The 53,865-nt window shown below is 52.2% G+C and carries 44 protein-coding genes, 1 tRNA gene, 5 pseudogenes and 1 CRISPR repeat array; of the genes and pseudogenes, 18 read left to right on the top strand and 32 right to left on the bottom strand.

Going from position 1 to position 53,865, the window contains the following annotated elements:
• Positions 1-436: 436 nt before the first annotated feature.
• Positions 437-757, top strand: a complete 321-nt coding sequence (flgM, locus tag BLP78_RS11970) for a flagellar biosynthesis anti-sigma factor FlgM (protein ID WP_256330254.1) — start codon at positions 437-439, stop codon at positions 755-757.
• 1 nt (position 758) lies between these two features.
• Complete coding sequence (locus BLP78_RS11965; protein ID WP_090459496.1) at positions 759-1,235, top strand: flagella synthesis protein FlgN; 477 nt, start codon at positions 759-761, stop codon at positions 1,233-1,235.
• A gap of 53 nt (positions 1,236-1,288) precedes the next feature.
• Here BLP78_RS11965 and motD read toward each other — a convergent pair whose 3' ends face one another.
• The 12 genes and pseudogenes from motD to BLP78_RS11905 form a co-directional block, all read right to left on the bottom strand.
• Complete coding sequence (motD, locus tag BLP78_RS11960) at positions 1,289-2,203, bottom strand: flagellar motor protein MotD (protein ID WP_090459494.1); 915 nt, start codon at positions 2,201-2,203, stop codon at positions 1,289-1,291.
• Between the two features lie 106 nt (positions 2,204-2,309).
• Entirely contained in the window at positions 2,310-3,050 is a 741-nt protein-coding gene (locus tag BLP78_RS11955) for a flagellar motor protein (RefSeq protein WP_090459492.1), read from the bottom strand.
• A complete protein-coding gene (locus BLP78_RS11950; RefSeq protein ID WP_090459490.1) occupies positions 3,032-3,760 on the bottom strand; it encodes an RNA polymerase sigma factor FliA in 729 nt (242 codons plus the stop codon). The genes BLP78_RS11955 and BLP78_RS11950 overlap by 19 nt, the downstream gene beginning before the upstream one ends.
• 8 nt (positions 3,761-3,768) lie before the next feature.
• On the bottom strand, positions 3,769-4,662 hold the full coding sequence (locus BLP78_RS11945; RefSeq protein ID WP_090459488.1) for a MinD/ParA family ATP-binding protein: 894 nt from the start codon (positions 4,660-4,662) through the stop codon (positions 3,769-3,771).
• Positions 4,655-6,295, bottom strand: a complete 1,641-nt coding sequence (gene flhF, locus BLP78_RS11940; RefSeq protein ID WP_090459487.1) for a flagellar biosynthesis GTPase FlhF — start codon at positions 6,293-6,295, stop codon at positions 4,655-4,657. The genes BLP78_RS11945 and flhF overlap by 8 nt, the downstream gene beginning before the upstream one ends.
• Positions 6,292-8,370, bottom strand: a complete 2,079-nt coding sequence (flhA, locus tag BLP78_RS11935) for a flagellar biosynthesis protein FlhA (RefSeq protein ID WP_090459485.1) — start codon at positions 8,368-8,370, stop codon at positions 6,292-6,294. The genes flhF and flhA overlap by 4 nt, the downstream gene beginning before the upstream one ends.
• Positions 8,367-9,548, bottom strand: coding sequence for a flagellar biosynthesis protein FlhB (gene flhB, locus BLP78_RS11930; RefSeq protein ID WP_090459483.1), 1,182 nt, complete (start codon positions 9,546-9,548; stop codon positions 8,367-8,369). Before flhB ends, flhA begins: the two co-directional genes overlap by 4 nt.
• Before the next feature lie 185 nt (positions 9,549-9,733).
• Complete coding sequence (motB, locus tag BLP78_RS11925) at positions 9,734-10,663, bottom strand: flagellar motor protein MotB (protein ID WP_090459482.1); 930 nt, start codon at positions 10,661-10,663, stop codon at positions 9,734-9,736.
• 12 nt (positions 10,664-10,675) lie between these two features.
• Positions 10,676-11,536, bottom strand: a complete 861-nt coding sequence (gene motA, locus BLP78_RS11920; RefSeq protein WP_090459480.1) for a flagellar motor stator protein MotA — start codon at positions 11,534-11,536, stop codon at positions 10,676-10,678.
• A 699-nt stretch (positions 11,537-12,235) separates the two neighbouring features.
• The gene (locus tag BLP78_RS16065; protein WP_256330253.1) at positions 12,236-13,129 is read right to left on the bottom strand and encodes a PEP-CTERM sorting domain-containing protein; all 894 of its coding nucleotides are present in this window, start codon (positions 13,127-13,129) and stop codon (positions 12,236-12,238) included.
• A gap of 174 nt (positions 13,130-13,303) precedes the next feature.
• Complete coding sequence (locus tag BLP78_RS11910) at positions 13,304-14,806, bottom strand: PEP-CTERM sorting domain-containing protein (RefSeq protein ID WP_090459477.1); 1,503 nt, start codon at positions 14,804-14,806, stop codon at positions 13,304-13,306.
• Between the two features lie 473 nt (positions 14,807-15,279).
• Positions 15,280-15,597, bottom strand: a pseudogene (locus BLP78_RS11905) (integrase core domain-containing protein); the annotation flags it as partial.
• A 5-nt stretch (positions 15,598-15,602) separates the two neighbouring features.
• On the opposite strand from BLP78_RS11905, the pseudogene BLP78_RS11900 reads away from it, so the two are divergent.
• Positions 15,603-16,213 (top strand): annotated as a pseudogene (locus BLP78_RS11900) (Tn3 family transposase); the annotation flags it as partial.
• A gap of 353 nt (positions 16,214-16,566) precedes the next feature.
• On the opposite strand, the gene flhC reads toward BLP78_RS11900, so the two are convergent.
• From flhC to BLP78_RS11885, 3 genes are all read right to left on the bottom strand, one after another.
• Positions 16,567-17,115: a flagellar transcriptional regulator FlhC gene (gene flhC / locus BLP78_RS11895; protein ID WP_025039759.1), complete on the bottom strand. Its 549-nt coding sequence runs from the start codon at positions 17,113-17,115 to the stop codon at positions 16,567-16,569.
• Between the two features lie 85 nt (positions 17,116-17,200).
• Positions 17,201-17,518, bottom strand: coding sequence for a flagellar transcriptional regulator FlhD (gene flhD / locus BLP78_RS11890; protein WP_025039760.1), 318 nt, complete (start codon positions 17,516-17,518; stop codon positions 17,201-17,203).
• A gap of 259 nt (positions 17,519-17,777) precedes the next feature.
• On the bottom strand, positions 17,778-18,998 hold the full coding sequence (locus BLP78_RS11885) for a hypothetical protein (protein ID WP_090459475.1): 1,221 nt from the start codon (positions 18,996-18,998) through the stop codon (positions 17,778-17,780).
• A 1,092-nt stretch (positions 18,999-20,090) separates the two neighbouring features.
• Between BLP78_RS11885 and BLP78_RS11880 the strand changes: the two genes are divergently transcribed.
• Entirely contained in the window at positions 20,091-20,303 is a 213-nt protein-coding gene (locus BLP78_RS11880; RefSeq protein ID WP_090459473.1) for a hypothetical protein, read from the top strand.
• Positions 20,304-20,470: 167 nt separating this feature from the next.
• A CRISPR array of direct repeats spans positions 20,471-24,708; the repeat unit is 28 nt; unit sequence GAAACACCCCCACGGGCGTGGGGAAGAC.
• A gap of 91 nt (positions 24,709-24,799) precedes the next feature.
• Here BLP78_RS11880 and cas2e read toward each other — a convergent pair.
• Genes cas2e through BLP78_RS11840 form a run of 8 tightly spaced genes read right to left on the bottom strand, consistent with a single transcriptional unit; the run spans position 24,800 to position 33,081 of the window.
• The gene (gene cas2e / locus BLP78_RS11875) at positions 24,800-25,099 is read right to left on the bottom strand and encodes a type I-E CRISPR-associated endoribonuclease Cas2e (RefSeq protein WP_090459471.1); all 300 of its coding nucleotides are present in this window, start codon (positions 25,097-25,099) and stop codon (positions 24,800-24,802) included.
• Positions 25,077-25,976, bottom strand: coding sequence for a type I-E CRISPR-associated endonuclease Cas1e (cas1e, locus tag BLP78_RS11870; protein WP_090459469.1), 900 nt, complete (start codon positions 25,974-25,976; stop codon positions 25,077-25,079). The genes cas2e and cas1e overlap by 23 nt, the downstream gene beginning before the upstream one ends.
• Positions 25,966-26,697 carry a type I-E CRISPR-associated protein Cas5/CasD gene (gene cas5e, locus BLP78_RS11865; RefSeq protein ID WP_090459467.1) on the bottom strand — a complete coding sequence of 244 codons (732 nt, stop codon included), beginning with the start codon at positions 26,695-26,697 and terminating at the stop codon, positions 25,966-25,968. Before cas5e ends, cas1e begins: the two co-directional genes overlap by 11 nt.
• The gene (cas7e, locus tag BLP78_RS11860; RefSeq protein WP_090459465.1) at positions 26,690-27,754 is read right to left on the bottom strand and encodes a type I-E CRISPR-associated protein Cas7/Cse4/CasC; all 1,065 of its coding nucleotides are present in this window, start codon (positions 27,752-27,754) and stop codon (positions 26,690-26,692) included. The genes cas5e and cas7e overlap by 8 nt, the downstream gene beginning before the upstream one ends.
• A gap of 42 nt (positions 27,755-27,796) precedes the next feature.
• Positions 27,797-28,435 (bottom strand): type I-E CRISPR-associated protein Cas6/Cse3/CasE, encoded by a 639-nt coding sequence (cas6e, locus tag BLP78_RS11855; protein WP_090459463.1) that lies wholly within the window; start codon positions 28,433-28,435, stop codon positions 27,797-27,799.
• Entirely contained in the window at positions 28,428-28,982 is a 555-nt protein-coding gene (gene casB / locus BLP78_RS11850; RefSeq protein WP_090459461.1) for a type I-E CRISPR-associated protein Cse2/CasB, read from the bottom strand. Before casB ends, cas6e begins: the two co-directional genes overlap by 8 nt.
• On the bottom strand, positions 28,979-30,481 hold the full coding sequence (casA, locus tag BLP78_RS11845) for a type I-E CRISPR-associated protein Cse1/CasA (protein ID WP_090459460.1): 1,503 nt from the start codon (positions 30,479-30,481) through the stop codon (positions 28,979-28,981). Before casA ends, casB begins: the two co-directional genes overlap by 4 nt.
• Entirely contained in the window at positions 30,478-33,081 is a 2,604-nt protein-coding gene (locus BLP78_RS11840; RefSeq protein ID WP_090459458.1) for a CRISPR-associated helicase/endonuclease Cas3, read from the bottom strand. Before BLP78_RS11840 ends, casA begins: the two co-directional genes overlap by 4 nt.
• A gap of 560 nt (positions 33,082-33,641) precedes the next feature.
• Between BLP78_RS11840 and BLP78_RS11835 the strand changes: the two genes are divergently transcribed.
• The 4 genes from BLP78_RS11835 to BLP78_RS16060 all read left to right on the top strand — a co-directional run bounded on the left by BLP78_RS11835 (position 33,642) and on the right by BLP78_RS16060 (position 36,527).
• A tRNA-Leu gene (locus tag BLP78_RS11835) sits at positions 33,642-33,730 on the top strand.
• 83 nt (positions 33,731-33,813) lie between these two features.
• Positions 33,814-35,202 carry a phage integrase gene (locus BLP78_RS11830; RefSeq protein WP_090459457.1) on the top strand — a complete coding sequence of 463 codons (1,389 nt, stop codon included), beginning with the start codon at positions 33,814-33,816 and terminating at the stop codon, positions 35,200-35,202.
• A gap of 230 nt (positions 35,203-35,432) precedes the next feature.
• Complete coding sequence (locus BLP78_RS11825; RefSeq protein ID WP_090459455.1) at positions 35,433-35,993, top strand: hypothetical protein; 561 nt, start codon at positions 35,433-35,435, stop codon at positions 35,991-35,993.
• A 411-nt stretch (positions 35,994-36,404) separates the two neighbouring features.
• A complete protein-coding gene (locus tag BLP78_RS16060; protein ID WP_256330252.1) occupies positions 36,405-36,527 on the top strand; it encodes a hypothetical protein in 123 nt (40 codons plus the stop codon).
• Positions 36,528-36,628: 101 nt separating this feature from the next.
• Here BLP78_RS16060 and BLP78_RS11815 read toward each other — a convergent pair whose 3' ends face one another.
• On the bottom strand, positions 36,629-37,318 hold the full coding sequence (locus tag BLP78_RS11815) for a hypothetical protein (RefSeq protein ID WP_090459454.1): 690 nt from the start codon (positions 37,316-37,318) through the stop codon (positions 36,629-36,631).
• A 269-nt stretch (positions 37,319-37,587) separates the two neighbouring features.
• Here BLP78_RS11815 and BLP78_RS11810 point away from each other — a divergent pair, with 269 nt between their 5' ends.
• On the top strand, positions 37,588-38,157 hold the full coding sequence (locus tag BLP78_RS11810; protein WP_090459452.1) for a recombinase family protein: 570 nt from the start codon (positions 37,588-37,590) through the stop codon (positions 38,155-38,157).
• Between the two features lie 1,729 nt (positions 38,158-39,886).
• Here the strand turns inward: BLP78_RS11810 and BLP78_RS11805 are convergent.
• Complete coding sequence (locus BLP78_RS11805; RefSeq protein ID WP_090459450.1) at positions 39,887-40,246, bottom strand: hypothetical protein; 360 nt, start codon at positions 40,244-40,246, stop codon at positions 39,887-39,889.
• A 125-nt stretch (positions 40,247-40,371) separates the two neighbouring features.
• Positions 40,372-40,620 carry a DUF2188 domain-containing protein gene (locus tag BLP78_RS16295; protein ID WP_090459449.1) on the bottom strand — a complete coding sequence of 83 codons (249 nt, stop codon included), beginning with the start codon at positions 40,618-40,620 and terminating at the stop codon, positions 40,372-40,374.
• 691 nt (positions 40,621-41,311) lie between these two features.
• On the opposite strand from BLP78_RS16295, the gene BLP78_RS11790 reads away from it, so the two are divergent.
• The 6 genes from BLP78_RS11790 to BLP78_RS11765 all read left to right on the top strand — a co-directional run bounded on the left by BLP78_RS11790 (position 41,312) and on the right by BLP78_RS11765 (position 46,001).
• Positions 41,312-42,376, top strand: a complete 1,065-nt coding sequence (locus BLP78_RS11790) for a tyrosine-type recombinase/integrase (protein ID WP_090459444.1) — start codon at positions 41,312-41,314, stop codon at positions 42,374-42,376.
• A 178-nt stretch (positions 42,377-42,554) separates the two neighbouring features.
• Positions 42,555-43,175 carry a virion core protein, T7 gp14 family gene (locus BLP78_RS11785; RefSeq protein ID WP_143002953.1) on the top strand — a complete coding sequence of 207 codons (621 nt, stop codon included), beginning with the start codon at positions 42,555-42,557 and terminating at the stop codon, positions 43,173-43,175.
• Between the two features lie 33 nt (positions 43,176-43,208).
• Positions 43,209-43,613 (top strand): hypothetical protein, encoded by a 405-nt coding sequence (locus tag BLP78_RS15635; protein ID WP_176752857.1) that lies wholly within the window; start codon positions 43,209-43,211, stop codon positions 43,611-43,613.
• A gap of 430 nt (positions 43,614-44,043) precedes the next feature.
• Positions 44,044-44,748 (top strand): hypothetical protein, encoded by a 705-nt coding sequence (locus BLP78_RS11775; protein ID WP_090459441.1) that lies wholly within the window; start codon positions 44,044-44,046, stop codon positions 44,746-44,748.
• Between the two features lie 247 nt (positions 44,749-44,995).
• Complete coding sequence (locus tag BLP78_RS16290) at positions 44,996-45,397, top strand: antA/AntB antirepressor family protein (RefSeq protein ID WP_218118975.1); 402 nt, start codon at positions 44,996-44,998, stop codon at positions 45,395-45,397.
• A 220-nt stretch (positions 45,398-45,617) separates the two neighbouring features.
• Entirely contained in the window at positions 45,618-46,001 is a 384-nt protein-coding gene (locus BLP78_RS11765) for a MarR family winged helix-turn-helix transcriptional regulator (protein ID WP_090459439.1), read from the top strand.
• A 306-nt stretch (positions 46,002-46,307) separates the two neighbouring features.
• On the opposite strand, the pseudogene BLP78_RS11760 reads toward BLP78_RS11765, so the two are convergent.
• Positions 46,308-46,571, bottom strand: a pseudogene (locus BLP78_RS11760) (IS30 family transposase); the annotation flags it as partial.
• A 92-nt stretch (positions 46,572-46,663) separates the two neighbouring features.
• On the opposite strand from BLP78_RS11760, the gene BLP78_RS11755 reads away from it, so the two are divergent.
• A complete protein-coding gene (locus tag BLP78_RS11755; RefSeq protein WP_090459438.1) occupies positions 46,664-47,350 on the top strand; it encodes an IS110 family transposase in 687 nt (228 codons plus the stop codon).
• 288 nt (positions 47,351-47,638) lie between these two features.
• On the top strand, positions 47,639-49,186 hold the full coding sequence (locus tag BLP78_RS11750) for a peroxidase family protein (protein WP_090459436.1): 1,548 nt from the start codon (positions 47,639-47,641) through the stop codon (positions 49,184-49,186).
• Between the two features lie 184 nt (positions 49,187-49,370).
• Here the strand turns inward: BLP78_RS11750 and BLP78_RS11745 are convergent, their stop codons facing one another.
• From BLP78_RS11745 to BLP78_RS11730, 4 genes are all read right to left on the bottom strand, one after another.
• Complete coding sequence (locus BLP78_RS11745) at positions 49,371-50,375, bottom strand: hypothetical protein (RefSeq protein WP_143002951.1); 1,005 nt, start codon at positions 50,373-50,375, stop codon at positions 49,371-49,373.
• Positions 50,376-50,407: 32 nt separating this feature from the next.
• Positions 50,408-50,992: a hypothetical protein gene (locus BLP78_RS11740; protein WP_090459432.1), complete on the bottom strand. Its 585-nt coding sequence runs from the start codon at positions 50,990-50,992 to the stop codon at positions 50,408-50,410.
• An 18-nt stretch (positions 50,993-51,010) separates the two neighbouring features.
• Positions 51,011-51,469, bottom strand: coding sequence for a C39 family peptidase (locus tag BLP78_RS16285; protein WP_371128880.1), 459 nt, complete (start codon positions 51,467-51,469; stop codon positions 51,011-51,013).
• 121 nt (positions 51,470-51,590) lie between these two features.
• The gene (locus tag BLP78_RS11730; RefSeq protein WP_143002950.1) at positions 51,591-52,217 is read right to left on the bottom strand and encodes a hypothetical protein; all 627 of its coding nucleotides are present in this window, start codon (positions 52,215-52,217) and stop codon (positions 51,591-51,593) included.
• Between the two features lie 177 nt (positions 52,218-52,394).
• Between BLP78_RS11730 and BLP78_RS11725 the strand changes: the two are divergent.
• Positions 52,395-53,499 (top strand): annotated as a pseudogene (locus BLP78_RS11725) (IS3 family transposase).
• 96 nt (positions 53,500-53,595) lie between these two features.
• Here BLP78_RS11725 and BLP78_RS11720 read toward each other — a convergent pair.
• Positions 53,596-53,865, bottom strand: a pseudogene (locus tag BLP78_RS11720) (IS5/IS1182 family transposase); the annotation flags it as partial.

Raw genomic sequence — 53,865 nt, 5'->3', positions numbered from 1 at the left:
TGTCTTCAGGATGGGACGGCTTCCCCAGTGAACTGATGATGTTACTTGCACCTTCAATCAAAATCAGAACAATTTCAATCATACAAGGATGGGTGCAGCAGAGCGCAACCCATCAGAATTTGCGTTTGGCCCTATATGGCAAACTGTGGCCGGGCCGATAATGCAATTTATCACGGCTGGAAAATTGCTTTCATGAAACGAACTTGATGGGTTATGCTCTGCTGCATCCATCCTACGAACTGCTTCACCCATCCTGTGAACTATTGATGAATCATAGAACTGCAATGAGAATTTGGTCAAATGTGTGATGGTTTTTGCCACTGAGATAAAAGGCTTTTCAGGTTGAACCTGTTATGCCACAGATTCTGGCAAAAAAGCTCAAGTTTCTTACGAGACCTCCGTTACACTGCTTACAATCAATTGTAGGAGCAAATCCGTGCAGATAGAAAATGGCATCAAAACCAACGCTACCAAGCCCATCGGCGAGGCGAGCGCTGGCAAACCCGGGCAAATGGCAGTGGGTGGCGTGCCTTCAAAAAGCCAGAATGCTTCAGTGGGCGGAAAAGATAGCGTTCAACTGAGCATACAATTGCAAAGCATCGAAAAAAAATTGGGAAATGTCGAAGTTTTCGATGCCGTCAGGGTAGAAGAAATCAAACGGGCAATCAGCGAGGGCCACTTCACCGTAAACCCCGGCAAGGTCGCCGATGGTTTGCTCGACACGGTGCGCGACCTGATCCATAGGGGGAAGGGTTAACTTGACTAACAGTATTTTCGATCCTGTTGCCTGCATCAGCCGCGAGCGCGACGCGACGCGGGACTTCATCGATATTTTGCGCCGGGAGCAAGCTGCATTACAGCAGCCGGGCACATCCCTGCTGCTTGCAATTGCCAACGAAAAAGCGCACCAGGCCCAACAATTAGCTCAACTGTCGGATGCGCGCAACTACTGGTTGAGAAAGCTCGGCTATACTCAAGACCACATCGGCATGGAACACGGTTTACGCGATTGCCCCGCCGCTGTCGGTGCGTGGGAAGAACTACTTCAATTGGCGGAAACAGCCAGTCAGCTCAACAAGATCAACGGCATCCTTGTCGGTCAGCGCCTGCGCTACACCCAGCAGGCGATATCGGTATTACAGACCTCGACCCATGGCGGGCAAAACGCGAGGCTGTATTGTTCGGATGGCCAACCCCAGTCGTTTTTCGGTGGTCGCCAGCTTGGCGAGGGCTGAGTCGATCAGTAAGCCTTCAGATACGGCGCGGCGTACCAGGCCAACGTACCCAATCAGGTGTCTATCAAGGTAGCAGGTACGGTATCGGATAGGCCGGGTATCGCATCAGGTGAAGCCCCGGTTGAAGTGTCGGATGAACCCTCAGATGAATTCCCGGATAAAATCCCGGCCGAGATATCGGGAAGGCTGGACAGGATCATGATTGTGACTCGCCGGTTTCGCATACGGCCCTCCTCCGTGTCGTTCGGTCCGACAGGGCGATTTTCGCCATACCCCGCTGCCGTAAGCCGCGTGGCATCCACGCCATTGCCGATCATCAACCTCACCACGCTGCTGGCACGCACGGCCGACAGTTCCCAGTTGGAGGGAAATTTTTCGGTGACGATCGGTATATTGTCGGTATGGCCCTCGACCTGAATCGCATGACTGTCGTTCTTCAACACCTGCGCCACCGCCTCGATCACTCTGCTCGACTCCTGCCGTAATAGTGCCTGGCCGGGCGAGAATAATACGCTGGCATTGATCTCCACGCCCAGGCCCAGGTTGCTGTGGATTACCCTCACCTGTCCATCGTCCACCAGCGAACCGAATACAGCCATGATTTCGCGGGCGATGATATCCATCTGGTCCTTCTGCTGGCGTTGCACTTCCACAAGTCGACGTGCTTTTTTTACCGTGAGCTCATCATCCGCCGTTGGGAGGTTCGAAGCGATAATCGGAGCCGTTTTCCGCGTGCGCTTCGGCAATATGACGTCAGGCGTCAGGACTGCCTTATCGCTCCCCTTCGGTTGCGCGCCAAACGCACTGACAAACGATCCCGCCAACACCTGGTCATACTGGCCGTTATTCAAGCGGGAAGCTGCATACATCACGACAAACAGTGCAAGCAGCAGGGTAATGAAGTCGGCGTAGGATACCAGCCACCGCTCATGATTTTCATGCTCTTCCGGTCTGTGTCTGCGCGGCATTTCAGTTCAAATAGGGGTTATGGATGAGCAGCTTTTTGTTATATGAAAATATGCATTACCCTGCATATCAGCCTTCTTCGACGGCGATATTCATTCATATTTCTGGTCACGCCATATACCCGTTGAGGCGGCCGGTGATCAGTCTCGGGTTCTCGCCTTTGGCAATGCCGACCAGCCCATCCACCAGCATTTCGCGCATCAGTACCTGACGGCCGATGAGCGTTTTCAGTTTATTGGCGATGGGCAGGAATGCCAGGTTTGCGAGCCCCACGCCATAGATGGTCGCCACGAACGCCACGGCTATTCCGTTACCCAGATGTGCCGGATCCGACAAGTTCTCCATGACCTGTATAAGACCTATCACCGCACCCAGAATACCGATGGTCGGCGCGTAGCCTCCCGCCGCTTCCCATACTCTTGCACCCTGCCGATGAAAATCTTCGAATGTATCGATCTCCACTTCCAGCATGCGCTTCAATACCAGCGGATCCGTGCCGTCCAGCACCAGTTGCAATCCTTTTTTTACGAAAGGATCATCAATACCTTCCACGTGCGTGTCGAGCGACAGTAGGCCCTCCTTACGGACAGCGGTGCTCCATATGGCGATATGCTCCACCAATGTACCCACGTCGAGTAGCGGCGGAACAAATACCCAGCGGCTCATCTTCATGCCGAGTACGAACTGGCGCACCGGGCTTTGCAACAGTACCGCTCCCAATGTACCCCCCAGCACGATGAGAAGCGGGGTAAACTGGACAAGGGAGCCGAGATTGCCGCCTTCCAGTGCCTGCCCGCCAAAGATGGCGATCAAAGCAATGGCAATACCGATTATGCTGTTGAAGTCCATGCGCATTCCTTGAGTTTGGCGCGTAACCGCGCAACGGCCTGGCTATGTATCTGACATACCCTGGATTCGGATACCCCGAGAACCGCGCCGATTTCCTTGAAATTCAGCTCCTGTTCATAGTAGAGCCCCATCAATGTTTTTTCCCGATCGGGCAAGCCGCCTATGGCGCCGATCAGTGCTTGCCTCAGGTCGCCGTTCAACAGGTTTGCCAGTGGATCGCCGCTAGTGTCGACGCAGTTGCGTTCCAGGAAATCGTCATTTTCGCTATCGGAGAAATCTTCGTAATGGATCAGTTGCGCACCTCGCGCATCCAGCAGCATCTCGTGGTAGCCTTCGATTGGCACCTCGAGTTCCTTGGCTATTTCCGGTTCCGTGGGCGCACGGCCGAGGCGTTGCTGCAGTGCGTTGATTGCCGTTTCGATTTGACGCATATTCCTGCGCGCCCCCCGCGGCAGCCAATCCATCTGGCGTAATTCGTCCAGCATGGCGCCGCGTATGCGTTGCTGCGCATATGTCGCAAACTGGGCTCCCGGTATTTCCTGGTAACGATTCAGCGCATCCATCAAGCCGATCATGCCGACCTGGATCAGATCATCCGCTTCCACGCTGCCCGGCAGCCTGGACATCATGTGATGCGCAATGCGTTTGACGAGTGGGGCAAACTCGGCGAGATGCTGCTGTTTATCGATTACGCCGGCTGAGGTATACATCGTCTGGCTCATCTCGCACCTGTGGCGGTGGCGGCGGCGTCGGCACTGTTGTTCCGGCTGCTTAGCAACAGGGATTTCATGAAGCGTTCCACGCCTCTCTCCTCGTCATCCGGGCAGGGCCATTCGGCCAACGATTCCGCTATCCGGCGGAACGCGGCTGCTGAAGCAGTGGCGGGAATTGCGCCGGTTACACGCCGGCCGAGGCAAAGCTTGCCGTCTTGCGGCACAAAACCCATGAAATCGAGTGAAACCGCAAGATGGCGCCTGGCTACGTCAGCCATGTTGTCGAAAATCATCTTCGCCTGGGTCTCGGCTCCAGCCTTGTTGATCACTATGTGAAAATGCTGCTTATCCTCATGATGACCACAGATATGTTTGATCAACGCATAGGCCGTGGTAATCGAAGCCGGATCGGGGGAAACGACCACCACGATTTCATGAGTGGAAAGGGCAACCGTAAGCATCTGGCTGGATCGGCCCGGTGCGGCATCGATGAGTATTACGTCAATCGGTTGAGCAAGGTGTTCGAAACAGCCGATCACATGAGCCTGGTCGTCCGCGCTCAGCTTTCCCAGAACACGCATACCGCGCCCGGCCGGCAGGATGAAAAACCCTTCGGGGCTAGGAATGATCACTTCATCCAGCGTCTTGTCCCGCCGGATTACATCGAGCAAATCACGGTGGGCGCTGATACCCAGCGTAGCGCTGACGTTATTGGCGCCCGCATTCTCATCGATTACCAGTACGTGCTTGCCGCTGTGTGCAAGGGCTGTCGCCAGACTGATAACTGTGGTTGTCTTGCCTGTGTCCGTGCCACCGGAAGTGATGGTGAAAACACTCAGAAAATTCTGTACCAGCAAGCGGCGAAGTCCCTCTGCCTGGTCATGGATAGGCTCAGCCAAGGTGAACCTCGCTCATGTCCGGGTTGCCCGCACCGATATTGCGATCTGTCAGGATCAAAGGGAAAGCATCCTCCGGCATGATGCAGGAAGATTCGGCAGGTGGATTATCCAGCGCGCGATTCACCAGAGCCCGGGAGTCGGCCATTTCCAGATCTTCCGGAACCCGCTGGCCGCCCGCTACATAATAAAGCGGCAAGCGATGCCGGATTGCAGTGTCGAGCGCGCAGCCAATGGTGACCGCTTCATCCAGTTTGGTGATGATTGCACCCGCCAGGCCGTCCCCCTGATAGGCGTGAGCCACCTCGTCGAGTGTATGCCGGTTGGAAGCGGCATTGAGCAGCAGCAGCCGTTTGACCGGAGTGCCGCAACCTGCCAGCATCGCAACCTGTTCGGCTACCATCTGGTCGCGCTGACCCATGCCCACGGTGTCGATCAGAACCATATGCTTGCCCCGCAACTCAGCCAAGGCGAGGCTCAGGTCCTGCGCGTCCCTCACGGCAAGCACGGTAACTCCAAGGATCTTGCCATAAATCCGCAATTGCTCGTGCCCGCCAATGCGATAACTGTCGGTAGTGAGCAGCGCAAGCTTATCCGCGCCGTGGCGCACCACGCAGCGCGCCGCCAGCTTTGCGGTAGTCGTTGTCTTGCCCACCCCGGTAGGGCCCACCAGCGCATAAACACCGCCCTTCTCCAGAATTTCGCGTTCGTCGCCAATGCTCCGGAGATTGGAAGTCAACACGTTTTTTATCCAGTTCATCGTGTCTTTTTCGCCTTTTCCGGCATTTTCCGCAGGCAGTTGTTCCAGCAGACTGTGCGCGAGAGAACGGCTGAAGCCTGCCGCCAATACCTGGCGCAGCAGTCCTCCATGGACCGGGTCGCGTTTTTCCTGATTGTTCCAGTTCAGCGCGGAGAATTGCTGTTCCATAGTGCCGCGCAGCGACCTGATCTCTTTGAGCACACTCGCGGCCACCGCATCGGCCATTTGAAGGGGATCGATTGCAGGCGGATTCTTTTTACTGGAAGTATTCTCATCCGGAATTGCCTTGCCGGATGGTTTACGGGTATTCCGGCCCCGCTTTGCGGAACCGGAACCGGAAACATCCGGCACGGCGGCATCGTTCGTCACGCGCACCGGGCCGGAATTAATTGTAGATCGGGCGGTTTTTCCAGTGGTTGCCGGATCCGGCATTGCTTGTACTACCGGTGTCGTCATTTGAGTAGTTTCAGCAGCCGGAACCGGGGTTACCCTGTCGTTTGCAATTGCCGCCGTGCCTGCCCATTGCGCTTGTTTTTCATTGGAAAGACCCGTATCGGGTCGAGCCAGGTTTTTGAAGTCTGTATCAGCTTCAAGGGCATACTTCAGGGCGTTTTTCCTGGCCGAAGGAAGAAGCGCCTGCTTGTGATACCAGGACTCGTCTGCCTCCTGTTCCCGATGTACTTGGGGCGCCGATTCTGCTTTTTCAGACTCGGGCGGCGGTATCAGGGCTGTCATGTCGTTATTGCTCAAGGCCAATATCTCGACGCCGCCATCCGCCGCGCGGTTGGATAGAATTACCCCGTCGGAACCAAGTGCATCGCGAACCTTGCGCAATGCCTCACTGGTTGTTTTACCAAAAAATCGTTTGATGCTCATGCTCGGGCTCCCAGAATAGACGTGACTTTAATGTTGCTGGAATCGGGTACTTCGGCGTGTGACAATATCTTGAGCTGCGGAACGGTACGGCGCAGGAACCGTGCCAGCAGTGTTCGCAGCGGTGCGGGTACTAGCAGTACCGGCACAAGACCTACCTGTTCCTGGCGACGGCTTGCGCCGGAGGCTTCGCGCAGCAGCGTATCGGCCAGCCCCGGCTCTATGCCGGCTCCGTTCGGGCTGGCTTGCAGGGCCTGTGTCAGCAGCCTTTCCAATCCGGAATCCAGCGCGATGACCTGCAAATCGCCTGGCTGCGGCCAAATCTGCTGAACGATTGCGCGGCCTAAAGCGATGCGAACCAGCGCGGTCAGTTCGTGCGGGTCCTGAACTCGGACGGCGTGCTCCGCCAGCGCGTCGACGATAGTCCGCATGTCGCGGATGTGCACATTCTCTTCGAGCAGGTTCTGCAGGATTTTCTGAAGGGTGGAGAGCGGCAGCAGCTTCGGGATCAGATCCTCCACCAGCTTGGGCGAATCCTTCGCGAGACGGTCCAGCAATTGCTGCACTTCCATGCGGCCCAGCAATTCCGCCGAATGGCTATGTACCAGATGGTTGAGATGCGTGGCCACGACTGTGCCGGCATCGACCACGGTATAACCCAGGGTCTGGGCATACTCGCGCTGACTGGCGTCGACCCAGACCGAGGGCAATCCAAATGCGGGATCGCTGGTCAGGAGGCCAGGCAAACTGGCGGATACCGTACCCGGATTGATCGCCAGGTATTGACCGACGTTGACCTCGCCCGCGCCGATCACGACGCCTTTGAGCGTGAGCCGGTAACCGTTGGGCCGTAGTTCCAGATTGTCGCGAATGTGTACCGGGGGCGGGAGGTACCCGATTTCCTGGGCGAATTTCTTGCGTACGCCCTTGATCCGCCGCAGCAGTTCGCCATCCTGCGACTTGTCCACCAGCGGAATCAATCGATATCCCACTTCAAGTCCCAGGATGTCGACCGGCATTACGTCATCCCAACTCGCATCCTGGACTTCCGGTTGCGCAGCAGGCGCAGCCGCTGAGGGAACTGCCGCCCGCCTGTTGCGTTGAGTCAGCAGATAGGCTCCGCCACCCAGCACAGCCGCCAGCAGCAGAAAAGCAATGTGGGGCATACCGGGTATCATGCCCATCAGGCCGATGATCGCCGCAGTCAGGATCAGCACCTGCGGCCTTGAAAAGAGCTGGCCCGCCAGTTGGCTGCTGATATTCTCGTCGGTACCCACGCGGCTTACCACCAGGCCCGCCGCCGTGGAGATGATGAGCGCGGGAATTTGTGCAACCAATCCATCGCCGATGGCGAGCAGGGTATAGTTTTTAGCCGCGGTAGCAATATCCAGGTCGTGCTGCAGCGTGCCGATGATCAATCCACCGATCACGTTGATGATCAGGATCAGGATGCCCGCGATTGCATCTCCCCTCACGAATTTGCTCGCGCCGTCCATCGAACCATAGAATTCCGCTTCCTGGGCGATGGTAGTGCGACGCTTGCCGGCTTCTTCCTCGCCGATGAGGCCGGCATTCAGATCCGCGTCGATCGCCATTTGCTTGCCGGGCATGGCATCCAGGGTGAAGCGCGCGGCCACCTCGGCGATGCGCCCTGCCCCCTTGGTAATCACGATAAAATTGATCACCACGAGAATGATGAACACCACGATGCCCACCGTGTAGTTGCCGCCGACCAGATAGTGGCCAAATGCTTCGATTACCTTTCCCGCCGCATCGGGTCCGGTATGGCCCTCCATCAATACGATGCGGGTGGATGCTACGTTGAGCGACAGCCGCAATAACGTCGAAAGCAGCAAAACCGTGGGAAATACCGCGAAATCAAGCGGCTTGAGCGTATGGATGCTGACCAGCAATACCATGATGGAAAGCGCGATGTTGAAGGTAAACATCATGTCCAGCAGGAAGGCGGGCAGCGGCAGCACCATCATGCCGAGAATCATTAATATCAGCAGTGGCCCGGCCAGGCTGTGCACGTTCGCGCCACTGAAGAGGTAAGTCAGTTTTTTAATCGAGTTCATGGGTTATTCGAGTTTTTCTCATGTTTCTGCGAGGCGGCATTTTCCGGGTCCATTTCAGCCGGTACTGGCAGCGCATCGGGTGGGAGCGGAGCCTTGCCGCTCGATTGGCCGTATTCGCGGTGGCGGCGCAACTGGTATATATAGGCCAGCACTTCAGCAACCGCGTTGTACAGGGCCTGTGGAATTTCATCTCCCAGCTCGGCGTGATGGTATAAGGCGCGGGCCAGCGGTGGCGCTTCGAGCAGCGGCACATGATGCTGTTCACCGATATCGCGGATCTTCTGCGCCAGCAGGTGCGCGCCCTTGGCAACAACTTTTGGCGCGCGCATCTTGCCGTCTTCGTACCTCAGGGCAACCGCATAATGAGTCGGATTCGTCACGATCACGTCAGCCTTGGGAATCTCGCTCATCATGCGTTTTCTGGCCATGGCATGTTGCTGGGCACGGATGCGGGCTTTGACGTGCGGATCGCCTTCGGTTTCCTTGTTTTCCTGGCGCAACTCTTCCTTGGTCATCTTGAGCTTGCGATAGTGATCCCAGAGCTTGAACGGTACGTCTACCGCCGCGATCAGCACCATGGTTCCCGCAATGGCCATAAAACTCATGATGGTCAGTTCAGCGATGTGGCCGGCGCTTGCCGCCAGCGGCGCTGAAATGAGTGACAGCACCGCTTCTTTTTGATGCCAGACGGTCCAGATCGCCATCGTGCCGATCAGCGTGGCCTTAAGGAGCGCCTTGACCAGCTCGACCAGGCTGTTCAGCGAAAACATGCGAGCCAGGCCTTTCAGGGGATTAAGCCGGCTGACATCGGGTGTAAGGGATTTCCAGGTAAAAAGCCAGCCGGAAAGCAGCATGGGCGCTAGCAGCGCCACAAGGAACATCAGAATCAGAAATGGGGACAATGCAAGGAGGGCGTGCAAAGACTGGTCGAGCATGCGCTCGGTAAGCAAGCCGGAATTGAAACCGATCTCGGGCGGCACCATCATCCCGTCTTTCATCAGGCTCGCCAGCTCCCGCCCGAGATGACCGCCCATCAGCAACAGGCCAGCGCCGGCGGCGATCAAGGCCATGAATGTGGACAATTCTGTGGAGCGCGGAACTTGTCCATCGTCGCGGGCTTTCTCAAGCCGCCTCTGCGACGCAGGTTCTGTCCGTTCAAGATCGCTATCTTCGCTCACCGCTGACTCCCTGGGGCACATCCATAATCGTGCATATGCCAATTATCGGGTGCTTCAGGAATAGGTCATCGGCGGAAAAGAGCGAACTTCCGCCCGCAATTCCGTTTTAACCTGAATCCAGCCGGGTACCTCGATTCAGGTTAAAACATTCTGGCGGCTTGTATCAGCGGCGGACCTAGAGGTCCTTAACCGCTATCGGCCAGGCGTAGCGTTTGCGAATTCACTACCGTGCCGCTTTTGATTTTTTTGGTTTCACTACCTTCCTTGTCAAGAGCCGCCGCGGCTTTTTTGCTCATTACAATAATGCTGATGCGGCGGTTGATGGGATTAATCGGATCATCCTTATCGAAAAGCGCAGCGGAACTTAAACCGACTACCCGCATGATCTTTTGCTCGCTCATGCCGCCCGCAACGAGTTCACGCCGCGAGGCGTTGGCCCGGTCCGCCGATAGTTCCCAATTGCTGTAGTGCTTCTCGCCGCTCGCATAGGGCGTTGCGTCCGTATGACCCGAGAGGCTGACCTTGTTCGGCATCTCATTCAGCACGTCGCCAAGCTTTTGCAGGATATCCCTGGTATGAGGTTCCAGTTCAGCTCTGGCGAGCGCGAACATCGGGCGGTTCCGGTCGTCAACGATCTGAATACGTAGCCCTTCAGTGGTAATGTCCACCAGCAGTTGCTTCCTGAACTGGCGCATGGTCGCGTTGGATTCTATCAGTCGTTCCAGCCGGTCCTTCAAATCTTCGAGCCTGCGCTTATCGAGACGCTCCAGTTCGGCCTGCGCGGCCTTGAGATTGAGAGGCTTCGTGTCTGCCTCGGGATTGTATTTCTTGAGGCGCCCCTTTTGCTGCGTCAGATCCTGGCCGCCACCCTGAATGATGCTTGTGCCATCGTGGGTGCCATCGCCCCTTGAGGGCATGATGTTCAGCGGCGTCTGAAAATACTCGGAAATGCCTTGCAGTTCGGCCTTGCTGGAGGTGCTGAGCAACCACATGAGCAGGAAAAATGCCATCATTGCGGTGACGAAATCCGCGTATGCAATCTTCCATTGGCCGCCGTGATGGACGCTACGCCTTGTAATTTTTTTGATTACAATGGGACGAATCTGGTTAGCCATGGGTGCTTCCGGTCATCTGATTTTAGCTTGTCTGACACAATCTTCCAGTTCGCTGAAGCTGGGCCGCTCGGTCGAATAGAGTACTTTACGGCCAAACTCGACCGCCAGTGCCGGCGCATAGCCGTTAATACTCGACAGCAGGGTCACCCGGATACATTGCAATATCTTGGTGGACTCCCCGAGTTTCTGCTCCAGCACGCCGGCAAGCGGACCTACCAAGCCGTAGCCAAGCAGAATGCCGAGAAAGGTGCCGACCAGCGCCTGGGCAATCAATATGCCTAATTCGGATGGGGGAAGGCCCACCGAGGCCATGGTATGCACCACGCCCATCACCGCCGCGACGATGCCGAAGGCCGGCATGCTATCGGCTATTTTATTAATGCACTGTACCGGTATTTCGCCTTCCTGATGATGGGTCTCGATCTCGTTATCCATCAGGTTTTCAAGCTCGAATGCGTTGAGATTGCCGCCCACCATCAGGCGCAGATAGTCTGTCATGAACTCCAGCACCTGCTGATCCGCCAGGATATTCGGATAGTTCGCAAAAATCGCGCTTTCGTGGGGTTCATCTACATCGTGTTCTATTGACATCAACCCTTCCTTGCGCGCCCTGGCAAGAAGATCGTAGAGCAGAGCCATGAGATCCATATACATGGCTTTGGTGTACTTCGGGCGCTCCAAGATTTTCGGCAGTGCCTTGAGCGTGGCTTTCTGCGCCTTGCCTGTATTGCCCAATACAAAGGCGCCCAATGCAGCGCCACCGATAATCAGCAGTTCGACCGGCTGGAACAGCGCGGCCAGGTGTCCGCCCGCAAGCGCATACCCGCCGAATACTGATCCGAGAACGACGAGAGTTCCGATTATTATTAGCATATCTCCGACACTTCTCCAGTTCGAATTGTTGTGCTGATTGCATAATCAGCGCTGCCGGTATTGGCGGCCATTGCCGGTTATTGCGTGCAGTATGCGGCCTGATTCACCAGCATTGGAGCAACGGCAATTCCACTGAAATACCCCACCTTTGTAACGGCCGGAACCCTGTAAACTTTAGGAGAGGAAGTAGCGAAAAACGGAGAGAGAAACGAGAGAGAAGTGCCGGGAAAGAAAAGATTCCAGCCAGAAGAGGAAAGGAACCTCCCGGATCGATGACGCCGGGAGATTGGCCGCCAGCAGCCTGTCGAGCTTAAAGGAAATCGGCTGGCCGGTTCATTTTTTGCTGCGATTCTTCAAGCCGGCAGACTGCTAGGTGTAGCAACCTGCTTTTGAAATAGCGCCGACCAGCATTCAACAAAATTTTGAGCCAGGAATAACTACGACTATCCACCCCCGAAACCGGGATTAACTGCAAATGAACCTGCATTCAGCCGGGCCGACCTGCATTTGATTTTCGCGAACCAGGAATAATTGCGACTGCATTTACCCTTGATAACATATTTTATGATGGGTTGAATTTCACAATTTTGATGCCACCACCTTGTTAAGTTCGTAAGCTCTCCTATTGAAAGACAAGCAAAAAGTAAAAGGACAGGATTTTGCTGGAAGGTCTAATGATCAAGCTTGGCTTAAATCTGTTTAAGCGGTTCTGGAGCGACGTCGCGCGAACAAACCCACCATTCCTAACCCAGCAAGCATTAACGCGAATGCTTTTGGTTCCGGTACGACCGCCGCCGCATGAGCGCCTGTAAGAAACACGCGATAAGAGCCGCCTCCAGGAAAGTCCTCATACGCGCCCGAATACCCGGTAATCGATAACGCGCCTCCTGCTCCGGTCGGACCATTTACGTCACTATTGTGATTATTGAAAGTATCTGAAACCGGAAAGATTTGACCGCCTGAACTAGTAGGTTCGGAGCAACACTGCGTAATCGCTAGATAATAGTCACCGGAAGTAATTGGTGTGAGCGCATGGCCAGCTGGGAGGGTTGCCGGAGCATCGTAACCCACTACGTCATCATTTGCATAAATACCCTTTCTATTTATGCCGAAAAGAAATAATTCGCTGTCAAAACCTGCCACTCCACCAACCGTGGTGGCTGAAAACGTTCCGCCACCATCGATATGTATTAGATACATATCTTGGCCATCTCCACTCGTCGGACTCAATGTTCCAGCAATTTCCATGAGTGGTTCAACCCCAGCCGTTACCTGGGCAGTATTTGGAACGTTCCCAGCATCGCCAGTTTCAGTAAACGTTGTTGCGTAAGACGGTCTCCCAAGAAAGAGAAGAGACAGTATGCAAAACCAAGCTAATCTGGCGGGGTCTACTGTTGACATGAATCGTTCCATGGAAACATTCTTTCTCATTCTGGTTGCCAGTGTCGCATCATTGAATAAGCGTACCCGAACAGGAAATTGCAAAACTGCGGCCACAAGCTGTAAAGTCGATAGCATTGAGAAATTAGGCAAGGAAGGTTCGCTAGGTTCCGCAGTTTCGCTGGGACGTAATTCAATAGCATTTTCTGACATTGTATTCTCCTTACGATGGCTTACATTACTCCCTATGGGAGAGAAATCATAACGTCTAGGCCTAAACTTACCGCCTTGAGACAGCGATGACCACTTCAGGCTGCTCTATCACAACTCTTCATAGAAAATCGTCAGATCCATCAAATTCTCTCGTTAGCTCCGGATCGACTTTGGTTAAGAGGTCTTGCGACGACGCACCATAAAACCCAACAAACCCAGGCCGCCCAAAAGCATCGCGTAAGTTTCCGGTTCTGGAACCACACCAACTTCTTGGGTAAGTGGGATCATGCGCATGCTGGCCTCTCCCGTACCTGCAAAAGTCAGTCCAGTAACGAACGCAGTGGGGGAATTTGGATCAAGTCCCGCGCTGGTTTCGATGCCTGCAATGCGAAAACGATCCACTCCCATACTGCCGAAAGAATGTTCGGTACCAGCATTTATTACTGAATCGAATGTCCAGGTGGTGCCATTCCATAGATAAAGGCCAAACTGGTTATCCCCAATGCTGGGGAGCAATACTGACTGGAAGTTCGGTCCGGAATCCAAAATATAGTCGTAGCCGGTGGCTACTAGCGGATCAAGATAAATAGTGTAGGACGGTATTGCGAAGTCGAATCCCCAACCACTCGTCAGATATGTTGTTGGCATGATTGGATCGTTGGGGCTTATCCCATCTGGGGTCAGCAGGAATGCCTGATTTCCATTTAACTTGGAGTTATATGCTTCCCCCACAATCGATCCGTTGTCGTTGATGCCAGTTGCTTGAACGAGAACCCACCCATCGCGTACAGAAGCAGCGTCTAGAAAACTGTTGAGGTCCGTTGCGGCAGTGCCGTTCCAGAGGGTGGCATGATGATCAGTATTATTCCAGGAAGTTCCTACCACTATGCCAGCGTTGTTGATGTCAAAAGCCTGGCTGGTAGTAGCACCACTCAGCGTATCCAGTTTAGTCATCGTAGCGCCATTCCATAAAGCGGCCTGGAGATCAGCATCTCCTACAACTTGCCCGGCACTGTTGATGGCGAAGGCTGAACTAAAATTCCCATACCTCCCCCCCTGCGGACCCAGATCAGTCGCCGTCGTGCCATTCCACACGGTGGCGTGAATGGAATGAACGCCAATAGTATTGGGATACGTAGTGGCCGATCCCACCACTTGGCCAGCATCGTTGATGGAGCCAGCTAAACTATTGTTCCCACCCAGCGTGCCCAAGTCGATTGCCGTGGTGCCATTCCACACTGTGGCGTGTTGGGCAACGTTACCAGTTGTATCGGAATAACCAGCGACCTGGCCGGCGTTGTTGATGCCATAAGCGACGCTAGTCGTCCCGCCGAGCGTGCCCAAATCGATTGCAGTGGTGCCATTCCAAAGAGTGGCGTGATGATTGGAAGCTCCTGCTATTTGGCCGGCATCATTGATCGCAAAAGCTGAACTGGATCCACCGTTACCGGACATGTGTAAATCAATCACAGCGTTGCCGCTCCATAGAACGGCATGCCGGGCAACGTTATTGGTAATAGCAGAGTAACCTGCAACCTGCCCGCCATTATTGATGGCAGAGGCATAACTGAATGTCCCACCTAGGTTACTAAGATGGGTGAAGGTATAGCCACTGGCTTTGGCAAGGCTTCCGTAGATAAGTAAGGCCCCCATGATGAATATTGATTTAGCGCTCATTGAACCCTCTTGATCACGCTACAACGATTGAAAAAACTACTTGAATATTGCCGTGTCGTCTATTTAGCCAAAATAATATCTGGGCTCGGCTATATGGTTATAAGGAACTATCATTAACCACTAGCTAAACCATATTCGCATACTACATCTCTCAGCAATAAATTAACAAGCATACGATAAAAGACGATTAGTTGTATGTACAGGTGGTGGGTCGACGGGCAAGCGATTCCGGTGCTTTCTCCCGTAAATAAACCGACTGTGATTCGAACGCTCAAAGCTCTTTGGGGACGGCAAAGCTGTACGCCAGCAATCGGCAATATCGATAAAGTGGAGAACGCGCATGGGCGTCTGTTGGAGCTAATTAATAGACTGTGAGGGCAGATTTGCATCGCACGGCGCGGAGGTGTTACTCTGGTGGCACTAATAATTCAAGATGAACCGCCCCGGCTTTCATGGAGGCTGTTTGGTTTAAGTTAAACTTCTAGCGTGGTTTTTTCAGCCAGTTGCTGATAATAGTTTATCTCAGCTTCAGCCGGCGGAATGTAACCGATAGGTTCGAGTAACCGATGGTGGTTAAACCAGGATACCCATTCCAAGGTCGCCAGCTCCACAGCGGTCTTGGTTTTCCAGGGTGCTCGGCGATGGATCAGCTCGGTCTTGTACAGTCCGTTGACTGACTCAGCCAAGGCGTTGTCATAGCTGTCTCCCCGACTGCCTACGGAAGGCTCAATCCCAACTTGGGCAAGGCGTTCCGTATAGCGAATGGAGATGTATTGCGATCCTCTGTTGCTATCGTTTTATTCAAAACAACACGCTGCGTGCAGCGATCGCCCGAGTTGCCAATGCGACTTTCGCTGTACGTCTGCCGGAAATATGGGACGAAGGCACGACCACCTGCGCGTCAGACTCGAAGAAATTTGGTTCGTGGGATCAAAATTTGATAACTGAATGGCATTCTACGCCGCTTCACGCGCGGCAACCTGCAACATCCGACTTATCAGGCGTTAACGGAACTTGGCAAGGTTCTAAAAACCGTTTTCCTGTGCCGGTATATCGATTCGGAGGCGCTACGGCGCGAGATTCACGAGGGATTGAACGTCGTCGAGAACTGGAACAGTACCAATGGATTCATCTTTTACGGCAAGAGCGGCGAGGTCGCCTAACCGGCTGGAAGACCAGGAACTGTCGGTATTGTCGCTGCACTTGCTGCAGTTATGCTTAGTGTACGTCAATACTTTGATGATTCAGCGCGTATTATCGGAGAAATCGTAGCGTAATAGGATGAATGCTGTGGATTTGAGAGCATTGTCACCGCTGATATATAGCCATGTGAATCCCTATGGCCAATTTGATCTGGATATGAGTAAACGGCTCCCAATCGAAGCTGATTTTGCGTTAGCAGCATAAGCTTCAGTAACCCCAAAATTACGTGGCGGTTTTTGCAGCTATGTGCACACTACCCCCTAAAATAGAGTAATCATAAGGCTCGTGGTGGATCAGAGAGCAATTGAATAACCCCAGTAATACCCTACCCAATCGGACGCCGCGCGAGAGAGACGCAAAGTGCAAGCTGACCATGCAATAAACCGCGTCAGTCGCACTTATTTCTGGTTTGCGCCGATGGAATGCAGGTCGATGCGGCTGAATGCAGGTTCATTTGCAGTTAATACCGGTTTGCCGGGGCCGACAGATGCAGTCATTTCTGGCTCAAAATCGCGCTGAATGCTGGTTGGGGCGGTTTCAAATGCAGGTTGTTACAGCTAGGCGAGCACCGCAGTGAACGTTTGTGCCCGTGGTTTATTGGTTTTACCGGCGCGTGACGGCGTGTTGCATAATCCGCACACGTAGCGGTGATGAAGGTCATTGGCATGTACGACGAAGTGTCCGCCGCACTGTACGCACGGTGCGGTTTGCAGAATCTTGCCCTCGAAGAAGCGCACCAGTGTCCAGGCGCGAGTCAGGCTCAACACCGGCTCCATTTCGCTTATCTCGCAATGCTCCAGGTAGAGTTTGTAGCTTTTGATGATGGCTTTGATACCACGGCAATCGGCGTGCGTGATCAGGTAGCGGTAAATATCGGCAAATACGGAAGAATGAATGTTGGGCTGCCAAGTCAGAAACCAATCGGCGGAAAAGGGCAGCATCCCTTTAGGAGGGGAAACGCCTTTCAATTCCTTGTAGAGCTTGATAAGACGCTCCCGGCTCAGGCTGGTTTCGCTCTCCAGCAATTGCAGGCGGGCACCCAGGTCGATCATCTCGATCGAGGCCTGAATCTCGCGGGCTTCCGATACGACGCTCTTTTTACGCATGATGACGCTCCAATGTCCAGTATCCGGTAATTCGGGAAATATCTTCGATCGGGGAATTTTCCTGATGCCAGGAATTGACCCGATATCAGGAAATTTCTTCTACAGGCTGACCCGCCAACAGAATCGTCGCATGGGACTGAGCCATGGTTTTGCCTTTACTGTAATTGGCAAGCATGCCGAAGATCAGGCTGTCATCGAAACGTATACGGCACAGCATCATATTGGAATTGGAGAGCTTGAGTATCTGTCCGGGCGTCAAAACCTCCAGTATTTCAGCGATATCCTTGCTTATCCCCAACCGGAAGATCGCCATATCCTTATCCGCGATGACCATCTGCTGGGCCAGCATCAGGTAGGTCAGGTTGAGCTCCTTGATTTCGGATGTCAGTTCGTAAGCTTTCATTTTTCCTCCATCGTTGTAATGCCTGAATTGTGCAGGGTTGCACGACGCGGAAAAACCCGAATCCATCCGATTTGCGTGTAGGAAACTGCTGGGGATTCGTGTAGGAAATTTTCTTACACGGTAGAGGAACCCGGTATTGCTGGGCCGAGCGGAACGGCTATGGTGCTGAAATCCTGGCGGTGCTTTTTTTAACGCCAGGTCTGAGTCAACGGATGTCCTGTTCAAGACTTTAGTCACAACACAGATATTTTTTTGCTGGCTAAGGGTTAGTGACCGGAATCTCTATCCAATCCAACGCTTTGTAAAAAGATTTGATCTGTTCTTTTATGCTTCTTGCTCCACTTTGATCTTCGTTGGCCAAATCATCCACCAGGGCCTCGATATCAGGGCGTTTTTCCTTGAATTCCGTCACGACCATGGAAATATCAGCCGGCTTGTAGAAATCGTTATCGAAACTGGGCAGTTCTGGAGGGGAATTATCCAACTTTACCCATCCGGATAAATCATAGTCATAAGGAAAAACGATCCACTTATGACCCGCTTCGACAACTTTAATATTCCAGAGGCTGCTGGAGTCGTCGGAATCATCTGAGGAAATACGCAAATGCCAATCATAATTTCCGACCAGCGCCTGGAACAACATGAGACGAATGATGGTTTTGGGATCAATGGGGTCGATTACCGAGCCGGCAGCGCGCGCATCTTTTGGAGCATTGGCAATGCTTGTGAAAATGTATAGCTTGTCTGTATCTTTAAGGCGGGCATCGGCGGACCGGATCTCTCTCCCATCCGCATATTTCACAAAGGTTTTGATGTTCTCCAGAAAAAAAGCGGACATCGGGCGGTTCACGGCAAATCCGCTGGGCTGCGGCTCAACCGGTCCCCTGCCGGTGTTGCGGTCGATATAGCTGAAGGTTGTCGCTGAAGCTTGATAACCCGGAATGGAAAGGAGTTCCTGTACTTTATATACCAGGGCTTCCCGATGCGGCGACTGGCCTCCCCAAACGCGGCGGAATCGTACTGAAGCGCCGGGTTTGCCGCCACAATGGGTGCCTATCCCGATAGATTTCAGACCATCGAACAACGTTCCTTTCGAAACTCTTTCGTCTGTCGCCTGATCTTTTTCAAAATTCAGGGTCATCTTCGGAAATGGACATTGCAATTCAGACTGGCTGGTATTGCCTCGCAATCGCACGAGTACCGGAAGATCATGCTTGCCGGTCCTGTCTTCCCAAGTGAGACGTCCAGGCGTTTCAAACTGTTTTACTTCCTCTGGCACCTCTGCGTTGGCGGGTGCGCGGTGCTTCCATAAATCAACAAAGTCCGTTTCCAGATTAAAGACGATTTTTTCCTTATTTAAAAAAATCGGGGCCTTGCTATGGCCGATAGCTGAATTCGCAGCCGTGTCGGCCAGTGCCGGATAAGAAGACCAAACGGCTAAAGCGGCGAACACAACCCAGTTGATGAGATATTTTTTCATGCAGCCTCCCCGGAAATATTAGCCAAAAACGGTAAAGAGCCAGCTATCGCGGAACTCGCCGACAACGGCAAGGTCGACTGCCGATTCATAGGTGGCTGATTGCTCAGCCACCTTGGTTGAGCGATTGGGATCCGAACATGCGGTGCGCGTAAGACTGATAGAAGAAATATAGACGAGAATTACAAGAGATGCGTCAACAGGAGAAAATGCCGGTGAGAACTACAACAAATCGTTTATTCCAAATTTTGATTCGACGCGTAGTCCTGACGGTTTACAGCCCGGTATGCGTCTATTGGGCAGTAAATTATTCGGCAAATGGAAAATAATTTTGCCGAAAAGATAAAAAAAACGAATGAGGAGATAAAGCCATCGGGTATCACCGGTTGCACCTGCAGCATCTGGCTCCGCAATTCCGAGTAAGTGCCTACAAGAAAAAGTATGCTCCATGGGCCTTGGGTATGATAATTGCTTGATGCTTATCGAAAAGACCGTCTGCTTCTGTGCTGAAAAATTCAAAAAGGAGTGATAAAAGGAGCGATATCAAGGATGGTTTTGAGGTGGCAATGGATGGCCTTTAGCAATTCCCTATTTTTTAGAAGCAGCCGATATGCCTGCCTATTCCCGGGTCCGGTACGTGGTTTATGCGATGTAACGCACAGATGCAATTGGGAAAAATCAAAATGATGACGTTTTGATCGACCTTCAGAAGGAGGGGCAGACGATGGAGAAGATTTTATTATTTTGTTACAACTCTGTTCTTTTATACTGGACTGGCTGGGTAGCATACGGACTGGCAACCAATCTGCTGGGACCTTAAAAAACAGTATAAGCAGGGCAATAAAAGCCCGAGGAAGTCGGTTTTTGGATCGGTCGTCAGAGGTGTGTAATACACCTTGGCTATAGCAAAGTTTCATGTAAAGTGCATCTGCGAGAGATAGTGCTGAGACTTGCCCTCGTATATCCTCTGCTGTATCAGTTCCGCGACGCTTTCCGGCCAGCGCAGCATCCGCCAGTTGGTGATCGCGATTCTCAAACTTCACGGAAACACCCTCCACGGGCGGGGGACGGTAACGGAAGGCGCTGTCGCACGCAATGGCCGTGCCGGAACAGGTGCTGTTTGACACAGAGACGGAGAATCTTCTTTATATTCTGCCGTCCCCCGATAAGCGCAAAATCAAATTGGTGCTGTCACTGAACTACCGCACAAAAGGGAAAGTTGTAAACAGTGCGCGGACAGCGTTCAAGCTGTTGTCGGATGCAATTGCGGGCGGGATAAAAGGCGATCGTTACAAGGTGGTTAGATGAGGGTGCGAGCGCGGGGGAACGGCAGACCCCCATACATGGCAACCAAGTGAACGGAACCCGATTTTCCGTTCGTCGCGCTCGCACTCACAAGCGTAGCACAGTATGCGCATAGAAATTACGGGCGTAAGGAAGACGTCGAGTATGCTGCACGTGCGGCAAAAGGGATAGAAACACCCCCACGGGGCGTGGGGAAGACGCAAAGAGCATCACCCGCCGTCAAGACTGTAAGAAACACCCCCACGGGCGTGGGGAAGACGAACTCGATCATGACCCGCGCCTTGCTTTTTGGGAAACACCCCCAGGGGCGTGGGGAAGACAAAAACCTGCTTCGATTAACGTTTTATTTTTCGGAAACACCCCCACGGGCGTGGGGAAGACGCCGTTCTCGTCGGTCACTTGCCTCAGACTGTAGGAAACACCCCCACGGGCGTGGGGAAGACCTTAATTGAGATCTCGTAGAGATCGTTGTAATAGAAACACCCCCACGGGCGTGGGGAAGACCCTGCGGCGGCGTTCCTTTCCCTCTCCAGCCTGGAAACACCCCCACGGGCGTGGGGAAGACGTGGCGCCAGCAATTGTCACCTCGACAGTGATAGAAACACCCCCACGGGCGTGGGGAAGACGGCGCCTACATGCTATTGACCGGTGGATCGCAGGAAACACCCCCACGGGCGTGGGGAAGACCGTGGCTGAGCCGCAACATGATGGAACTCCGCAGAAACACCCCCACGGGCGTGGGGAAGACCTGTTGGCATATATGGGGATGCGCGTGGCAACAGAAACACCCCCACGGGCGTGGGGAAGACGATGGCACGCCCAGGCGCAAGGCGTCAGGCGAAGAAACACCCCCACGGGCGTGGGGAAGACCGCTCACCAGCTCAAACGTATAAACGCAATCCGGAAACACCCCCACGGGCGTGGGGAAGACCTTACAGATCTGGAAGCGCTCGAGCTGCAAGTGGAAACACCCCCACGGGCGTGGGGAAGACTGCATGGATGAGCGCAATGGTCTGCAGGCGGGTGGAAACACCCCCACGGGCGTGGGGAAGACTCATCAAGTAACGATAGCCTCGAGCTGGAATAAGAAACACCCCCACGGGCGTGGGGAAGACAAAGAGCGTTTCTTGCGCTTCGACGGTGCAATGGAAACACCCCCACGGGCGTGGGGAAGACCTAATTTAGCTTCGACCAAACGGGAATTAATTAGAAACACCCCCACGGGCGTGGGGAAGACTAAAGGAAAATAATCATGGAAGGACTGACTCTAGAAACACCCCCACGGGCGTGGGGAAGACGCCATCGATGCGCTGCTGAGTGATAGCAAAGCAGAAACACCCCCACGGGCGTGGGGAAGACGAAGCGCAAGAAACGTTCTTTTCCGTTCACCCAGAAACACCCCCACGGGCGTGGGGAAGACCTGATAGAAAATCAGGCGCAACCCGGAAAAAGGGAAACACCCCCACGGGCGTGGGGAAGACGCACCAAGATTCAGCAAAGCATGTGATTCTTGGAAACACCCCCACGGGCGTGGGGAAGACGCTCTTCTTCGGCTTCTTCCTCAGGTTCTTCGGGAAACACCCCCACGGGCGTGGGGAAGACTGCTAAGACCGGCGGCTTTCTTTCCTTTACGCAGAAACACCCCCACGGGCGTGGGGAAGACTGCTCATTCAACCGAGTGAGCAGTAAGCGGTAAGAAACACCCCCACGGGCGTGGGGAAGACCCCCGTTAAGGTATTGGTGAGAATCCCTTGGCGGAAACACCCCCACGGGCGTGGGGAAGACGATTCTTTATTTTCATAATGAAACCTCATAATAGAAACACCCCCACGGGCGTGGGGAAGACGGCCCATCACCACCACCAGACCGGATGCCACCGGAAACACCCCCACGGGCGTGGGGAAGACCAATGGAGACACTGCGCAGGATGTAACTATCGGGAAACACCCCCACGGGCGTGGGGAAGACATTTGCGGCGTCACAGAATCAGGTAAGACAACGGAAACACCCCCACGGGCGTGGGGAAGACCGCATAAGAGTCACGAATCTTATGCTTACCTAAGAAACACCCCCACGGGCGTGGGGAAGACCCAGTCCCGTTTTTCGGGGGAGAGCATGGACGAGAAACACCCCCACGGGCGTGGGGAAGACACCACCACGCTTTTGCTTGGCGGGGCTGCGCTGGAAACACCCCCACGGGCGTGGGGAAGACTTCCCTCCAGGCGCCTACACCCGCCCCGCCTTGGAAACACCCCCACGGGCGTGGGGAAGACAATCCATAACTGCCTCCTTAAAGGAACTCGGCGAAACACCCCCACGGGCGTGGGGAAGACCCACGATACGAGCCCGTTTCTTGCCTTCATAAGGAAACACCCCCACGGGCGTGGGGAAGACGAAACAATTCCGGCTATCCACACGGCCTGATAGGAAACACCCCCACGGGCGTGGGGAAGACTAACGGAGGCCTTGTGGCCTTGAATGAAATACGGAAACACCCCCACGGGCGTGGGGAAGACTTTCCGAAGATGACGGAGGCCGGTTCTCAGGAGGAAACACCCCCACGGGCGTGGGGAAGACGTCAGAATCCGAACGAGTTTTATGACTACAAAAGAAACACCCCCACGGGCGTGGGGAAGACAAACGCATCACGTCCAGGGCCGAGCTTCTGAAAGAAACACCCCCACGGGCGTGGGGAAGACTGGGTATCAATCCGCTTGACCCTTCTGAGGCGAGAAACACCCCCACGGGCGTGGGGAAGACGGACAGCCTACAAACAAGCAAGAATCAGATGGGGAAACACCCCCACGGGCGTGGGGAAGACGGCGGTAAGAAAATGGAGCCTGCTCATCTGATGGAAACACCCCCACGGGCGTGGGGAAGACTCTCCGTAAAATAAAAGGTTTAAGACTACTCGGGAAACACCCCCACGGGCGTGGGGAAGACGACTTACAATACGCGACGCATCAATAGAAAGCGGAAACACCCCCACGGGCGTGGGGAAGACGGAAGCATTACTAGCCTTACTTGCAATTCAAAGGAAACACCCCCACGGGCGTGGGGAAGACATAGTGGCTCGGCCAAACTTATAAGGCTCATCAGAAACACCCCCACGGGCGTGGGGAAGACGAACAGGCTGAGGGTAAATCCGAAGAAAGAAGGGAAACACCCCCACGGGCGTGGGGAAGACTAAAATACCCTCAAGGAGATCCAGTCATATACCGGAAACACCCCCACGGGCGTGGGGAAGACAACCCCTCGCGCATTGTCCGGATAATGTCCATGGAAACACCCCCACGGGCGTGGGGAAGACGGACCCATTCCATGACCGCTATGGCCCGATTGAGAAACACCCCCACGGGCGTGGGGAAGACAGCTCAGCCAGCGTGAAAGACTCCCCCCGCTGGGAAACACCCCCACGGGCGTGGGGAAGACGCGCGTATAAATACTCTAACCTAACCTATAACAGAAACACCCCCACGGGCGTGGGGAAGACTTACCTTTTCCGGCGCTGACTCGGGGGAAGTGGGAAACACCCCCACGGGCGTGGGGAAGACAAACCACGAACTCGGACGCATTGCCAATTGCAGGAAACACCCCCACGGGCGTGGGGAAGACCTTGTGACATTACCACGAAGGCGAGCGGCTCCAGAAACACCCCCACGGGCGTGGGGAAGACACTTTCCCCCATTATGGGCATAGATAATGTACGGAAACACCCCCACGGGCGTGGGGAAGACTCTAAGTTCATTCTCAATAGCTGCTATGGAAAGGAAACACCCCCACGGGCGTGGGGAAGACTATTTGTACCATGACTCGTTCGTGTTTGTCGAGGAAACACCCCCACGGGCGTGGGGAAGACCATCCTTCTGGTAAAAGTCTAATCCTGTTTTAGGAAACACCCCCACGGGCGTGGGGAAGACTTTTCCCGGTTTAAAAAATAATGCATACGATTAGAAACACCCCCACGGGCGTGGGGAAGACTTTTCGAATTGGCGGGTGCCACCACTACGTTTAGAAACACCCCCACGGGCGTGGGGAAGACATCTGAGGGGCTGAAATTATCGTTCGTGAATTAGAAACACCCCCACGGGCGTGGGGAAGACCTTGGCTGGTTACGTCTGATAGCTCTTCAGCGAGAAACACCCCCACGGGCGTGGGGAAGACTTTTCCCGGTTTAAAAAATAATGCATACGATTAGAAACACCCCCACGGGCGTGGGGAAGACGATTTAGAAATGGCGGTCAAAACCCATACAGTAGAAACACCCCCACGGGCGTGGGGAAGACCAGTTTGGACGCTGTGAGGGCGAGTGCTAATGAGAAACACCCCCACGGGCGTGGGGAAGACTCCGCGGTTGTTTCCATTGCAAATTCCATGATGGAAACACCCCCACGGGCGTGGGGAAGACACCTACAAATTGTTAATGAGCATTACTAAAACGGTACCAGTTGTGTTTTGTAACGAGCCTCCTAAAACAGCTCGCATGCAAATTTAATAATTTAGCTCGCTGGCCCGGACAGTATTTGTTTCTCGATCACCAATTGCAAACCGGATATCTCGATGAGATCGCGCTTGGTATCACCGATGCCATGAATTTCATAACCTGGGGTTTCCGGAATACGGCGAAAAACCATCAAGCCGCTTTCGTGAGGGCAATGATCGTGCAAATAGTCCACAACTTTTCTGGCAACGGCGTCCTTGACGCCGGAAACGAATACATTGGGGCGTGGTTCAATAAACCAGAGTTTCATCCGCCCGCGCACGGCAGGCGGTAAATCATTGGCGATCACTACGAGCATTTTTCACTCCTAACATGGTCTCGATGTCCTGGCCTATTTTGCTCAACAAATCTGCTTCAATGACACGCTGGCGAAAAGCGGCGGATACCGTGTGCTTGTTGTATCGTCCAGCCATCTCGAGCGTGAGCGAAAAAGCCAAATCGATACAAAGATGCTCCTTATATAAATCGGCCAGGTCATAAACAAATGGCAACGGACTGCCGGAATGAATAAAGCCGATATGTGGCGAGTAGCCCATGCTATGCACGGCTGAACTTAATATTCCGTAAAGCGCGGCATTGCTGGCAGTGAGCACCTGATTGGTAATGTCGCCCATTTCGAATTTACCTGGGGTAAAGCTGCGCCCTTTCCAGCCCACGCCGTACTTCTGCCCGTTCTGCTCATATAATGCACGCACGCGGTAACCTTCCATTCCCATCATTTCCTGCAGGGATTTGCCAGTCAAATCCACATCTGAAAAACGCCGGGCGAACATGCGTCGCGCGACTTCCACCGATTTTTTCGGGTCGGCGGAAAGTTTGAGTTGTGCGCGCATGTTGCGTGTATCGGCGGCCGGGGCTTGTCCGCTGGCATAAAAGAGGAGGCTGTCCTCTCCCACCCAGCACACGCCGCAATTGGATTGCGCGATAACTTTTACCGCTTCGTGGGTAATGCTGGTGCCGGGACCCAATAATAGGCAGTTGAGTGTGGCGATCGGCAAACGTACGACATTGGCTTCGCAGTCTATCCATTTGACACTGGAGTCATCGATTTCCAGTCGCCCCCGCTCCAGATAGATGAATGGATATTTGTCTTTGACCTGCGGCAGGCTCTCGCGGGTTACCTTGATGAGGAGGCGATTGGACGATGACTTCGATGGCGTGATTTCATCCGGCATTGATTACGCTCACTTGGCGGTCGCCGTAGCGTTTGTCGTCACCGAACTGCAAGGGAACATCATTGATGGTGAAAACCTCATCCGCGTCAGCTTCACCAGATGCGCCGTGCAGTACCCGAAAATCCTCGATACGGTTTTTTTGCCAGGCAATGGAGTGCGCTTTTTCCAGGGCCGCGGCTTCGCTGTCGAAGGTTCCGCGATAAATGAAGTCGGTCGGGACGCAGCTCTTGCGTCCGAGATAAATATCCCAAGCGGGATCTTGCAGGGCTTGTGCAATGGTTTCGACTTTATCAATGGGCACTTCCAACACCACTGCAAAGGCGGCATCCTGTAAATAGTATCGGTAGGTCATTTTGGTGCCGCCGCCCACCGCCTTCTTGCCTTCCCTGGTTTTGGGGATAAGCAAACTGGCCCATGGGTCCTGGTCGTCATAACCACTGCCGACCATGTGGAAATCCCGCAACAAGGGTTCCCGATCTTGTTTGGTGACCCCACCTACCGCCTGTTTACAGCGTGTAAAAGAAACCACGGTTTGGCCGAGTGCGGCAAACTCGGCCAAAAGCGCTTTTTGTTCGCCGTCCGCACCGAGTGCGGCGCATACCAGGCCTAGCAGTCCCGACTTGGTCGGGAAAGCCAGAGTATCCCGCCGCCCGAATTTTGAGTCGAAACCCCAGGACTGCAACGGCGCTTCCAGCCACAACAATAAATAAGGGTTATGCATTTGCCTCTTCCCTGGCAACGCTGCCTGCAGAATGCTGCTTGAGTGCAGCAATCAAATCGTCGATATTGAAGCTGTCGTTCTGCCCATAAGTGTATTCGGCCTGCTTGCCGAACAGACTGCCGTGCAGCTTTTCCTGCCTTGCCAAATAACTCGTCATGGCATCGATGCTTGGTTGGAGAAAGCCGCCATCTTTGGCTTTGATCGCCGTTTCGAATGGTACTTGCAGGCGCTGGCCCTTGCGCACCAGCACCTTGGCGAATTCCCATGGCGATGCACCCGATTGGGTGGCTTGCCGCGCGGCAGGTACAGCAACAAACAGGGCCTTGGTAAAGTTTTCGACTGCGCCTGGGAGATCTTGCCCTGCCAGGGTTTGCCAAAGCTGGCCCAGATCCAGGCTCACATAACGGTAGTAGGTGGCGGCGTTAAATTCCAGGCTGCCCATGTGCGCCGAACCCGGTTCAGTAGCGAGATCATCCAAGGCAGTGAAAAACTCAACTTCATTGCTGGCTTTATGCGTGGAAATCGCATGTGAAAATGATGCGGCGGCCTCGACATTCAGGTCAGCCGCTTGCGCAACCATGCGGCCGAAAAGCGCGATATCAATGCCATCGATGGCTGGATTCAACGTCTTTTTAGCGACCTTATGCACATCCTTATCCTTGAGTTTTTTGGCATCGAAATCCTGTTCCTGCGCATACCCGGCGAAAGCCTTGGCTTCGGTCATGGTAAAAAACAGCAAAGTGTCTTTGCTCAAATAGGAGGCGATCATTTCACCGCAACTATTTGCCTGCTCCGCCGACGCGCCTGAATCAGTGCAGGCCTGCGCCACGATGTCGGCAACATGCTTGGTGCGAATGCCCAGTTTCGCGCCAAATTCGTGCATTGCCATGCGCACCGGCCGCTTCCATGCCTGCGAACTGACGCGGGCGCGCTGCACACCCCCGATCATGGCCGTTTTAGGAGCGCCCACGTCGTCGCGGTTGAGGCAGGTAACGGGAAAGGATTGCAGGATGTGAAATTCGATACGCAGATTTTTGAACGGGTTATTGATGGTCATTTTGATATTGCCTTTTAAGTGAATGAGTTAAATCGGTGGAAATTAAATAGCGGCTAACGGTACGATCTGAAGCAGCCCGAAGCCGAACGCGCGCCCTCGTCCTATGCCTTGGGTGAAACTCCGGGTAAAGCGATCTTTGTCGATGACCGTGAGTTCGCCCTTGAGCGTGGCGCTGCCATGGGTAACCGCCCTGCCGGATTTCTCAAAAGTTTGCACGCTGATTTGCCCGGTTTGCAGGTTTTGGGGACTGATCTCGAATCCCCAGGATTGCGGCGCATGCGTCTTGAACCACCGCTCGATGCCTTCGCGCCCTCGAACGGGCACGACCTTGCCCGTTTGCTTGTCGCGCCTGCCGGGGTTGAGCGTGACTTCGAAGGCATAACGTTCATGCGCCAGGAAATCGGAGCGAACGATTCGGGTATGGACTTCACCAAACTGCGGGGTCTGGTGCGGTTTGCGATTGGACAGCATCAGGATTTGCCGCATATTGAAGTCGCCGCCCTTGTCCGCATAAACGATGCCGCTGCGAGTGCTGGCTTGCTTCTCGTTCTCCGAACGAATATCTTCAAACAATCCATACACGACCTTGTGCAAGGCATAAGCATCCTTGATGCCAAGGATGTTCATGTCGGCACGGCTCAAGCGCAACACGCTGGCATAGGCCACGGCATCTTCACTCATCCTTGCCTCCGTCTGCCGGCTTGCCGTAAAAATCCTGCGCCCAGCGCGCTTTGATGCGTGTCTGGCTGTCATCATGGCCGAACCAGAGCAAATCATTCAGAAGGCTGGCGTAGTCAGGAGCGGTATTGTTTCTTGATTCAATCAGGCTGAGCAATGGGCGCAGGATGCGGCAGGCCTCCGGGACCGAATCGCAGGCCAATAGACGGCGCAATCTGGCTTTGGCCTGATCGCTGGCGTTGCCGTCCTCATAGCAACGCGCAATGGCCTGGCCGATTTTGACAGTGCCGTTTTGCTCGACTTTTGACCGGGCAATAGCAGCGGCAATGGTCGCATGGGGCAAGCGCTGGTTATCGTCTGCCAAATTTATCCGGAAACCAGCCAGCACCTCCCAGCTCTGGTATTCGGTGGTGGGATTGTCGGCTCGCTTGAGTGCGGCACGCAAACCGTTGTCGGCCTGGCATTGGCTAATAATGTAATCCACGAACGCCAGACTTTTACCGCGAGACGGGACCGTTTTTTGCAAGGGGTCTTGGGTATCGATACTCATGCTGCTTCCTTGGTCGGGTTTTTAAGATATTTGCTCAAATTGGGCCGGTTTTTCGCCCAGGCGTCGAGCTGACGGGCAGAATCATCGGGACAATGGGTGTCGTAGGCCTTGTGGACGAACCGGGCGAAAACAGGACGCATGGCACGGGCCTGATCTGCGTCGCCGCAAGCATTCACCATATCCTGAAACCGGCGCTCGCATAGTTGCCAGAAGAGATTGCCGGCTTGTGCACTTTGCCCTTTGGCTTCCATATTCTGGCTTTTGAAATAATTCAGCGTTGCGCCATAAACGGTTTTGGAGAGCCCATTCAGCTCGTCCATTTCCAGTTGCAGATTGGTGAACCACAGCTCGCCCAAGACAATGCTTTCAAGCTCAATCACCGATTCCACAAAGTCATCTGTGCCCGAGACATATTGCTCGCCCGCGTTGCTGCTGACACGCAAGCCTCCCGACCAGATTCCAAGCGTTTGCACATGAGGAATGACACGTTTCATGCCTAAACGGAGCTGATAACAGTCAAAGCTCTTGTTATTGGTTTGAGAAAAAAAGCTTAGTAATGCGGTCAGTAACCGCCAGGGGCGCTTTTCCGGATCAGCCCATATCGCTTTCGGGTCTTTAGCGGAAAAATCGACCGATACGCTCGGGTCGATAACCCCGTCCTTGTAGCCCGGATGAGAAATGCCTTCAGAGTAATGCAAGCCGCTTTCCATCAATAAGCAAAAACGGGAAAGCGGGACAAGTCTCCCCATGAGGCTGGATTTCATTACATTGGCAATCGGGCAATTTTCACCTTCCGGCATCTGCTCCCAGGGCGCCCTACCCACTCCTTGTGGATAAATACCCAGATTGGAAATTTGCTGCCGGGTAAATAAATTGATCCATAATGTTTCCAACAGGGATTTGCCTTGCAAAAAATTATGCAGAAACCCCAGGAAGCCAATCGATGCGCTGGGCTTGCCCGTGGAAGGTTTGCCTTTGTCATTAAATTTACCTTGATAGCCAGGCGAGAGAACGATTGAATTATCGGTTTTCTTGCCGCCCAGGCCGAATCCCATCAGTTGTACAATCAGCAAGGATTTATCTGCATCAGTCAGGCGTTTTTCTATCTGGGATTGAATAAGTACGGTTGCATTGCCGGTAGAAACCTCGGCCAGTACCGCGCCAAAAGTTTGCACGGCAGCGGCTTTGATCCTTGGCATCTGCAAGAATGGCTTTTCACCGTAGAGATAAAACCGGTCATGCCATTTGTCAAGATATGCCAGACACCTCTCCGCCAGTCCCGCCGGTTGGATATCTGCCCAATCGTCATCGTTTTCAGGCGTACAGGCAGCCTGGGCAATAGCCAGCAAAAGTTTGGTCAAGGCGATCTTCTGCACCGGGTTACCGCCCAATGCGCGGTATTCCGGATGACTGAACAACTGCCTCAGGCTGACTCGCCCCGCGTCCACAACGGGAATCCACGGCTCATCAACGAGATTGAACCGACTTACAGATATCATATTTTTACTCCTTCCTTTTTTATGGTTTGATAGCCGATTAATGGGTCATAGTGGATACGGTAGCTGCTGTTCACCAAACTGTTGTCGAGTGATTTGACCGCTCCGCTTTCATCAACCAGTGCCACGCGCAGCATGACGCTTTCCTCATATTCGGGCCTCCCAAGATAGAAATAATCGCCGAGCCAGTTGATTCGTGTTTTATTAACGGCGTCCGGGGCGAGATAATCAGCGACTTTCAACGTGTTTTGCATCAGCATTGCGCTGATCTCGCGCCATTGCTTGCGCTTGAGGGAACGTCCATTATGCGGGACCCATAGTTTTTCATTATTCAGCAGAGTAACCTGCGTCCCATGCTTTCCGGGGTCTTGCTGATAGGCGCGAATCAGGAGCACTTCGGTCGATTCCAACTCGCTGTGGCGGGTTTGGGCTTTTTCTTCCGGTTGCGTGGTGCCGCCTTTCGATAGGCCATGCAGCGCCAGACGCTCCAACCGGGTTCGCATGGCCTCCACCCGGTGCAGGTGCCGGACCATATGCTCGCTCTCCTCTTGCGCAGCATAGGTCGCTTCGATCAGCTCGCGAATCTGGCCCGGCAAACGAACTTGATTAATGCCCTGCCAGACTGCCAGGCTGCGGCAAAGCACGTAAGGCGCGTAAATCTTCGCTGTGGTGCCAAATGACAGCTCGGGGGATATGATTGCCTCGGCCAGATCGGGCGAGAGTATCCAGGCTTCGCACCGGGCGCCGTATGGGCGCCGGGTTTCCATGTGCCGCCATAAACGTCCCAGCCTTTGCAGAAGCATGTCGGTGGGGGCGATACGGGTAACCAGGAAATCAGCGTCGATATCCAGGGATTGTTCGAGCACTTGTGTGCCGACAAGAATGCGCCCTTGCCGTGCGCGGGCTTCAGCCCCGCCTTTGCCAAAACAGGTAACCCATACATTTTCATTGGCGGCCCGATCGGATTTGGTGAAGCGCGAATGCAGCAGGCCGCACTTCACCTCCATTCCACTGGTGCGTGCGGCTAGCTTCCGGTAGAGAGCTTGCGCCTCCTTTACGGTGTTTTCTATCCACAGCACTTGCTGACCTTCTTCAGCCCGGCGCAAAACCTCTTCAATAGCGTCGGTTTCAAAGCGATGAGCAATGGTTACCGAAACATCGGGAATTCGTTCCACGGATATTTCTGTGAAACCACCATTCTTAGGCTGTGCGGTAATCAAAGGGTAAGGACTCAGAGGGCAGGCATTACCCTGTGGCGCGATGCCCAGCAATGTGGCTCTGCGCTCCTGCGTCAGCGTGGCGCTCAGGATAATGACGGTGCAATGCAGTTGGCGCAGCGCTTTAACGAGCGCATCCAGAATCGTGCCGGTAAAGCTGTCGTACGAATGTACTTCATCCAGTATCACTACTTTGCCAGCCAAGCCGAAGGTGCGAACAAAGCCGTGTTTGACATTCATCACCGCCATCAGGGCCTGGTCAACCGTACCCACGGCAAATGGCGCCAGGATGCCACGCTTTCCTTGCGCAAACCACGCGCCGCCGGGACCGCCCTCCTCGCCCATTTCGAACTGTTTCAGCCATGCGCTGCCGTGGACCAGCAAGGCCTGCTTATGAGGCGAATCGTCCTCCAGAATTTGATTCAGGAATGCATTGACTCGCTCATGGATTTTGTCGGAAGTAAGTTGGGTAGGCAGCGCGAAATAAATGCCCGTGGCCCGTTTTTTTTGCAGTAATTGATAAGCTGCATACAGGGCAGCCTCGGTTTTTCCCAATCCCATCGGAGCTTCGAGCACATACACGCCAGGCTGATCCGCCGCCTCGATCAGCCTGATTTGAGCAGCTTTAGGTGCAAAGCCAAATACTTCGAGGAAACTTGAACCGGGTTTCAATTGTGGCTGCATGAATCCGGCGGAATCCAATGCTTGTTCGATTTTGAGCCGCCAATCGCCGTCGGGGTCTTCAAACAGCGACCCGGATCCGATCCAGTCGGAGACCGTGGTGAGCCCGGCAAGTACGCGCGCCTGCAACGCATCCTTCACGATGGGGAAATTGGTATTCAGCGCCTGTTTGAGCTGCGCCAGCAATTCGATACGTTGCGCTTGCCATGACTCGCCGCCGAATACTTCGCTGACAGCTTGGTAAGCAGCTAAATTTGGCGAAAATCCATGATGCTGGCCCAGGATTTCCGGAATATATCTCCCGACATTCTGGGCTTCCGCTGTTGCTTGGCTGACGCCGCCATGCCCTCCCCAGCATTTCTCGGTTTCGGCGTTATACGCCTTCAGCGATGAAAGCACGGCATCATCTCTTCGGGATAGCGCGGAATAAATTTTCTTCTGAAAAGTCGGGCTGACCTTTCCGATATCATGGGTAGCAGCGATCAATTCAGCGCCATCTGGAAACAATTCCACCCGCAACCAGTCCGGCATTCGCATCATCACCGCCCGCGCTACTTCACCCACGATGTGGCAGTGGCTCAGCACCAGCCTTCCGGGCAACACGGCGCCTTCATCCGTTTTTCGTGATTTGGCGAGGCACCGGTTTAAAGGAAGAGGTGAGGAATCAGATAATTCAGACGGTTTTTGAATACGGGGTCCACGCATTTATTCGCTCCGTAGGCGATGAACGGTCGGGCTAGGCGCAAGCGGGAACCCCGATCGTTTTGCCCATCTTGAAATCAGGTCACGTCTCAAAAGCATGAATGCGGCTTTTTGAATATAATGCGATAGCATTTAAATACGCCTCCCGTTTCGGCGATAGGAATCCTCTAAGGTGCCCGCCGCGCTCTTGCTCAGCCTCATCTTACGGGCTTCGGAGATAATGACTATTGGACTTTGGTACACCTGTCAGACCAGGTGTGTAAGGATAATGTTGACTTGCGAGCTAAACTGGCGGAGTGGCTTGATATTGCTATCGCGGGAGGAACGCGCGAGGTAAGGGTCTAGTTCACACTCAAGGCAGCCGACAAAATCAACACTTGAAACAGTAGCCGCGAGGATCATTTTCTGGATGTAGTTGAAGCAAACCCAGTCAATACAATGATTTTTGGGTGTGATAAAATCAACCCCGTTTTCAGCTGAAGACTTTCCTTTTGTATCGCTTAATTGCCCGACGCAGGGAAATTCAACCGAGCTTTGTCTGAAAATAATGAATAAGATCAATTGCCCGGATGGTGAAATTGGTAGACACAAGGGACTTAAAATCCCTCGGGCTTAATCGCCCATGCCGGTTCGATTCCGGCTCCGGGCACCAGTACAAGAATATATAATCTTCTATATTCAATAAGTTACAAGCCATTCTATTTCCAAACGGTGGTACTTTTGTGGTACTATCGCATGAAGCTATCGTTTGGGAGCATCTTCAAAGTGTCTATCCGCTATGTCTATCCCCGTGGGAACACTTACTATTACCAGCGCAAGATACCTCTAGACCTCCTAGAGCGTTATGGTGGTACTCAGCTCATCAAGGTAAACCTCAAGACCAACGATTTAAAGCAAGTAGCTAAGCAGGTTGACTCCTTGAATAAGCAATACGAGTCGATGTGGGCCTCTCTTCGTAACAACCAGAATTTAAAGCCGTGGAGTGTTCGCGAATCAGCGGTTAAGTTACTTGAAGAATTCGGCTTGATGCCTAAGCCAGCGGTTAATGATGAGATTAATTTCGATCTATTTACGGAGTATCTTCGGGGAAAGCATGAGGGGGCCGAACAAGATGAGTATGGTAATTGGCAAGAAGCCCATCCTGAGGAATTCCTTGGGCCTGTAGAGCTTGAGGCTCTTAGGTTAATCAATGAAGAGTCAAAGTTTCGCCTCAACGATGCCCTTGGGGTTTACCTAAGCGGCCACCAAAAGAAGAATGATAAGAAGTTCCAAGTCTATGTTGGTCGTGTTTGGGACAAGTTGATATCAGTAATAGGTGATAAGGAGTTTGAACAAGTAACACGCTCCGATGCCAATGAGTTCGTTTCCAGGAGACTTGCGGAGGATGCTAAAACCACCACGGTAGAACGACAAATAAGCGTTATAAGGGCTGTGTTCAATGTCGTTATTACTGAGAAGGAGATAGCCAAAAGCAACCCATTTCTCCGGGTCAGAATTGCCGAGCTAGGGCATGACTCCAAAACAAGAATACCATTCGATAAAGACCAGTTAGCTACCCTCATCCCTGAATGTAAGAAGCGGAATGATGATGTACGCTGGCTGCTTGCTCTACAAATTGACCTAGGGCTGCGCCTTGCTGAAGCGACAGGATTAGCCCTAGAGGACTTGCACCTTAATGAAGCCATTCCATACGTGTCCATTCGTCCCCATCCTTGGAGACCCCTCAAGAATGATTCCAGCAAGCGGGATATTCCACTGGTAAGTGTCTCACTATGGGCGGCACAGCAGATAGTACAGGCGGCTGTTAAGGGACAGCTTTACGCCTTCCCTCGCTACACCAATGGGACTGAATGCAAGGCCAACAACGCCTCAGCAACTCTTAACAAGTGGATACGGTCCCTAGGAATCAATAGGACAACCCATGAGCTACGCCATACCATTAGAGACCGCTTGCGACAGGCAGGGGCACCTAAGGACATTCAGGATGCTGTAGGGGGATGGGGTAAGGAGGATATTGGGGATAAATATGGGCTAGGGTATGGGTTACAGCAGTTGAAGGGGTGGCTGGATAAAATAGAAGTCTTATCGGTTCCGCACGAACAATCAAAGGGAGCAGCGCTATAGAAGGCGATATGGATAAAGAAAGAAGCTCGGGAGAAGCCAAGGACCTAATTAGGGTGGGACCAACTGCTTTAGTTTCGGGAATCTCCGCACTCTGTCAATACTTGTCACATAGCCCCTCAGAGATGTTCGCTATAGGGGTAGGGACCTCGATATTATCCAGTGCTATTGGTTGCGGACTAAACTTACTATCCCCTAATGAGACACGGCGGTTAGATAGATTGGGTTATTCTATGCTTAGTGAAATCAAGGACCGCCTTGAAAAGGGGCATAAACCAAGAACAGATGGCTTCTTTAATCCAGAGATACGCTGCTCGGCTGATGAGTTATGCGATGCTATCCTGGAGATGTCTCGCTCGGAGCACCAAGAGGAGAAAATCAGTTATATAGGTTATCTGTATGTCTCTGTAGCGTTTACCGATGAGATTTCGGCAGATGAGGCTAATCGGCTATTGCGCCTTCTTAAATCCGCTACCTATCGAGAGCTGTGTATTCTAGCAATGCTTTCGCCAGAAACGGAACAGAAGGGGGTGCGCACAAACTGCCTATATAAAGAGAAGGGTTCGGATGAACTAAGCTCATTGATGCAGGAATCTTTTGAGCTTGAAGGGTGGGGTCTGTTATCTCAAGTGAATCACGATCAAGGCCCCTTTTACGGTCCACCCTCTTCGATTCATGTGATTCCAGCTAACTTGAGGATTACCCCTTATGGAAAGCGGCTTGCCGAGTTATCCCATCTTACGAGAATCCCGGAAAAAGATATTCGCTCAATTCGGGAAGCAATGAGTGCCTAGAGGGTCCCCTAAATAGTTTTACCCCAAATTTCCGAGTAGGTACCCTACGACATGGCGCTGGGCGTTTCCCCCCTCCTACCCCCATGATTCATCAAAGCCCACTAGAAGAGGTTGACATGAACACTACCTTAACATCTCCCTCACCAGATGAAATAAGAGACACGCTCAAGAAGCACAAGCTAACCAGGGAGCAAGCCTCTAGTCTCTTACATGTTTCCCTTAGAACGATGCACAACTGGTTAGCGCCAGTTGGTACAGTTAATTACAGAGCTATGCCCCTAGCTGCCTGGGAACTACTCTTGATTAAATTAGGTGAAAAAGAAGTTGACAAGTGGATTCAATGAATCTATAGTTCGTTCTCACTGAGTGCGGCAATCCTGCCAAAGCGCCAGAGACTAGAGGAGAAATATCATGTCCACATTCACAATTACCTTCCGCAAATCCATTATAGAGTTTCAAGGACTTTCCGCTGTTTATATCCGCATAGGTGCATTCGAGCGTTTCTGGAATACTGCTGGTCTCCCCTCACACTGAATAACCAGTCAAAAATAGCGGGGGAGTAAGCTGGCCCTCTGGCCCCTCCCTCGCTAAGTAGTAGCCCCTGAAGAAATACCTCCACGATACCTGTTCCGCTTTTACGCTCCTGACAGTTTGCTAATGAGACAGTCTAACTCCACTGAGAGAGAGGAGAGCGTTACCCCGAATGCTAGCCAAACGACGCCCACGGTCTCCAGGTTTATTCCACCAACTACTGCTTCCTCAAGCTGTTTCTGAACAATAGCGTCCCCTTCTATCCTAGCCACTTCCTCAGAAACGATGGCCTCCATGCGGTTCTTGGTCTCCTCTTCAAGCTTGCGCCGTCCTTCTTGGATTTGTTTATCCGCAAGGTTCAGCCTCCGCTCCAGTAAGGTAAGGCGTTCGTCTAGAGTATGTGCAGAGGTGCCGACTAAACCAAATGCCATTGATGAATCATTACCATTAATTATGAAACTGGCTCCCTCGGCATTTAAAACATACTTACGGGCACCAAACCTAGGACGGCGTTCAGTCCACCTCTGGAATGCTTGATAGAGGCTGGGGCGTCCAAATAACTTACGGCTTTCGCTAAGTCCTATTGCCACCACCAGTATTCCTAACAACTCAAGCAGCAGCCCAGATATGCGAATCCCTCGCTCATCCAAACCGGATATTAGCCATGCACAGCCTATTATCAGAGCTATGGGGAGAATTGAGAACCAAGCGTCTTTGGCGTCCCGAAAGACCCAAACCGCTACTCCCGTAATCCAATTTATCAGGTTGGTAATGAAGGTGATTACTCTATTCAATTTGCACCAGGACAGGTAACGGGAAACTCAGCATTTTAAGAGTGCTCGGTGGAGTTGTCTAATGGACCGCTCTGTATTCCTCATATCGCTAAAGCTAGCTCTAGAGATTCTTTTCCATTTAGAGATATTGCTGATTATCAATAGGCCCTGCTCATGCGATAGCCTCAAATATTACCGGCAAATACTATCAATAGAATTGACTTTGGGTTTTGATAGCACTACTATCACTACTTGTTAAATTTAATTGATAGTATTAAGGAGAGAATACAGTGTTTATCGGATATGCGCGGACTTCGACACGTGAGCAAGTTGCTGGCTTTGAAGCACAGCTAAGCGAACTAAAGCAAGTGGGTTGCGAGAAGGTGTTTCAGGAACAGGTAAGTGCAGTCAGCTTGGGCAAACGTGGAGAGCTTGAATCAGCCTTAGACTTTGTTCGCGGGGGAGACACTCTGATAGTGACGAAGATAGACCGTCTAGCGCGCTCCTTACCTCACCTCTTGCAGATTATCGAGCGGCTTGATAAAAAAGGTGTGGCACTGCGTATCCTAAGTATGCAGATCGATACCAGCACTCCAAACGGAAAGCTTATGCTATCGATAATGGGCGCGATAGCTGAGTTTGAGCGGACACTTATGCTTGAGCGTCAATTAGACGGAATAGCAGCCGCTAAGCAAGCGGGAAAGTACAAAGGAAGGCAACCGACCGCAAAGAGAAAGGCTGATAAGGTTTTGGAGCTTGCCGCTCAAAAGCTAACCCGTCAGGAAATTGCTGAACAAACCGGAATGGGTATAGCCAGTGTTTATCGGATTCTGTCTGCTGCGAAACGGGCAGCGGCATAGGAACGTGAGGGGCAGAATGCCTCATAATCGCTCCAGGAAGCTCTACAGTGAACTCAGGCCAATTTCTGATACTCACCCCTAGCCCATCAATACATAATGCACTGTAGGGCCTGTGCTTGATGAGGGCCTATGCTGTAAGTTCCTAAGTCTGTTACGCTACCCCTACCACAACAATAATCAGGAGATACCATCATGAAAATCCTTCATGCCCTCTTTGTTCCCCTACTGCTAGCCAGTGGTATCGCTGCTGCTACGTCCTGTAGTGATTATGGACCTAGCGGGATAGTCTGCACTGGACCCGATGGGCACTCCTCGACTCAGCACAACTACGGAGCTGGTATATCTACCTATTCGGACAGTTACGGGAACACTGCCAATATCCACAGGTACCCTGCTGGGGCCACCGTGATTATTCCAGGCGGGAACAATATAGGAACCTCAGGCACCCAATTGGTACCACCTGGAATGGGCGTAAACTCCATGCCTGGGATAAGGTACGATGGATATAGGTAACAAACGCACCTCCACGGTATTACCTCAGCAGCCCCAGGACTCATCCACAGGCTCTACAGTAGATTATCTACCCCTTGCCTAGACTTGCCCCTATGGTTTGACCTTCTAATGCACTGTAGAGCTTCCTAGCGCGTTTGTATCTTCTGGTATAGACTCCCTGGCAATGGCTATCTGTATTCATGCAGGAACAGGTACCCCTGAATTGGATGGGTTGGAAGCGTGAAAAGGTAATGTAGTCATAGGCTTACAGCAATAATGCCATCTATAACCCCACTCAAGCATAGCAGCCCTCCCCCCGGTGATCTAGTAGTGTATAACTAGTAGTGTAACTATAGGTGTACTAATGGTTAACTAGTAGTTGCCCTTATGGTGGGCTGATGGTTGGCCTCTGAGTGTCTGGTGAGGAAGGGCAGTGTGCTTGTCACAGTAGCCCCTTACCTGCTCCCCCCATAAGTAGACCTCTACCTCACTACCCAGTCCATAAGGTAGGCGGTCTAGAGGATTCTATGGGAGCTTAGGTAGTGCCCGCAGACATACTCCCTACACTGTGAACCCCCCAACAATATTCCCCCTGTGTATCCTCCTCTCGTAGCAACTTATGCTGCCTACAGTGCCCGAGAGGTGTGTCACACAGGGACCCCATCAATGGATATTGAGTGTATGGGGATACTGTCCCCCCTCAATGTCCTATGATTACTCCGTCCCCTAGAGGGCCTAACCCTTCCATAGGGACCTAGAGAGAGTCCCAGGCTCTGCATTACCGTGCAACCTGGTTGATACAAATTGTAAGTTCTCTCACGAGGAGTGCTTGCAATAAGAACTGACCCAAAAGGTCAAAGGCAACGTCACGGGTCCCCACAAGGCGCACCCCCTACTAGCCCCTCCAGGTACCTGATAGACTTTTTCAGTCTGTCTTTATCTGGGGGGGCTTTCTCGCTGGATAGGACAATCCCCCAGTGTGGCACCTAATGTCCCCTTAAAGTCACCCTCAGGCTCATCAGGAGGACACAGGATGAGCTAGAGTACAAAGTCTAGAGATAGGTAGCCAAAGCTCATAATAATGTACTGTAGAGCTTCATAGGCGGTCTGCTGTAGACCCTCCTTACTCTGCTATTCCATAGTAGAGGATTGACTACTTTCGTTTGTCTGGCTTACTCGTGGTTTTCGGGCGCGGCTCACACTTGTCCTAAGGCTGTGTTGATGTCTGCTGGCATGTTTATTTAACTGGTCTATATCGTAACTCATTTGCTTTAGCTTTCGCAGCTTCGAGTTCAAGCTGTATTGCCTCAAGAAGCTCAGCAGCGTCCCTACGCGCCACATTCTGCTGATAGCAAGAAAGGTTGAGAAGTAGGGGTATGGTGCCTTCTATTAAATGTGGATGACTTTTTGCAAACTGAAGAATTGCAGTTCTAATCTTTTCCTTTGAATGGGGAAGCTCTTGCACATCCCTTATAACCCTATCCACTGAAGAGTAAGAGTTAACATAATCCTTCAATACCTGCTTGACTTCTAGCTCAAGCATAGGTGTTCGGCCATCCCGCATTAATGAGTTAATAAGCTTTTTTAGTATATGCATTCATATCTTCCCTCTAGTCTATCCCTCCGTAGTGGGAGCGTATAGGTACTGATAGCTACCACCCACAGGCCCCTATGCGCTCCCTTTCATGGCTATCATTCCTCCTCGAATCGAATAGCAGCGCCCTAATGCTCCTTATCTTTTGGCGGGTTGGGGTCATTCCCAGGCGCTATAGTGTCTTTGCTGCGAATCTTCCCATCTACGCCCTTAGTGATCAGTTCGCCGCCCCCCTGATTGATTAGCATCTCCTTCGCTGCTTGTATGGCTTCCTTTTGAGTCCCATGAACGCTAGAAGACCGCTCAGCGTCATTCCTTTTGTTCCCCCAAGTCCCATCGGGACCTTTTGATACCGTTCTGTCTCTACCTTTACTCACTTCGTCGCCTCCCTTTGATGTGCCAAATAATTATTAACTAGCCCACACCTGTGCTACTACGGCATTAGAAGCCATTTAGTTGAAGCCACAAATGAAATGGAAGTAGCGCCCACCGCCATTTCAGGTGACACATTCTTCTATTGTATCCCCATGTTTTACCCAGTTTTCCTCCTCCTACTTCCAACATGTCAAAGCAATAACAATTCTATCCTCTTACAGTTTATATAGCTCCAACAGTAATTACCCCAGCCCAAGAAAACTCTTCTCTAACATACACTTATTCGTTACTAATCTTTTATTTTCCTTATTTTACTACTATGATAATAGCCTTAAATACCCTAGCCGCCGCACTTCAAGCATTCAAGCAGTTCACCAATGAACCGGACGTACAAATACAGACCGTGCAAACCTTCCTAGTTATCGCAGCTTATGGAAATCCCGGCCTAGATGAATTAGCTAGGCAAATAGGACTCACCCAACCCGCAGCTAGCCGGAACCTAAAGAAGATGTGTGAAGGCCCACGGGGACAGGAAGGTTATAGCCTCATAACCATGACACTAGACCCGCTTGATAACAGGAGAAGAATAGTCAAGTTGACGGCCCGGGGGCATGAGTTAGTGCGGCATATTGAGAATGCAATGCTCCCGCCTATCCGCTCTCATGTTATTCGCGAGTTAATGCGAGGATAGTCATGTTAAAGGTACGCTCCCCAGGGAATATCTATTGGTGCGACTTCAGGACCCCTGAGGGTAAGCGTATAAGGAAATCCCTGCATACTACTGATTACGCAGAGGCCAAGGCTCTTGAAACAAAGCTGAGATACGGTGACAAAGAGGCCAACAAGCAAACACCTGTAGGGACAATCACTCTTTCTGAAGCATTCGCCCATGCCCTGCGTGTACGTGACCAGTGGCGGTCTGCAAAGAGATTGGATTCTATTGAATTGATTTATAAAAGCATGGAGGACCACTTTGGGGCGAAGCGTACACTCTCCAAGATAACTGATGAGGTCCTTCTAGATTATGCGGAAAGGCTTAGGCGACGCGGCAAGAGCGCCTCCACGATCAACAAAAGGTTATCTCTTGTTTCGGTCCTATTTGATGAAGCGATCAAGTGGAAGAGGTACAAAGGGGAAAAGCCTACCATGGTGCGCTACAAGGTTCGGAATGCTAGGAGAAGGCTTATAACCCCCGCTGAAGAGGCCAGGGCAATTTCACTTTGCATCCAAAGTAGTCCCTTTGAAAAGGCAATGGCGGACCTTATTGTTATCCTTGCTGATACCGGGATGCGCCAATCAGAAGCCCTCGGAATTCAACCTAGGAATGTGGATGTGGACAACAGGGCAGTCCTGATTGTGGATACCAAGAACGGGGATGATAGGATTGTGCCCTTAACCACTCGCTCCTTAGAGATTCTCAAGAGGCGCAAAGTGGCTCCAGTGTTTCGCCCTCTGAGTCCCAGCGTCATCATTCATACATGGGCGAGGATTCGGATAAAGATGGGCCTGGAGCATGATAAAGAGTTTGTCCTTCATGCCTTCCGTCATACCTATGGTTCCACCCTGGCTAACGCAGGCACGGATGCTTTCCGCTTGCAGAAAGTCATGGGGCACAGGAGTATTCAATCAGCCCAGCGATACATCAAGGTCTCTCCCTCAGCCCTAAAGGGTCTTTCCAGTATTATCGAAGCGCGCACTAGCAAGTATGAGGAGGAGGTATGCGCCCATAGCGAATCAAAGGAAACCACGAATAAATAAACTCTTACTCCCCCTCTCATTACTACAGTTCGCTCATAGTGCCCGGAAAAGCCTATGTCCTTCCACTTTAATAAGTACCTGTTTTCCTCCCATATAAACCACCCTTCTTTCAGAGAATACAAAATGTACCAACCTATTAATAAACCGAAGTACCAATGGAAGCCGCTAGGGGAGCATCATGTGTGAACCTATATCAATCTCAGCAATGGCCACCAGTATAGCGGCTGCTGCATCCAGTGCGGCTGCTGCTACCACTGCTGCTGTCACTGGTATGTCCACTGCTTCGGCACTGGCTGCTGGCTCATTAGCGGTAGGGGTAGCAGGTGCTGGTGCCTCCTACATGCAGCAGAACCAACAGGCAAAGTTTCGTGATAAAGCTTCCCAGGCTAACTATTCACAGCAGATGGGCACCTACAAGGAGCAGCAAGACCAGGTAAACAAGAACTCCATTGACCAGATGTCACAGCGTGCACGGGAGAACATGATTCAGGCTGCAAGGATTAGGGCAGTGCATGGTGAGTCAGGGCTGGGTGGCAACACCAATGATCGAATAATCAACGAGAACTCTTTTAACTTTGGTACCGATGTGTCCTCCATAGAGTCCAATAGGCTTGCTCAACAAAGACAACTCAACCAGGAAGCCAAGAGTATCCGGGCTGGTGCACAGACACAGATTAGCCAAATACCGAGACCTAGCCTCATAGGTACCGGCTTGCAGATTGCTGGCTCAGCTATGGACGCTGCAACCACCTACAAGGGCCTCAAGGCTCCCCGTAGCAAGACACTACCTCTGTCCTAGAGGGAGTGGAATCAAATCAAAGCACCAATAACCATGTCCTCACTGGAGATGGTGGAGTTCATTAATAGCCAGCGTGGGAATGATGAGGCGTACCTACAGCACAAGCATTTCCTTGCCAAAGTCCCCCAGGTGTTAGGTGAAGATGGATCGGCCAAATTTTCGGCCAATCTTCCTGATGCTTACGGGAGAGATAGAAGGGGCTACCAGTTCCCCAAGCGGGAAGCCTGTCTGATGGCTATGAGTTACAGCTATGAGTTACAAGCAAAGGTGTTCGACAGGATGACAGAACTGGAAGAAGGGAGGCCTAACACTCCAACCATCCCCCAATCCCTGCCTGAAGCCCTACGCCTAGCCGCTGACCTAGCTGAACAGAATGGGAAGCAAGCCCTCCTTATCGAGCAGCAGAAGCCAGCAAGTGTCTCTCAGTTCCACCCCTGACCCCCATGCTTTCCCTTTGCGGAAACTTTGGGGGTCCTTTTGCGGCCTATCCCATATATGAGGGAGTCAGCACCTGAGTTTAGTGGCTCATCAGGAAGCCTTTAGATGAGCTAGAGCAAGGCGAATGACCATTAAGCCGATAAATCAATTGTGGGCCACCAGAAAGCCCTTCCTGACGATTCCTGCAAATCCTCTCGTAAAGACTGGCTCACCGCTAACAGTGGGAGTAGTATCAAAGGCTGTAGATGAGACAACAATATAAAAAGGAATAACAAGAATGAAAAGCTTACCTCTCCCCATGCTCCCCTCCCTCTCAGCGAGAAAAGTCAAAGCAGACCTCAAGCGGTAGAAAGTGGAAACATTGACAAAGCTTAATCATCCTTGATGCAGAGCTAGATCGACAGTTGGCTGAAAAAGCTAAAGTGCAGAAATGACCACCAATAACTTAAGTGTAAGCTCGCTCGTCCAGTTAGATGAGGTATCGAGCGTGAGCATCAAGACACGTGTGAATCTGGCGTGGCACCACCTTTTTGCTGCAAGCCGTGCAGTAGGCCATGTGCGCCAAATCGAGAAAGAATACGAGTCGGTACCATATGGTCCCTTTTGGGAGGAAATTTTTCACAGGTCACTTAGTATTGTGACGCTTACCGTGGCTTCACTTGAGGGCTTAGCAAACGAGCTTTACTTCGAAAACTCCGCGATTGAACCTACACTGAACCCAGCCGCAGCAGAGGTGGTTGCGAGGGTAATCGACAGGGAGAGTATTATTACGAAGTTTGACCTTGTGCTCGCCCTTCGTTCAGGTAAACGAATGCCCCGAGATACGGGAGTTGTCCAGAATGTTGAAGCTCTTGTCAGCCTACGCAATGCCGTATTGCACTTTAGGCCCGAGTGGTCCTGCCAGCAGGATAGGCATAAGAAGCTATCCGATAAGCTTCTCCATAAGTTCCAACCATCACCTTTCCTTCCCAATGAATCTCTCTTCCCGCGCGCCTGGGCTTCTGGCTCATTTGGGGTTTGGGCACTAAAGGCTACAGTGAATTATCTCGACTATTTCTACAATGAGGTAAATATCCGCAGCCCGGTAAAAGAGTACCGCGTCGCCCTGTCTGAATACTCGGGAGCTACGATCTAACAACAAACCAGCGCGCGCCCATCAATTGGATTCATATAAGCTACAGCTTTGACATTATTAACACTGTCACTGATCAGCATCGACTAGTAAGCACGGAATACCAAGGCACCCCTAGAGGGGGCCACCTAATAGGTTTAACCCCAAATTTATGAATGGGTACCCTGCGTACCAGCTCCTTGTTCTTCCCTCTCTCCTACCTCATGATCCATTAAAGCTCAGATAGAGAGGGCGCGGCTAGTTAGATGGCGTGATTACTGCTTCACAGAGGTTTTCCCCCAAAAAAGGGAATACTCCCCAAGAGGTAGGTCGCACGGTAGGAAGCGGGGTAGTACGGGCAGTTAACGCTCGGGAACTACATGGGTTCCTGAGTATTGGGAAAGTGTTTGCCGCCTGGATTCAGGAACGGATTGCACTATACGGATTCGTTGAGAATCAGGACTTTGTAGTTGTTTCCGATTCTGGAAATAACCCAAAAGGTGGACGGCCATCCAGGGACTACCACATCACCTTGGACATGGCTAAAGAACTGGCCATGGTGGAGCGCAACGAGAAGGGTAAGCAAGCAAGGCAGTATTTCATAGAGTGTGAACGTAGGCTCTTGAAGTCCACCCCCAGGTCCCTCAATCCCTACCTGAAGCTCTCCTCATAGGTTAAGGGTAATCTCTAGTGTCCGTTAGGGGGTCCTAAAGTTTCCTCCTAGTTACTCCAGAAAACGGACCACCGCAGTCTGACAATCTTTTCAGAATTCCTTGGGGCACGCTTAAATACTCAGGGAGGAGGGAAAGTCTTCGCTATATCGTCCGTTATAGGCAGTGGAATACAAACTTCCATCCTCTAAATTTCAATCGCCGCAACAGATAAACCACACTATGTTAATCACCGTAACCACACTCTCTGATGCACTCGCAGCATTCAAGGACTTCACTGGGGATGGAGATGTTCAAATCCAGACCATCCAGACATTCCTGAAGATTGCTCTCGGCGGGGGAGCTACAACCAATTATGAAGATATAGCCAAAACCGCTGGGGTCACCCAGGCTGCGGTATCAAGAAATATAAAGAAGCTAGCCACCGGTCCTAAGGCACAAGTGGGCTATGGTTTAATCACGGTAGAGCTGGACCCCTACGATTCCCGCAGGCGGGCCATAAAGCTCAGTGCGCGAGGCCACGAGCTAATCCGGTTTATTGAGGACAGGACAATGCCCAAACTCCGATACTACTTTATCCAAGAACTGGTAGTGAAGCCAACATGAGTATCAAAACTATGTGCGGGTTCGGTTCCCACTTTAGCAAGGGGAGATGACTTTCATCACACCCACAGCTTGTGGTACTCTTGTGGTACTTTCTTCAACCTGCCACCATAGAAGCTAGTAATGGCGCGGTTCTTCAGGACTGGTTTGAATGCCTTATTCCGGCTCCGGGCACCAATAATCAATTACTTGCACATGTTTGGATTTTCTTTTGGAGGAGGGATGAATTATTAGTAAGCCTATAGTAAGCAACGGCGTCAAGATGATTTCTGCATCTGTTTTATAAATTATCAAAAAATATGGGTGAATTCACTTTCCAACCGCACCAAGCTTAGCCTCAAGGAAGACTTCATGAGGAGTCCGGTAGCCGAGGCACTTGCGGGGTCGATGATTCAGTATTTTCACGACAGCTGCAAGTTTTTCCGGGGTTACACTTCTAAAATCTGAGCCTTTTGGGAAATATCTTCGCAACAAGCCATTTGTGTTTTCGTTGGTTCCGCGTTGCCAGGCTGAATACGGGTCGGCGAAATAAACCGCCAAACCTGTGCCCTTTTCAATATCAAGAAAACGGGTGAATTCTCGACCGTAGTAACTGCAGAATAGGTGTCAGCCATTGAAGGTAATGGCATCCTTGGGTTTCTCTAAGACCGAAGGAGATCACTATCATGGCTGACATTACCGATATTAGGACTGTTTATCACTGGATTGCAATTGATGTGGCACGGTACTGGAACGCTGTCTTGATTGAAACAGCCACCGGGCAGCGCCACCGCTTCAAGATGAGCAACACCGCACAAGACTTTGAGCGTCTGATCACCTTCATTCAGGGTCTAGGAGGCCGGTCGCGCGCCGGCCTTGAACCGACGGGTGATTATCACCGCGCTCTGGCTTATCGCCTGGCCCAAGCTGGAGTCGAGGTAGTCAGCATTTCTTCGGTAGCGCAATCGCGCTACCGTGAAGCGATGTTCAACTCGTGGGACAAGAACGATCCCAAGGATGCCGGAGTCATTCTTGAAATGCTCAAGCAGGGCCGGACACAGCAGTATGTGGATCCCATGCTCGCGGGCCACCATGATCTGCAGGAACTCTCCAAGACGTATTACCAGATCTCGCGGGCACGAACCCGGGTTCAGCACTCCATCGTCAACCACCATATTTCCCTATATTTCCCGGAGATGCACAAATACTGGTGCAGCACTCGCTCTGACTGGTGGATAAGATTCATGATCGAATTTCCCACACCGGCACATGTTCGCCAGTTGTCGCAGGAGGCGTTCGTCGCAGCAGCCTGGAGCATCGTCGGCCGCAAGGTCAACAAGCAGAGCAAGCTTGGGGAGATGGTCCACCTTTAATGTGGCGCAATTCGCTAAGTAAATAAAGTCGCCTTGTAAAATGCGCGGAAGGGTCTAAGCTGATTTAAAGAGGGCTTCAAGTGAAGAAAACTTCTAAAGCAATTCTCGTATTATTAGCGGGGTGGACTGCTGGAGCCATTGAAGCGAAGGCGGTTTTTATGGGATTTAGGCTTTCCAGCCAGAGCGTGATGTTGGGGAGTATGGTCGCAGCTGACTTGTGGATTTCGTCGGTATGCTCGTACAGGGTTTGATCCCTGTTTAAGGAGAAACTTTGAAGGGGAAGTCTACATGCTTGACAAGCTACCTGCTCCTATTCTACGTGCGATCCTAGCATTAATCTCTCGATGGCCCTGGTTGCACCAGAAGATTAACGCTCTTGCGATTAATGCCACCGTTAATGTTGCCCGCTCTCGCCCCCATCCATTAACCACCGCGCACGATTACGTATCATGGGTAACTCTTACCGACAAAAAGTGGAGTGCGAGGCACTTGCCGCCTAATGACAAGCCGAATGTGTCGAGCATCGAGGAAGTGGTGAAATTGTTCATCCGCCCTGAGGGCGGGCAGAAACTGTCGACCCGTTCAAGTTGTCTCTTTCCCGCTTTTGCCCAATACTTAACAGACGGTTTTATCCGCACACGGATGCCAACTGATAAGGAGCCTGAGAGCGTACGATTGCAGAACACATCCAATCATGACATAGACATGTGTCCGCTTTATGGACGTACCATCGAACAAACCGATGCTTTGCGGTGCAAATCACAAGCTAAAGGAGCGCGCGGGCGCCTAAAATCCCAATGGATCAAAGGCGAGGAATATGCGCCTTTTTTGCTTGAGGATGGCATTATTAAATCGGAATTCGAGGCTCTGGATCATCCTCTGTTGCTCGACAGCGTAATCGGCACTCCGCTGGCTGAAACGATCTTTGCCTTTGGGGGGGACCGTACCAATGCTGCCCCCCAGGTGTCCATGATCAATATATTGTTTCTGAGAGAACACAACAGGCTAGCTGGGATAATAGAGAACAACAACCCTGATTGGGACAATGAACGTATTTTTCAGACTGCTCGAAATGCCGTTATCGTACTATTCATCAAAATTGTAGTAGAGGAATACATTAACCATATTTCTCCGACCATTCGTTTTCATGTTGATCCGCGTATTGCGTGGAAAGCAGACTGGAACAGACCCAATTGGATTACCACCGAATTTAGCCTACTATATCGATGGCACTCACTTGTCCCCAATCAGTTTCGCTGGGGAGGAAAGGATTACCCATTCTTCGAAACCCTTATGAACAACGGGCTGCTCTTGGATGGGGGCCTGTCACAGGCTTTTGAAGATATCAGCGCATGTCGGGCTGGTCGCTTGGGGGTCTTTAACACACCTCAACAGCTAAAAGAACGTGAACTTAGAGCAATACAGCAAGGTAGATTGTGCCGCTTGCCCGCTTACAGCGATTACCGGGAATATGTCTCGTTGCCGCGCCCAAAATCCTTTAGCGATATTACACAAGACCCTGCTGCTTTAAGCTTGTTAAAAGCTGTTTATCGAAACGTTGATGATGTTGAGTTCTACCCAGGCCTATTTGTAGAAGACCTAGATACCGACTCACCACTTCCGCCGCTTATGCGCAGAATGGTTGCTCTGGATGCTTTCTCCCAAGCTTTGACTAACCCATTATTTTCGAAGCATGTATTCAAACCAGAAACGTTTACAGATGTTGTCTGGGGAATAATACATTCCACAAGCAGTCTTTCACACATTCTCACGCGTAATATTCCACAACGCCTTTCCACTTTAAAGGTTAGCATGAATCTGCCTTTAGCCACCTAGAAACAGGTGTACGGTTTAGGCGATTTTGACACGATGTGAAATGTAAGCCTATCTCGGGCTCGTCCGTCAAGATGTAAAGCAAGTCTTCTTTAAAGTGAGCGTTGGGATAGAGTTACCTAGTTACAGCTATCGAGGCAAGTCCTAATATCTACTAAGGGGAGTTTTATCAACAACTAGCGGATTTCTACTTGCACTCGGACGGCTTTGCCTGACAGTTAGCTAATCGAGCAGTCTGCGCCATTACGTCTGCTTGTGACTTCAGGGCGTTGGCCTTGGCTGCGTCGCTGGGAGAAAGAGCTGCGTCTAAGGTGCTCGCAGAGTTCAGAGTGGCAGCGAACCCGGAGGTCTTCCCATAGGAAACTTGCGTCAAAACACCGGCTTCGTTAAGTTGGACCGAGAATGTGGCCTTTCCGAAAAATGCTCCACGGGGAACGGGAAGCTCATAGGTATGAGCAGTTGGAACTACTACAATGCTTTTGCTGATCGCAATTTTATTTTTCGTTACTGTCACCGTGGCCAACGCCGTTTTGGCAAGCTTAAGGGGCACAGTGTGCTTGCTGGAGCCATTAGCACTCTGTTCAACGAGTACTGGATTATCAGTGGCGGCAATTTCAACCTCCACCTCAAATAAGGGAAGCTTCACAACTTTGCCCAAGACGTTGTGAATATCTCCATAGTTTTCGCTAACATTTAATCGCGACGGTTTCATTCGCTTCGTCAAATCATCCACCGCGCTTTCATAGACAATTGTGACGGGCTTGCCGCCCCTTGATGCCACTACTTTACATGCGGCTGCGGCCGAATCGTCTGGGGGGCCGGCGCCCACGGCGACAGACAAGATTACTGTCGCAGCCTTGACAATGGCCTCACCTTGGCCCGTTACCTGAGAGTTAAGAGATTTTATGCGTCCGTCGTCGTACCAGGCGAAGGTGAAGTCATTGTCAGTGAAACCTCCACCCAATTTGGAGGCGTCGAACTCGAATAGCGGGGCTCTCCGGTCACTGGAGTATACTGAAGCAACACTTGGCGTATTAAGAATGATGAGTCTCTTGTCGGCGTCACAATCAATTGTCTGAGTAACAGTGACTTGGGCCGTTGCTTTTGCAGGGTAGTACTTGTAGACGAGCGGCGGTGTGGATGCGCACCCCGCAAGCATGAGTGCGCATAGTCCCACAAGAAAACTTTTCATGAAAGCCACCTGGATGGTTTTATTTAACGAAGTCAATTGGTAGGACCTGTCGAAGGCCTGCCACTACCGGTGGCGACGCGAAGCACAGCTCGCGACCGCAATAACGGAAGGATTGTCGGCAGCATTTGGAGTGAGGCTGAACCTGGTGGCTGTCCTTCGAGTAGCGGAACAAACCAGTGTTGTCGAGACCCTACCAGCCACAAGGCTATGAAGTTCAGCGCAGGTACGTCCAAGAGTCGTGGCTCGTACTCTTCAGCGCTACCGGCCAGTTGTTTGTCAGCGAGCGCCGAGGCCTCGAGGAATCGTTCCGTGACGATCCCATGCGATAAGCCGCCAAAGGATGCTCCCTTTGCTCCTTCTTCACCACGGATATCGACCAGCCCTGCTTTACTTGAGCCGAGAACTGGGTATCGCCAGCCGGTTTGCACGGATTGCTCAAGCGCGGTGTCGTTCTGAAGATTGTCAAGCGAAAGATGGTAGAAAGGAACTGGTCCTCCCGCATGTGACGCTCCACCCAGTGGAGAGAATGCGGCGGTCTTCGCGGGTGCGCGCGCCGCAAGAGCGGCCGCCATCACTGTTAATCCGTCACTCGGACCTTGATAGGATTTGATAGTCATGGCTGCGCTCCCGGGAGACTAAGCTTGAGTGTGATACGACCAATCCCACGTTCCTGACCCGCGGTAGGAGTTTACGAATGTATTGTAGGGTACCCGTGCCGGGTCGGGTCCGTACAGAGGATCATCAACGATGACATCATCTGTGGACCAGTCGTATCCCGACACCGTCACGAAGTGACCACCACCGCCTGCCCAAGCGATGTGGCAGCAGACTGGAGCGCCATTGTCGATTTGCGCTTGCAGATCAGCCCTGTCATCAGGAGCGGCAATTGCAGAGCCCTGAAGATTGTTGGTTTGACTAAGAGGAACGTCCAATACGTAGGGGATATCGCAAGGAGCGGGTGTAATGCAGCAGCTTTCCCCTAGACAGGTCATAGCAATTGCACATTGGCTCCACTGAGAGCTCGCATCAAAGTAGATGGAAACACTCGATGTGGTCGCAGCCCAGCACCACTTATCCCGTTGTTGCTTTTGCATTGAAAAGGTCAACTGATTTGCGCCAGCACCTCCTATGGGCGAAGCTTCGCTAAAAGATGAAACCGGGGGTAAGAACTTAGAAAGCGGCATCAATGGCCCCAGAAAGCTCGGCAACGACATTTCAGCCTCCACCAATAATTTGTTCGATGCGCCAAACAACTACCGCTCGAACTTCATCGGGGGTTGGATTTTGTCTGCCGCTTCCGCCCATTGGCGATCCCCCCGGCTGTAACTGTGTTTTCAGGTCCTTTAATTGCCCGAGCATATTGTTCTTTGTCGCTATCGCGTCGGAGGCCCTCAACGCATTGACTGTAGATGCTTGGTTTGCGGACGCGGCGGCACGTTCAGCAGGAATGCGGCCGAAGTAATAGCCAGTAACGGTACCCGCCAAGGCCAAGCAGGTTTGGATGACCGTGGACTGGTGCTGCCAGAGTGCTGGGTCCACGCCTGCCGGGGAGAAGAACATGTTCCAAAGAAGGATCAGTGTCATCCCCACGATGGCAATTGCTAGAAGTGCTGCGACAAGTTCCTTGGGCCAGTCAACAAAATTATTTACGGTGGGGGCCAATGGATTCGGTTCGGGCGGGTTTACTGGTGGCGTATTGTTTGTCATTTGGCCTTCATCCTTATGGTCCATTGGTGCTGTAGTCACGTCTAGTGACAAATATATGATTAAATCATATATCACTATTTCTGGCTCTGCTACAAAAAAAATTGATTTTTGACGAAAAAGGTAGCTGATAGGCATAATCAAAAACATAAGCAGGTGTCGGTGCAAAAAAGACCTCTTTCTCAGCAGGCCGCTATAGCGGGACAGCTAGCTTCGAGTTTTACCCCGACTTCACGGACAATCTAAAATGCTGATGGACTTCCTCCGGTCTAGTGGGCAAACCGGGGCTATGATTTGAGCTTAGGAGGAAGTCCTCTGAGCACCCAGCGTTTTACCCCGGAGTTTAAGGAAGAAGCGGTTCGGGCAGGTGATTGAGCGTGGATATCCTGTCAGCGAAGTTGCCAGTCGTGTTGGTGTGTCGATTCACAGCCTGTATAAATAGGTTAAGGCTGTCGCGCCCGACAGAACAGCGAGTTGGAGAATTATTGGAGGCCAAGAGCGAAATTCTAAGGCTGCGAGCACAACTGCGCCGTACCGAAGAGGAACGCGATATCCTAAAAAAGCCGCGCGGTACTTTGCCAGGGAATCCGAGTAGGTACCGCTTTATTAACGAGCATTGGCAGGAATACCGGGTGACCATCCTGTGCTGGGTGCTGCAAGTAGCGCGCTCAGGGTTTTATTAGTGGGTGCAAAGCCCATGTCGGATCGTGCACTTGAGGACGAACGCCTGCTGATCTTGATTCGCGACTCCTATATGGTTAGCGGCAAGATCTACGGCTCCCCACGTGTATTTGGGGACCTGCGCGAGGCGGGCGAACAATATGGCAAACATAGGGTGGCCCGACTGATGCGAGGCCATCAGATCAGGGCTGTTCGCCGCTACAAGGCTCCCAAGCATATTGCAGGCAGACCATCCATCGTCTCACCCAACCGCTTGAAGCGGGAATTTGGCATGGGTAACGGATATGACCTAGATCCGCACCTGGCAAGGTTGGCTGTACCTGGCTGTAATCGTGGATCTATACGCCCGCAAGGTGGTCGGGTGGTCCATGAAGCCGACACTGGCTCGAGAGCTGGTCCTTGATGCCTGTTGATGACCGTGTGGCGACGCAAACCCACGCAACCGGTTGTGGTGCACTCCGATCGAGGCAGTCAATAGGGCAGTGATGACTGGATCCGCTCCTGCCATTCCCACCACTTACTGTCCAGCATGAGCCGGCGCGGAAATTGTTGAGATAACGCGGTAGCGAATCTTTTTTTAGTAGTCTAAAAAAAGAACGTATCCGCAAGCGGATCTACAAAACAAGAGATCTCGCTCGTGCCGATATTCGATTACATCGAGGTCTTCTACAATAGGAGCCGCCGACATAGTCATTTGGGCGGCATGAGTCCCGAAGCGTTTGAATGTGCTTCGTTATGAGGCCACGGAGTGTCTACCGTTCCGGGGGAAGTCCATTGGGCTTAACCAAACCGTCCGTGAAAATGGGATAAAACCCAATTAACCGCCTAGGGCCTATTAACACAATCTAAGTGCTTCGACGATCAAAGCGAAGTGGATGAAGCCAGTGAACATTACATCCAGTTTCTCGAAGCGGGAGAAGATACGGCGGAATCCTTTCAGCCTCCTGAACAGTCGCTCAATCTCGTTACGCCGCCGGTACATAACCTTGTCGTATTCCCAAGGCTCAACGCGGTTGGCCTTGGGCGGGACTACCGGAATGAAACCAAGGTCCAACGCCAGTTGCCGTGTTTCATTCCCCTCGTAGGCGCGATCCATTACCAGATG

The organism is Nitrosospira sp. Nsp1 (assembly GCF_900100985.1).
GTDB lineage: Bacteria > Pseudomonadota > Gammaproteobacteria > Burkholderiales > Nitrosomonadaceae > Nitrosospira.
This window is presented reverse-complemented; position numbering and strand designations above follow the sequence as displayed.

Excerpts from the sequence above, each read along its gene's own strand:
- motD (WP_090459494.1), bottom strand. The coding sequence starts at position 2,203 with ATGCCGCGCAGACACAGACCGGAAGAGCATGAAAATCATGAGCGGTGG.
- BLP78_RS11955 (WP_090459492.1), bottom strand. The coding sequence starts at position 3,050 with ATGGACTTCAACAGCATAATCGGTATTGCCATTGCTTTGATCGCCATC.
- BLP78_RS11950 (WP_090459490.1), bottom strand. The coding sequence starts at position 3,760 with ATGTATACCTCAGCCGGCGTAATCGATAAACAGCAGCATCTCGCCGAG.
- flhF (WP_090459487.1), bottom strand. The coding sequence starts at position 6,295 with ATGAGCATCAAACGATTTTTTGGTAAAACAACCAGTGAGGCATTGCGC.
- flhA (WP_090459485.1), bottom strand. The coding sequence starts at position 8,370 with ATGAACTCGATTAAAAAACTGACTTACCTCTTCAGTGGCGCGAACGTG.
- motB (WP_090459482.1), bottom strand. The coding sequence starts at position 10,663 with ATGGCTAACCAGATTCGTCCCATTGTAATCAAAAAAATTACAAGGCGT.
- motA (WP_090459480.1), bottom strand. The coding sequence starts at position 11,536 with ATGCTAATAATAATCGGAACTCTCGTCGTTCTCGGATCAGTATTCGGC.
- BLP78_RS16065 (WP_256330253.1), bottom strand. The coding sequence starts at position 13,129 with ATGTCAGAAAATGCTATTGAATTACGTCCCAGCGAAACTGCGGAACCT.
- BLP78_RS11910 (WP_090459477.1), bottom strand. The coding sequence starts at position 14,806 with ATGAGCGCTAAATCAATATTCATCATGGGGGCCTTACTTATCTACGGA.
- flhC (WP_025039759.1), bottom strand. The coding sequence starts at position 17,115 with ATGCGTAAAAAGAGCGTCGTATCGGAAGCCCGCGAGATTCAGGCCTCG.
- flhD (WP_025039760.1), bottom strand. The coding sequence starts at position 17,518 with ATGAAAGCTTACGAACTGACATCCGAAATCAAGGAGCTCAACCTGACC.
- BLP78_RS11885 (WP_090459475.1), bottom strand. The coding sequence starts at position 18,998 with ATGAAAAAATATCTCATCAACTGGGTTGTGTTCGCCGCTTTAGCCGTT.
- BLP78_RS11880 (WP_090459473.1), top strand. The coding sequence starts at position 20,091 with ATGGCCGTGCCGGAACAGGTGCTGTTTGACACAGAGACGGAGAATCTT.
- cas2e (WP_090459471.1), bottom strand. The coding sequence starts at position 25,099 with ATGCTCGTAGTGATCGCCAATGATTTACCGCCTGCCGTGCGCGGGCGG.
- cas1e (WP_090459469.1), bottom strand. The coding sequence starts at position 25,976 with ATGCCGGATGAAATCACGCCATCGAAGTCATCGTCCAATCGCCTCCTC.
- cas5e (WP_090459467.1), bottom strand. The coding sequence starts at position 26,697 with ATGCATAACCCTTATTTATTGTTGTGGCTGGAAGCGCCGTTGCAGTCC.
- cas7e (WP_090459465.1), bottom strand. The coding sequence starts at position 27,754 with ATGACCATCAATAACCCGTTCAAAAATCTGCGTATCGAATTTCACATC.
- cas6e (WP_090459463.1), bottom strand. The coding sequence starts at position 28,435 with ATGAGTGAAGATGCCGTGGCCTATGCCAGCGTGTTGCGCTTGAGCCGT.
- casB (WP_090459461.1), bottom strand. The coding sequence starts at position 28,982 with ATGAGTATCGATACCCAAGACCCCTTGCAAAAAACGGTCCCGTCTCGC.
- casA (WP_090459460.1), bottom strand. The coding sequence starts at position 30,481 with ATGATATCTGTAAGTCGGTTCAATCTCGTTGATGAGCCGTGGATTCCC.
- BLP78_RS11840 (WP_090459458.1), bottom strand. The coding sequence starts at position 33,081 with ATGCGTGGACCCCGTATTCAAAAACCGTCTGAATTATCTGATTCCTCA.
- BLP78_RS11830 (WP_090459457.1), top strand. The coding sequence starts at position 33,814 with ATGAAGCTATCGTTTGGGAGCATCTTCAAAGTGTCTATCCGCTATGTC.
- BLP78_RS11825 (WP_090459455.1), top strand. The coding sequence starts at position 35,433 with ATGCTTAGTGAAATCAAGGACCGCCTTGAAAAGGGGCATAAACCAAGA.
- BLP78_RS16060 (WP_256330252.1), top strand. The coding sequence starts at position 36,405 with ATGTCCACATTCACAATTACCTTCCGCAAATCCATTATAGAGTTTCAA.
- BLP78_RS11805 (WP_090459450.1), bottom strand. The coding sequence starts at position 40,246 with ATGCATATACTAAAAAAGCTTATTAACTCATTAATGCGGGATGGCCGA.
- BLP78_RS11790 (WP_090459444.1), top strand. The coding sequence starts at position 41,312 with ATGTTAAAGGTACGCTCCCCAGGGAATATCTATTGGTGCGACTTCAGG.
- BLP78_RS11785 (WP_143002953.1), top strand. The coding sequence starts at position 42,555 with ATGTGTGAACCTATATCAATCTCAGCAATGGCCACCAGTATAGCGGCT.
- BLP78_RS15635 (WP_176752857.1), top strand. The coding sequence starts at position 43,209 with ATGTCCTCACTGGAGATGGTGGAGTTCATTAATAGCCAGCGTGGGAAT.
- BLP78_RS11775 (WP_090459441.1), top strand. The coding sequence starts at position 44,044 with ATGACCACCAATAACTTAAGTGTAAGCTCGCTCGTCCAGTTAGATGAG.
- BLP78_RS11765 (WP_090459439.1), top strand. The coding sequence starts at position 45,618 with ATGTTAATCACCGTAACCACACTCTCTGATGCACTCGCAGCATTCAAG.
- BLP78_RS11755 (WP_090459438.1), top strand. The coding sequence starts at position 46,664 with ATGGCTGACATTACCGATATTAGGACTGTTTATCACTGGATTGCAATT.
- BLP78_RS11750 (WP_090459436.1), top strand. The coding sequence starts at position 47,639 with ATGCTTGACAAGCTACCTGCTCCTATTCTACGTGCGATCCTAGCATTA.
- BLP78_RS11745 (WP_143002951.1), bottom strand. The coding sequence starts at position 50,375 with ATGAAAAGTTTTCTTGTGGGACTATGCGCACTCATGCTTGCGGGGTGC.
- BLP78_RS11740 (WP_090459432.1), bottom strand. The coding sequence starts at position 50,992 with ATGACTATCAAATCCTATCAAGGTCCGAGTGACGGATTAACAGTGATG.
- BLP78_RS16285 (WP_371128880.1), bottom strand. The coding sequence starts at position 51,469 with ATGCAAAAGCAACAACGGGATAAGTGGTGCTGGGCTGCGACCACATCG.
- BLP78_RS11730 (WP_143002950.1), bottom strand. The coding sequence starts at position 52,217 with ATGCCTATCAGCTACCTTTTTCGTCAAAAATCAATTTTTTTTGTAGCA.